At 62.4% G+C, this 57671-nt stretch carries 51 protein-coding genes and 1 tRNA gene (2 of these 52 running past the window's edge); 26 read left to right on the top strand and 26 right to left on the bottom strand.

Annotated features, from left to right (window positions below):
• A protein-coding gene (locus tag G7068_RS06065; protein ID WP_166290251.1) for an acyl-CoA dehydrogenase family protein crosses the window boundary here: on the top strand, positions 1 to 406 show its final stretch. The gene continues 755 nt to the left of window position 1, outside the view; only the last 406 of its 1161 coding nucleotides appear in the window; its start codon lies beyond the left edge, outside the window; its stop codon occupies positions 404 to 406.
• Positions 407 to 518: 112 nt separating this feature from the next.
• On the opposite strand, the gene G7068_RS06060 is transcribed toward G7068_RS06065, so the two are convergent.
• The 6 genes from G7068_RS06060 to xseA form a co-directional block, all read right to left on the bottom strand.
• Positions 519 to 1001 carry a tetratricopeptide repeat protein gene (locus G7068_RS06060; protein WP_166290249.1) on the bottom strand — a complete coding sequence of 161 codons (483 nt, stop codon included), beginning with the start codon at positions 999 to 1001 and terminating at the stop codon, positions 519 to 521.
• Between the two features lie 112 nt (positions 1002 to 1113).
• Positions 1114 to 2520 carry a class II fumarate hydratase gene (locus tag G7068_RS06055; protein WP_425280496.1) on the bottom strand — a complete coding sequence of 469 codons (1407 nt, stop codon included), beginning with the start codon at positions 2518 to 2520 and terminating at the stop codon, positions 1114 to 1116.
• A 70-nt stretch (positions 2521 to 2590) separates the two neighbouring features.
• Positions 2591 to 3277: a carbonic anhydrase gene (locus G7068_RS06050; protein ID WP_166290245.1), complete on the bottom strand. Its 687-nt coding sequence runs from the start codon at positions 3275 to 3277 to the stop codon at positions 2591 to 2593.
• A complete protein-coding gene (locus G7068_RS06045) occupies positions 3274 to 3984 on the bottom strand; it encodes a DUF4245 family protein (RefSeq protein ID WP_166290243.1) in 711 nt (236 codons plus the stop codon). The genes G7068_RS06050 and G7068_RS06045 overlap by 4 nt, the downstream gene beginning before the upstream one ends.
• Before the next feature lie 2 nt (positions 3985 to 3986).
• On the bottom strand, positions 3987 to 4220 hold the full coding sequence (locus G7068_RS06040; protein WP_166290241.1) for an exodeoxyribonuclease VII small subunit: 234 nt from the start codon (positions 4218 to 4220) through the stop codon (positions 3987 to 3989).
• Between the two features lie 165 nt (positions 4221 to 4385).
• On the bottom strand, positions 4386 to 5597 hold the full coding sequence (gene xseA, locus G7068_RS06035) for an exodeoxyribonuclease VII large subunit (RefSeq protein ID WP_166290239.1): 1212 nt from the start codon (positions 5595 to 5597) through the stop codon (positions 4386 to 4388).
• Positions 5598 to 5786: 189 nt separating this feature from the next.
• Between xseA and G7068_RS06030 the strand changes: the two genes are divergently transcribed.
• Positions 5787 to 6818: a 4-hydroxy-3-methylbut-2-enyl diphosphate reductase gene (locus tag G7068_RS06030; RefSeq protein WP_166293029.1), complete on the top strand. Its 1032-nt coding sequence runs from the start codon at positions 5787 to 5789 to the stop codon at positions 6816 to 6818.
• Here the strand turns inward: G7068_RS06030 and G7068_RS06025 are convergent.
• The 4 genes from G7068_RS06025 to fbaA form a co-directional block, all read right to left on the bottom strand.
• Positions 6815 to 8299, bottom strand: a complete 1485-nt coding sequence (locus G7068_RS06025; protein ID WP_166290237.1) for a pyridoxal phosphate-dependent decarboxylase family protein — start codon at positions 8297 to 8299, stop codon at positions 6815 to 6817. The genes G7068_RS06030 and G7068_RS06025 overlap by 4 nt on opposite strands.
• Positions 8296 to 9711 carry an MFS transporter gene (locus G7068_RS06020; RefSeq protein ID WP_166290235.1) on the bottom strand — a complete coding sequence of 472 codons (1416 nt, stop codon included), beginning with the start codon at positions 9709 to 9711 and terminating at the stop codon, positions 8296 to 8298. The genes G7068_RS06025 and G7068_RS06020 overlap by 4 nt, the downstream gene beginning before the upstream one ends.
• Before the next feature lie 97 nt (positions 9712 to 9808).
• Positions 9809 to 10717: a DUF6264 family protein gene (locus G7068_RS06015; RefSeq protein ID WP_166290233.1), complete on the bottom strand. Its 909-nt coding sequence runs from the start codon at positions 10715 to 10717 to the stop codon at positions 9809 to 9811.
• Complete coding sequence (gene fbaA / locus G7068_RS06010) at positions 10717 to 11745, bottom strand: class II fructose-bisphosphate aldolase (protein WP_166290231.1); 1029 nt, start codon at positions 11743 to 11745, stop codon at positions 10717 to 10719. The genes G7068_RS06015 and fbaA overlap by 1 nt, the downstream gene beginning before the upstream one ends.
• A 121-nt stretch (positions 11746 to 11866) precedes the next feature.
• Between fbaA and glpX the strand changes: the two genes are divergently transcribed.
• Positions 11867 to 12850, top strand: a complete 984-nt coding sequence (glpX, locus tag G7068_RS06005) for a class II fructose-bisphosphatase (protein ID WP_166290229.1) — start codon at positions 11867 to 11869, stop codon at positions 12848 to 12850.
• A 507-nt stretch (positions 12851 to 13357) separates the two neighbouring features.
• Here the strand turns inward: glpX and G7068_RS06000 are convergent.
• Positions 13358 to 14260, bottom strand: coding sequence for an alpha/beta hydrolase (locus tag G7068_RS06000; protein WP_166290227.1), 903 nt, complete (start codon positions 14258 to 14260; stop codon positions 13358 to 13360).
• A 58-nt stretch (positions 14261 to 14318) separates the two neighbouring features.
• On the opposite strand from G7068_RS06000, the gene G7068_RS05995 reads away from it, so the two are divergent.
• A complete protein-coding gene (locus G7068_RS05995) occupies positions 14319 to 14939 on the top strand; it encodes a TetR/AcrR family transcriptional regulator (protein ID WP_166290225.1) in 621 nt (206 codons plus the stop codon).
• A 63-nt stretch (positions 14940 to 15002) separates the two neighbouring features.
• Here the strand turns inward: G7068_RS05995 and G7068_RS05990 are convergent, their stop codons facing one another.
• Together G7068_RS05990 and G7068_RS05985 are read right to left on the bottom strand one after the other, a co-directional pair.
• Positions 15003 to 16460, bottom strand: a complete 1458-nt coding sequence (locus tag G7068_RS05990) for a DNA recombination protein RmuC (protein WP_166290223.1) — start codon at positions 16458 to 16460, stop codon at positions 15003 to 15005.
• Between the two features lie 110 nt (positions 16461 to 16570).
• On the bottom strand, positions 16571 to 17155 hold the full coding sequence (locus G7068_RS05985) for a 3'-5' exonuclease (RefSeq protein ID WP_166290221.1): 585 nt from the start codon (positions 17153 to 17155) through the stop codon (positions 16571 to 16573).
• A 91-nt stretch (positions 17156 to 17246) separates the two neighbouring features.
• Here G7068_RS05985 and G7068_RS05980 point away from each other — a divergent pair, with 91 nt between their 5' ends.
• From G7068_RS05980 to G7068_RS05970, 3 genes are all read left to right on the top strand, one after another.
• Positions 17247 to 17669 (top strand): DUF1761 domain-containing protein, encoded by a 423-nt coding sequence (locus G7068_RS05980; protein WP_166290219.1) that lies wholly within the window; start codon positions 17247 to 17249, stop codon positions 17667 to 17669.
• Between the two features lie 29 nt (positions 17670 to 17698).
• Entirely contained in the window at positions 17699 to 18772 is a 1074-nt protein-coding gene (gene ychF / locus G7068_RS05975) for a redox-regulated ATPase YchF (RefSeq protein ID WP_166290217.1), read from the top strand.
• A 66-nt stretch (positions 18773 to 18838) separates the two neighbouring features.
• Positions 18839 to 18982 carry a hypothetical protein gene (locus G7068_RS05970; RefSeq protein ID WP_166290215.1) on the top strand — a complete coding sequence of 48 codons (144 nt, stop codon included), beginning with the start codon at positions 18839 to 18841 and terminating at the stop codon, positions 18980 to 18982.
• Between the two features lie 426 nt (positions 18983 to 19408).
• On the opposite strand, the gene G7068_RS05965 is transcribed toward G7068_RS05970, so the two are convergent.
• Positions 19409 to 21190 carry a SpaA isopeptide-forming pilin-related protein gene (locus G7068_RS05965; protein ID WP_166290213.1) on the bottom strand — a complete coding sequence of 594 codons (1782 nt, stop codon included), beginning with the start codon at positions 21188 to 21190 and terminating at the stop codon, positions 19409 to 19411.
• A 255-nt stretch (positions 21191 to 21445) separates the two neighbouring features.
• On the bottom strand, positions 21446 to 21622 hold the full coding sequence (locus tag G7068_RS05960; protein WP_166290211.1) for a hypothetical protein: 177 nt from the start codon (positions 21620 to 21622) through the stop codon (positions 21446 to 21448).
• A gap of 119 nt (positions 21623 to 21741) precedes the next feature.
• Here G7068_RS05960 and G7068_RS05955 point away from each other — a divergent pair, with 119 nt between their 5' ends.
• A complete protein-coding gene (locus G7068_RS05955; RefSeq protein WP_166290209.1) occupies positions 21742 to 22392 on the top strand; it encodes a DinB family protein in 651 nt (216 codons plus the stop codon).
• On the opposite strand, the gene G7068_RS05950 is transcribed toward G7068_RS05955, so the two are convergent.
• The gene (locus G7068_RS05950) at positions 22380 to 23498 is read right to left on the bottom strand and encodes a N(5)-(carboxyethyl)ornithine synthase (protein WP_244304803.1); all 1119 of its coding nucleotides are present in this window, start codon (positions 23496 to 23498) and stop codon (positions 22380 to 22382) included. The genes G7068_RS05955 and G7068_RS05950 overlap by 13 nt on opposite strands.
• Before the next feature lie 233 nt (positions 23499 to 23731).
• Here G7068_RS05950 and G7068_RS05945 point away from each other — a divergent pair, with 233 nt between their 5' ends.
• The 8 genes from G7068_RS05945 (at position 23732) to G7068_RS05910 (ending at position 32401) form a co-directional block, all read left to right on the top strand.
• Entirely contained in the window at positions 23732 to 24370 is a 639-nt protein-coding gene (locus tag G7068_RS05945) for a DUF1345 domain-containing protein (protein WP_166290205.1), read from the top strand.
• Positions 24371 to 24416: 46 nt separating this feature from the next.
• Complete coding sequence (locus G7068_RS05940; RefSeq protein WP_166290203.1) at positions 24417 to 25172, top strand: GTP pyrophosphokinase; 756 nt, start codon at positions 24417 to 24419, stop codon at positions 25170 to 25172.
• A 50-nt stretch (positions 25173 to 25222) separates the two neighbouring features.
• Entirely contained in the window at positions 25223 to 25984 is a 762-nt protein-coding gene (locus G7068_RS05935; RefSeq protein ID WP_166290201.1) for a phosphotransferase, read from the top strand.
• A 36-nt stretch (positions 25985 to 26020) separates the two neighbouring features.
• Positions 26021 to 26692 carry a hypothetical protein gene (locus G7068_RS05930; RefSeq protein ID WP_166290199.1) on the top strand — a complete coding sequence of 224 codons (672 nt, stop codon included), beginning with the start codon at positions 26021 to 26023 and terminating at the stop codon, positions 26690 to 26692.
• A gap of 194 nt (positions 26693 to 26886) precedes the next feature.
• Positions 26887 to 28500, top strand: a complete 1614-nt coding sequence (locus tag G7068_RS05925; protein WP_166290197.1) for an ABC transporter substrate-binding protein — start codon at positions 26887 to 26889, stop codon at positions 28498 to 28500.
• Positions 28501 to 28576: 76 nt separating this feature from the next.
• A complete protein-coding gene (locus tag G7068_RS05920; RefSeq protein ID WP_166290195.1) occupies positions 28577 to 29650 on the top strand; it encodes an ABC transporter permease in 1074 nt (357 codons plus the stop codon).
• Position 29651: 1 nt separating this feature from the next.
• Positions 29652 to 30707, top strand: coding sequence for an ABC transporter permease (locus G7068_RS05915; RefSeq protein WP_166290193.1), 1056 nt, complete (start codon positions 29652 to 29654; stop codon positions 30705 to 30707).
• The gene (locus tag G7068_RS05910) at positions 30704 to 32401 is read left to right on the top strand and encodes a dipeptide ABC transporter ATP-binding protein (protein ID WP_166290191.1); all 1698 of its coding nucleotides are present in this window, start codon (positions 30704 to 30706) and stop codon (positions 32399 to 32401) included. Before G7068_RS05915 ends, G7068_RS05910 begins: the two co-directional genes overlap by 4 nt.
• A gap of 103 nt (positions 32402 to 32504) precedes the next feature.
• On the opposite strand, the gene G7068_RS05905 is transcribed toward G7068_RS05910, so the two are convergent.
• Both G7068_RS05905 and G7068_RS05900 read right to left on the bottom strand, forming a co-directional pair.
• A complete protein-coding gene (locus G7068_RS05905) occupies positions 32505 to 32642 on the bottom strand; it encodes a hypothetical protein (protein ID WP_166290189.1) in 138 nt (45 codons plus the stop codon).
• 272 nt (positions 32643 to 32914) lie between these two features.
• Positions 32915 to 33706, bottom strand: coding sequence for a CPBP family intramembrane glutamic endopeptidase (locus tag G7068_RS05900; RefSeq protein ID WP_166290187.1), 792 nt, complete (start codon positions 33704 to 33706; stop codon positions 32915 to 32917).
• Positions 33707 to 33952: 246 nt separating this feature from the next.
• Between G7068_RS05900 and G7068_RS05895 the strand changes: the two genes are divergently transcribed.
• The 4 genes from G7068_RS05895 to G7068_RS05880 all read left to right on the top strand — a co-directional run bounded on the left by G7068_RS05895 (position 33953) and on the right by G7068_RS05880 (position 39325).
• Complete coding sequence (locus tag G7068_RS05895; RefSeq protein ID WP_205881362.1) at positions 33953 to 35578, top strand: peptide ABC transporter substrate-binding protein; 1626 nt, start codon at positions 33953 to 33955, stop codon at positions 35576 to 35578.
• A 180-nt stretch (positions 35579 to 35758) separates the two neighbouring features.
• Complete coding sequence (locus G7068_RS05890) at positions 35759 to 36685, top strand: ABC transporter permease (RefSeq protein ID WP_166290183.1); 927 nt, start codon at positions 35759 to 35761, stop codon at positions 36683 to 36685.
• The gene (locus tag G7068_RS05885; protein WP_166290181.1) at positions 36678 to 37634 is read left to right on the top strand and encodes an ABC transporter permease; all 957 of its coding nucleotides are present in this window, start codon (positions 36678 to 36680) and stop codon (positions 37632 to 37634) included. Before G7068_RS05890 ends, G7068_RS05885 begins: the two co-directional genes overlap by 8 nt.
• Positions 37631 to 39325, top strand: a complete 1695-nt coding sequence (locus G7068_RS05880; RefSeq protein WP_166290179.1) for a dipeptide ABC transporter ATP-binding protein — start codon at positions 37631 to 37633, stop codon at positions 39323 to 39325. Before G7068_RS05885 ends, G7068_RS05880 begins: the two co-directional genes overlap by 4 nt.
• Before the next feature lie 9 nt (positions 39326 to 39334).
• Here G7068_RS05880 and G7068_RS05875 read toward each other — a convergent pair whose 3' ends face one another.
• Positions 39335 to 40522, bottom strand: a complete 1188-nt coding sequence (locus G7068_RS05875) for a multidrug effflux MFS transporter (RefSeq protein ID WP_244304725.1) — start codon at positions 40520 to 40522, stop codon at positions 39335 to 39337.
• Between the two features lie 155 nt (positions 40523 to 40677).
• Between G7068_RS05875 and typA the strand changes: the two genes are divergently transcribed.
• The 5 genes from typA to G7068_RS05850 all read left to right on the top strand — a co-directional run bounded on the left by typA (position 40678) and on the right by G7068_RS05850 (position 47372).
• The gene (typA, locus tag G7068_RS05870; RefSeq protein WP_166290175.1) at positions 40678 to 42582 is read left to right on the top strand and encodes a translational GTPase TypA; all 1905 of its coding nucleotides are present in this window, start codon (positions 40678 to 40680) and stop codon (positions 42580 to 42582) included.
• Positions 42583 to 42626: 44 nt separating this feature from the next.
• Positions 42627 to 43241: a CG0192-related protein gene (locus tag G7068_RS05865; RefSeq protein ID WP_166290173.1), complete on the top strand. Its 615-nt coding sequence runs from the start codon at positions 42627 to 42629 to the stop codon at positions 43239 to 43241.
• 106 nt (positions 43242 to 43347) lie between these two features.
• A tRNA-Pro gene (locus G7068_RS05860) sits at positions 43348 to 43421 on the top strand.
• A gap of 81 nt (positions 43422 to 43502) precedes the next feature.
• Positions 43503 to 44900: a YibE/F family protein gene (locus G7068_RS05855; protein ID WP_166290171.1), complete on the top strand. Its 1398-nt coding sequence runs from the start codon at positions 43503 to 43505 to the stop codon at positions 44898 to 44900.
• Positions 44901 to 45074: 174 nt separating this feature from the next.
• The gene (locus G7068_RS05850) at positions 45075 to 47372 is read left to right on the top strand and encodes a bifunctional alpha,alpha-trehalose-phosphate synthase (UDP-forming)/trehalose-phosphatase (protein WP_341873766.1); all 2298 of its coding nucleotides are present in this window, start codon (positions 45075 to 45077) and stop codon (positions 47370 to 47372) included.
• A 134-nt stretch (positions 47373 to 47506) separates the two neighbouring features.
• On the opposite strand, the gene G7068_RS05845 is transcribed toward G7068_RS05850, so the two are convergent.
• From G7068_RS05845 to G7068_RS05830, 4 genes are read right to left on the bottom strand one after another with little or no spacing between them, the layout of a single operon-like run.
• Positions 47507 to 48982, bottom strand: coding sequence for an ATP-binding cassette domain-containing protein (locus G7068_RS05845; protein WP_166290169.1), 1476 nt, complete (start codon positions 48980 to 48982; stop codon positions 47507 to 47509).
• Positions 48979 to 49827: an ABC transporter permease gene (locus tag G7068_RS05840; RefSeq protein ID WP_244304724.1), complete on the bottom strand. Its 849-nt coding sequence runs from the start codon at positions 49825 to 49827 to the stop codon at positions 48979 to 48981. The genes G7068_RS05845 and G7068_RS05840 overlap by 4 nt, the downstream gene beginning before the upstream one ends.
• Positions 49824 to 50768: an ABC transporter permease gene (locus G7068_RS05835; RefSeq protein WP_166290167.1), complete on the bottom strand. Its 945-nt coding sequence runs from the start codon at positions 50766 to 50768 to the stop codon at positions 49824 to 49826. Before G7068_RS05835 ends, G7068_RS05840 begins: the two co-directional genes overlap by 4 nt.
• A 5-nt stretch (positions 50769 to 50773) precedes the next feature.
• Positions 50774 to 52429 carry an ABC transporter substrate-binding protein gene (locus G7068_RS05830; RefSeq protein ID WP_166290165.1) on the bottom strand — a complete coding sequence of 552 codons (1656 nt, stop codon included), beginning with the start codon at positions 52427 to 52429 and terminating at the stop codon, positions 50774 to 50776.
• Positions 52430 to 52546: 117 nt separating this feature from the next.
• Here G7068_RS05830 and G7068_RS05825 point away from each other — a divergent pair, with 117 nt between their 5' ends.
• Complete coding sequence (locus G7068_RS05825) at positions 52547 to 53107, top strand: TetR/AcrR family transcriptional regulator (protein ID WP_166290163.1); 561 nt, start codon at positions 52547 to 52549, stop codon at positions 53105 to 53107.
• Here G7068_RS05825 and G7068_RS05820 read toward each other — a convergent pair.
• From G7068_RS05820 to G7068_RS05810, 3 genes are all read right to left on the bottom strand, one after another.
• Complete coding sequence (locus tag G7068_RS05820) at positions 53104 to 54546, bottom strand: MFS transporter (protein ID WP_166290161.1); 1443 nt, start codon at positions 54544 to 54546, stop codon at positions 53104 to 53106. The two genes, G7068_RS05825 and G7068_RS05820, sit on opposite strands and share 4 nt — an antisense overlap.
• A gap of 22 nt (positions 54547 to 54568) precedes the next feature.
• Complete coding sequence (locus G7068_RS05815) at positions 54569 to 55927, bottom strand: M20/M25/M40 family metallo-hydrolase (protein WP_166290159.1); 1359 nt, start codon at positions 55925 to 55927, stop codon at positions 54569 to 54571.
• 152 nt (positions 55928 to 56079) lie between these two features.
• Positions 56080 to 57671 carry the 3' portion of an oxidoreductase gene (locus G7068_RS05810; protein ID WP_166290157.1) on the bottom strand. 451 nt of this gene lie beyond the right edge of the window, so the window shows 1592 of its 2043 coding nt (coding positions 452–2043); its start codon lies off the right edge, out of view; the stop codon is at positions 56080 to 56082.

Below are 57671 nucleotides of genomic sequence, written 5' to 3'. Positions count from 1 at the left end.
GTACGCGGGGATCGCGGATCGGGCACTCGAACTGGCGCGACAGGCGGCAAACCGGCCTGGTGCGGGCGGGGAGGGGATCCGGCTCGACGATCCCGAACTCGCATCACGACTCACCTCGGCCGTACTGGATCACCGTCGCTCACTCGACGCACTCACGCTGTTGGCGCGCGATGTCGACAGTGTGAGTGAGCGCGAGGACTGGTTCTTAGCGCTCGCCGCAGCGCGGAATCAAGTGTGTGATGAGGCTCGCAGCGCTGTCGACGTCGCGATGCGCTTTGCGGGCTCGCGCGGGTTCCAGGCCGACTCCGAGCTCGCGCGCCTCTACCGCGACGTGCTCGCCGGGCTCTTCCACCCTTCATCGGCCTCGGCGCTGGCGAGGACGGTGCGCGGGTCTCTCGCCGATTGAGGTCCCGTCCCAGGCCTGCCCAATGATTTGCGGGTCAGTTTCTGGTACTAAACAGCGATTTAGTACCAGAAACTGACCCGGAAATCTTCGGTAAGGGAAGGAAGTCGGGGTGTTAGTTCGTGCGCAATTCTGAGACATACCCGCGAAGCGAGCGCTCGTAGCGCGGAAGGAACGGGATTAGCGCTTCGAGCGCGACCGCGAGTGCATCGTCGGGTTTGCCCGACGAGTGCAGCGCGAGGGCGAGGAACGCCTCGGGTGATGCTCCAAGTGCGGGATCCCGCTGAGAATCGCGAAGCATTGCGACCGCCTCATCTGCGCGGCCGAGATTGCGCAGCGTTGAGGCGTACTGAATATCAAGTTCGGCGCGGGCCGAGCCGCTGAGGCCAAGCTCGACGGCACGGGCGTAGTGCCCGGCGGCCTCGGCTTCGAAGCCGGCGGAGTCGTAGGCACCACCCAACTCGAACGGCCCGCGGGGATCGTCAGCGGGCAGCTCTGAAACCAGCTCCGTGATCCGCGCGATCACTTCGTCGGCTGATGCCTCGGAATCGTTCCACACCGCATCGATGCGCTCTTGCCAGTTGAGGGATTCACCCATGGTTTAACTTTCGTACGTACATCCCAAGATTTGCGGGTCAGTTTCTGGCACTAAAACGCGGTTTAGTGCCAGAAACTGACCCGCAAATGCAGAGGTATGGGCGAAGGGCTAACTACTTTGCGACACCCGGGTGGGTCATCGAGAGCAGGTCGAGTGCCTTGTCGAGGTCTGCCTCGCTGACCTCGCCGCGCTCGACGTAACCGAGATCGATCACTGCCTCGCGAACGGTGATGCCCTTGGCGACCGAGTGCTTGGCGATCTTCGCGGCGGCCTCGTAACCGATGAGGCGGTTTAGAGGGGTGACGGTCGACGGGCTCATGCCCGCCAGAGCCGCTGCACGATCCACGTTGGCCTCAAGACCGGCAACGGTCTTGTCTGCCAGCACACGCGTTGCGTTCGACATCAGGCGGATCGACTCGAGCAGCGCGGTGCCCATAACGGGGATCTGCACGTTGAGCTCGAAGGAGCCCGAAGCGCCGCCCCACGCGATTGTTGCGTCGTTGCCGATAACCCGCGCGCACACCATCAGCACGGCCTCGGGAACAACGGGGTTCACCTTGCCGGGCATGATCGAGGATCCGGGCTGCAGATCGGGGATGTGCAGTTCGCCGAGGCCGGTGTTGGGACCCGACGCCATCCAGCGCAGGTCGTTGTTGATCTTGGTGAGCGACACCGCGATGGTGCGCAGCGCGCCCGATGCCTCAACGAGACCGTCGCGGTTCGCCTGCGCCTCGAAGTGATCGCGAGCCTCGGTGATGGGCAGACCGCTGGAAGCAGCGATCTCAGCGATGACCTTTTCGGGGAAGCCGAGGGGAGTGTTGATGCCGGTGCCAACGGCGGTGCCGCCCTGGGGAACCTCTGCAACGCGGGGGAGCGCAGCCTGCACGCGCTCGATGCCGTAGCGAATCTGCGCGGCGAAGCCACCGAACTCCTGGCCGAGCGTGACGGGGGTTGCATCCATGAGGTGCGTGCGACCCGGCTTCACAGCGGTCTTCCACAGCTCAGCCTTGACCTCAAACGCCTCTGCGAGGTGGGTGAGCGAAGGCACGAGCTGCTCGATGAGCGCGCCGGTGACAGCAATGTGAACGGACGTGGGGAACACATCGTTCGAGGACTGCGAGGCGTTCACGTGGTCGTTCGGGTGAACCGGTGCACCGAGGTGCTTGGTTGCGAGGGTCGCGAGCACCTCGTTCATGTTCATGTTCGAGGAGGTGCCTGAACCGGTCTGGTAGGTGTCCACCGGGAACTGGTCGTGGTGTGCACCACCGATGATCTCGTCGGCGGCCGCAACGATGGCCTTGCTAATGTCGGCGTCGAGGATCCCGAGCTCAGCGTTCGCAATGGCAGCCGCGCGCTTAATGCGAGCGAGTGCAACGATCTGCGCGGGCTCCAGGCCCTTGCCCGAAATAGGGAAGTTCTCGACGGCGCGCTGGGTCTGTGCTGCATAGAGCGCGCTCTTCGGTACTCGAACCTCACCCATCGTGTCGTGCTCGATGCGGTACTCGATTTCTTCAGTCACAATCATCCTTCGGTTCGATGTTGGGTCCTGCGGCTTCGCGCAGGTTGACGGCGGGATACAACGGTGGAAATTAGAGAATGGGGGCAGGCTTTGTATCTTCAGCGATGTCGAGTGGCCCGACCGCACTCACCGGAACGGCGCGTCCCTCTGCGAGGCGATACTGGCAGCCAACAACACCGAGGGTGCCGTTTGCGACGGCGTCGCTGATGATGCGTGAGCTTCGCAGCAGTGCGTTCACCGTGTTGTCGAGGTGAACGCGACCAACTGCGTCGGCATCGATGAGCGTGCTGTCGACGTACGGGGTGTTGCGATTCTCGCGCATCCAGAGGCGCTGCACGGCGGGCAGGATCGGCTCAAGCGTGTTGCCAACCGCGAGCGGAACGGGCGTGGGATCCTTCGTCATCTGGTCGATCGAGGCGGCAACGGCGCCGCAGGAGTCGTGGGCGAGCACCACAATAATTGCGGCCCCGAGGTTTACGACGGCGTACTCCATTGACGCGGTGATTGACTCGGCAACAACGTGCCCCATGTTGCGCGCCACAAAAAGGTCGCCGAGACCAGCGTCGAAGATGATCTCCGCGGCCAGACGTGAGTCAGAGCAACCAAACAGAGCGGCATCAGGCTTCTGCACGGTCGCCAGTTCATTGCGGCGCTCGACGTCTTGCCGCGGATGCTGGGGCCCACCCTTGATGAAGCGCGCGTTCCCAGCAGCAAGCGCGTCCCACGCCTGCTGAGGGGTCACTCGGGGACTGGTCACGATGCCTCCTTGGTGGGTTCGGTTGTCGCATCCGCAGATCCCGACTCCAGTGATTTTATGGCGTCGATCGCGAGAAGGCGCAGAGTTGCCGGTGTGTCTGTGCCAGACACGAGGATCGCGTCGCCCTTCCAGGTTCCCTGGAGCGCAAAGACAACGTTGCTGTTGTCGGGGCTGAGTTCGGGGTGGTCAAAGACGACCCAGTCGATTCCGGCAAGCTGCTCGGAACCCGTCGGCTCCTGTCGCTCAAACTGCTCCGAGACCCAGGCGTCATCGACGGGCGACCCATCAGAGGTAAACGCCTGAACGACGGAGGCGTAGGCCTCCTGGCCGGTGGCCTCGTCGACGGTGGTGTACGTGATCTTCCAGTAGTTCACGTCGTCAGACTGCAGAAGTCGCGCCTGCTTCGCCTTCCAGGCCTTCGGAACCTCGGGTGCAACCAGCGTGCGTCCGGCGGTCGGAGAGGCCTCGGCCGCCAGCGTCTTGACGTCGAGCGCCTGATCTTCGAAGTGTCCCTTGCCCTGCGGCACCGCGAGGAAGATGACGAGAACAACACCGAGGGTGACAATCAGCGAAAAGACCAGGTTGTTGACGGTCTTGCGCTGCCGGTAGTTGAAGGAGTCTGTCGCCTTGCGTGCCGCGGTCTCGGCCTTGGTTTCGGGCCTGCCGAGCTCTGCGACGATTGTCGGGGGCTTCTGTTTCTTTGCCATTGTTAGTTCTGAGCCTCGTTCTCACCGGTAACGCCCTGGCGAGCTGCCTCGAGTCGCTGTCGAGCACCGAGCAACCACTCCTCGCAGCGGGCAGCGAGTGCCTCGCCGCGCTCCCACAGCTGCAGTGACTCTTCAAGGGTGGTGCCGCCCTGCTCAAGGCGACCAACCACCTGTACGAGCTCGTCGCGTGCCTGCTCGTAGCTGAGCTCGGCGGGATCCTGGAGGGCTTCAGACATGAGGATCAGTCTACCCGCCTTGTTTGAGGGGTGGCCTCAGCTGGCGTGTCAGCCGGTGCTGGCCACTCAGCCGGTTTGAAACTGCGGTCTTCGACCGGCTGGTGTGCCAACACCGGCTGACATGTAGGGGGGGCAGGGGCAGTGGGTAGGAGGTTCAGGGGCAGGTCACTCCGCCCGGGCCGCGAGCTTTCCGCCCGCGAGGGACAACTTAATCTCGGATCCCGCAGCTGCCTGTTCAGGATCGCGCAGCACTTCGCCGTCTGCGAGCTGAGCGATGGCGTAGCCGCGCTCAAGTGTGGCCCGCGGGGAGAGTGCGTTGAGGCGGGCGCGCGTCTCAGCGAGCGAAACGGCGCGATCCTCAACACTGCGATCCGCGAGTTCGGTGCCGCGCGCGATCCAGCGCACGAGATCTTCAGCTCGCTCGTCAATGAGGCGGTTGGGGTTTGCGAGCACCGGGCGCCCGCGCAACTGCGAGAGACGGTCGGTCTCGTGCTGCAGGTACTGGCCGAGCCGCGAACTCATGCGGGCCCTCGCCTGATCCAGACCAGCGAGCTCCTCGCCAACATCGGGCACAACTCGCTTTGCAGCATCGGTCGGCGTCGAGGCGCGCAGATCCGCGACCTCGTCGAGCAGTGGGCGATCGGCCTCGTGGCCAATGGCGCTCACGAGGGGAGTCGTCGCCGCGCTCGCAGCTCGCACCACGCGTTCGTCGCTGAAGGGCAGCAGATTCTGGAAATCGCCACCGCCACGCGCCACGATGATGACATCAATCGAGGGATCCTGATCCAGCGCCTCAATGCCCGCCGCGACCTCGGCCGCTGCGCGATCCCCCTGTACTGCCGAGTAGTGCACCTTGAACTGCACCCCGGGCCAGCGCAGAGTCGCGTTGCGAATCACGTCTTTCTCTGCGTCGGAGTCGCGGCCCGTGACGAGACCGATGCGACCGGGCAAGAAAGGAAGTGGCTTCTTTCGGGAGGCATCAAAGAGACCCTCCTGCTGCAGCTGTCGACGCAGCCGTTCCAACCGCTCGAGCAGCTCGCCGAGACCGACGTGCGAGAGTTCAAACACCTGCACGGTGAGCGAACCACCCTTGACCCAGAAGTTAGGTTTGACGAGGGCAATCACCCGATCGCCCTGCGCAAACTCGCTGGTCAGTTTTTGCGTGACAGAGCGCCACACAGTGAAGCTCACGGTCGCGTCTTGCGTGAGGTCTTTGAGCTTGCCGTAGACGTGGCCGCCACGCAGCTGCCATTGAGTGACCTCACCCTCGATCCAGACCATGCCGAGACGCTCGATCCAGGCGGCGATCTTTTCGCTCATGACTGCGACCGGCCACGGTGTCTCGCGGGTTGCTGGTGCATTCGAGGTATCAACCATGCTTCGACACTACCGGCACCGGTCGACGCGCACCCTGCAAGAGAAGCCACTATGCGGTGTCTCCCAGAGGTCACGACGTAAACTGGGCGCATGGGTGAAACGCAACTCGCTGGGTCTGAGGAACTAATCGCTACTCAGCACTCGGGGCAAAATCAGCGCACGATTGGTGCGCCCGTTGTGAGTCTCGCGATGCCGCGTCTGCGCCGCGAAGTTGGCAGGCTTAAAGATCTGCCGGTTGAGGGCACCAAGCAGGTGCTGCTTGCTGCCCCCCGCGGTTACTGCGCCGGGGTGGATCGCGCCGTGGTTGCCGTGGAGAAGGCGCTTGACCGCTTCGGTGCTCCCGTCTATGTGCGCAAGCAAATCGTGCACAATGTTCACGTCGTGCGCACGCTCGAAGACATGGGCGCCATCTTTGTTGAGGAAGTCGACGAGGTGCCCGAGGGTGCAAACGTCGTGTTTTCCGCCCACGGTGTTTCGCCGGCGGTGGTTGCCGCGGCCGAGGATCGCCACCTGCACGCCATCGACGCGACCTGCCCGCTCGTCACCAAGGTGCACCGCGAGGCCGTGCGCTTCGCGAAGCAAGACATGGAGATCTTGCTGATCGGCCACGAGGGCCACGAAGAGGTTGAGGGTACCGCTGGCGAAGCCCCGAACCACATCACCATCGTGAACTCTCCCGAAGACGTCGACACCCTTGAGGTGCAAGATCCTGACAAGCTCGTCTGGCTCTCGCAAACTACACTTTCGGTCGACGAGACCATGGAGACCGTGCGGCGTCTGCGCGAGCGCTTCCCGAACCTGCAAGATCCGCCGAGTGACGACATCTGCTACGCCACCCAGAACCGCCAGGTCGCAATCAAGAAGATCGCACCGCAGGCTGATCTGGTGCTGGTGGTCGGATCCTCAAACTCCTCCAACTCAGTGCGCCTGAAAGAGGTCGCGCTTGAGTACGGGGCGAAGGCCGCCTACCGTGTTGACTTTGCAAACGAGGTCAAGCAGGAGTGGCTTGATGGTGTGCGCACGGTCGGTGTGACCAGTGGCGCGTCGGTTCCAGAGGTGCTCGTGCAGGAGCTACTTGACGATCTCGCCGACGCTGGTTACTCCGATGTGCGCGCGACCGTCACCGCAGAGGAAGACCTTGTCTTCTCGCTGCCGAAAGAGCTGCGCCAAGACGTCAACGGCAAGCGCGATGAGCGCGCCCTCGGCGGGCGTGTGCGCTAGCGAGGCTCAGAAACCCTCGCGAGCAGCTCGGTCAGCAGCGCCTCCGCAACAGGGGCGGGCAGCCTCTCAACGAGAGCCATGAGCGGTGCCATATTGCCGGGCAGTGATTTGCCCTTCGCGGCACCTCCGGCCCCGGCAACCTGCAAGATTGTCCAGGCCATTGCGGGGCCCGGTACGCGGCCGCTTTTCCCGTAACCCAGCAGCCTTAGCGCCGCTAGTTCGAGCCACGGATTCGCCTGCGCACGGCCCCGAACCACGTCGGCCGAATCCTTGAGGGCTGTGACAAGTTCTGTCAGCGAGCGCTCCGTCACCGGAGTGATCGTCAGGTGCGCACTGTGCGGCAGGTCGGGGCCGTCAGTTTGGTGAAGCCCCGGCTGGTGCTGGATCTTGAATCCGTGCCGTGCGACCTCGTCAGCGAGATGATGCGGGTCGACTTGCAGATGCTCGGGTGCGCTCACATCAGCGATGAGCGAGAGTGCGGGCCCAACAGGATCACCCTGCACCGCGAGCCCTGGAATCTCTGCGACCGCTTGCCTGATCCCCTCTGTCGCGCGCACGCACGCGGCCGTCAACTCCGCGTACCCTCTGGTGCCGAGGTGCTGTGTGATGGCCCACGCTGCGGCGAGTGGAGACGCGGATCGAGACCCGAGGAGCGTTGGGTTCACAACGGGGTATCCGGGCCAGCGAGTGGTGGCAAAAAACTGCTTGCGATGGCGATCTCGACCGCGATGCAGCAACACCGAGGTGCCCTTTGGGGCATAGCCGTACTTGTGGAGATCGGCCGAAATGCTGGTCACTCCCGAGACGCGGAAATCCCAGGCGGGAGCCCCCGGCCACCAGGGCAGTGCGAAGCCCCCAAAACAGGCATCAACATGGCAAGAGATGCCGCGGGATGCGGCGGCGGTGGCCACCTCGCGGATCGGATCGAGCGCACCGCTCGGGTAAGCGGGAGCCGACACAACCACAAGGGCAACGTCATCGCCGAGGTGTCGAATCATGTCTTCAGCGCGCACGCTGCCGTCAGCCTGGCACGGCACGGGATCCCAATCGAGGTCGAACGCGCTGGCCGCCTTCTGGAAAGCCGCGTGAGCTGTCACCGCTGTTACGAGGCGGGGTCGGGCGTGCTTGCGACGCGGATCTTTCGCACGCCACAGATCCCGAGCCGTTTTAACCGCGAGCAGACAACTCTCGGTGCCTCCGCTCGTGATGCTGCCAACTACTCGTGGCCCGAGACCGGAGCGGCTGCCGTGGAACGCGTGTCGGGCGAAGCGGACCAGATCGCGCTCCATTGCCGCAATCGACGGGAAAGTTGTAGGGTCTAGACCGTTCAGCGGCCGCGCGATTGCCGCGGCAGCCTCAGCAAGCTCGTCGAGTTCGCTCAGCCCCGAGTCGTACACATAGGCCAACACCTTGCCGCCGTGGGTGGGGGCATCGAGCTTGCGAAGCTCCTTGAGTCGGACGAGTACCTCAGACGAGTTCATACGATTTTCTCCGAAAGGTCGTGTTCGCGCAGTTTGTAGCGGTTGAGTGTGAGCAGACTGATTAGCATCAATCCGGCGGGCAGCAGGCTGAACGACAGCGAGATCCCAGCGATTGCGGCGGCGGGTTGAACGACGGTCGTACCGACCGTCGACTCGATGTATCCAGTGAGTGCCAGCACAATCGTGAGCACGGTGGCTCCGAGGGCCATTGCGGCTGTTTCACCGGCTGTCCAGACGCCGCCAAAGACACCGGCGCGCGATCCGCGATCCGAATTCGGTCGGTCAGCATCAACGCTAATCACGTCTGGCAGCATGGCCATGGGCAGCGTTTGCATGCCGGCGTAAGCAGCGCCCGCGAGCGCTACGGGGCCGACGATCCACCAGCCAGGCGCCCACAGCATGCCGGTGAGCGCGACGGCGCCGATGAGAAAGAGCAGGCTCGCAATACGAAACGCGCGCTCTTTGCCCAGGCGGTCCGCGATCCAGCGCCAGAGCGGAGCGAATAACACGGCGGGGGCGATGAGTGAGATGAACAGGATCGTAACCGCGCCCTCGTCTTGAAGTACCCATCGCGCAACAAACTGAGCGCCCGCGAGCATCAGGCCGGTTGCGAGTCCCTGCAGCATGAACGTTGCAAGCAGCGCGCGGAACGCTTGGCTCTCGCGTAACGTCGAGATGCCCTCGCGGTAATGCTCGAGCGAAAACACGCCTGGGGCATCGCGGAGCACATTCTCTGGCAATCCTCGCGGAGCGATTGTTGTCGCGATGAGTAGCCCAGTTGCAAGAACCGCAGCGGCCGCAATGGCCATGACGAGGTAGCCGAGAAGTGGATCGTCTGGAAAGAGTCCGCGGATCTCGGGTCCACCCGCGCCAAACAGCAGGATCGCGAGGGTGAGAACCACAACGCGCCACGAGAGCAAACGGGTGCGCTCGCGGTAACCCGTTGTGAGCTCGGCGGGAAGTGCGATGTACGGCACCTGGAACAGGCTGAAAAATGTGGCAGCGGCGACAAAGGCAACGAGCACCCAGGTTGCAGAGAGCCCGGGGGAGAGCCCGTGGGGCACCGCAAACGTGAGTACAAACGCGAGGGGTAGCCCGATAGCCCCGACGAGCATGGGGCCGCGTCGTGACCCGGTGCGAGCCAGCGAACGATCGCTCAGTCCGCCGATGGCCGGGGCGATGAGCACGTCCCAGAGTTTTGCTCCCGTCACAATGACACCCGCGAGCAGTGCCGTGACCCCGAGTGAGTCCGTGAGGTAGTAGACCAGCACGAGGCCCGGGAGCGTTGCGAAGCCGCCCGTGCCAAGAGAGCCTGCGGCATAGCGCACGACCGTCTTGCGGGGGAGCCTATCTGGCTCTTCCGCTGACGATGCCTCACGATTAGGTACGGAGGAACTCGACGATGAATTCATGGGTTCAGCGTAGTGCCACCCAGCGACATTCATGCGCGAACGTTGTAGGGCCGCTCCAAACAAATGTTCGGAGCGGCCCTACGACTCACAGCCTGGTCTACGGCGTGGTCGAATAGAGGTAATCGAGAATCTTCTGATTCGCGCCAGGATCGGCTGCCGCATCCATCAGCTCCGGCGACGAGAAGATCGCAACCATGATCAGCACGATCATCGCGATAAACGCAATAACACCCGCGGTCAGCGGAACCCAGAACGCAACCTTTCGAGCCCGCATGCGCTGGATCGAAAAGATGAGCGTGACCGCAAAGAGTGCGAGGAATCCAAGGGCGCTGATAGTGCCGAGGGTTCCGACCCACGCGGGAACCTCGAAGTCCTTGATCTCAAGTGCCTCGCCCATCAGCACGAAGCTCGCCTTCATCCCCATCATGACCTGGAAGGAGAAGATCACGCCGAATACGCCAATCCCGAGCAGGATGATGGTCATAACGCGATCACCGGTGCGAGACGGTGTTGTGGCGTTCGCACCCATGGCCGGAGCCGCGTAGGCGGGGGGTGCGGCGGGCACGTTGTTCGCGCGATAGGGTGCAGGATCACCCGTTGTGTTCGCGGCGCGGTCGCCCTGTGGTTGAGAACCTGTTTGCTGCCCCGGTTGGGACGGGCTCACCGGTGCGGTTGCCGATGCTGAAGCGCTGTTGGCCGCGCCCAGGTTGTGAGGGACACCCGCGATGGCGCCGCCTGTCGAGCGTCCAGCGGAGGCGGCTGGAGCGTCTGCCTCAGCGGGCTTATCAGAGCCCTCAGGTTTCCACTCCCAACCCTCGGGTGCATACTCGCCAAAGGCGGGCTGCGGGCGTGCCGCCGGAGGGGTCACCGCTGGGGTCGCAGCTCCGGTCTTATTGCCGGCGGGTTGCTGACCTGAGGCCTGCTGACCTGAGTCCTGCTGACCGGTGGGTTGCTGACCAGTGGTTTCTTGGTCAGCAGACTGCGGCTCCTCGGGGAGATTCGACATTAGGCGCTCACCGATCGGCCAGCGGAGCCGAGCTGCTGTGCTGCCTCAACGATGCGGGCGGCCATGCCATTCTCGGCGGCCTTGCCGTAGGCGCGGGGGTCGTACATCTTCTTGTTGCCGACCTCGCCGTCGATCTTCAGCACACCGTCGTAGTTCTTGAGAATGAAGTCCGCGACCGGGCGTGTGAACGCGTACTGCGTGTCGGTGTCGATGTTCATCTTGATGACACCGTTGCGCACGGCCTCGGTGATCTCCTCGGCAGACGAGCCGGATCCTCCATGGAACACCAGATCAAGCGGCTTCTCGCCCGTGTTGTACTTCGCCTGCAGACCTGCCTGGATCTCCGCGAGGAGTTCGGGGCGCAGTTTCACGTTACCCGGCTTGTAGACGCCGTGAACGTTGCCAAAGGTGAGCGCGGTCATGTAGCGGCCCTGGTCACCGAGGCCAAGCGCCTCGACCGTCGCGACTGCGTCGTCGAGTGTCGTGTAGAGCTGGTCGTTGATCTCGTGGCTGATGCCGTCTTCTTCGCCGCCGACAACGCCGATTTCGACCTCGAGGATCATCTGTGCCGCCGCCATGCGGGGCAGCAGCTCCTTGGCGATGCTGAGATTTTCAGTGAGCGGGATCGCTGAGCCGTCCCACATGTGCGACTGGAAGTAGGGGAGGCCGCCCTGCGCGACACGCTCCTCGCTGGCCGCGACGAGCGGCAGTACAAAGTTTTCGAGGTGCTGCTTGGGGCAGTGGTCCGTGTGGAGCGCAACGGTGACGTTGTGCGCTTTTGCGACCTCTTCGGCGTACTTTGCGAAGGCGATCGCACCGCCGACGCGGTTGCTGACCGACTGGCCCGCAAAGTAATCAGCGCCACCGAAGCTGACCTGAATGATGCCGTCGGATCCTGCCTCTGAGAAGCCCTGCAGCGCTGCGTTGAGGGTTTGCGAGCTAGAAACGTTGACCGCGGGGAAAGCGAAGGATCCTGACTTCGCTGCGTCGAGCATTGCTGCATACTGTTCCGGGGTTGCGACGGGCATGTGTGCTCCTTGGCGTCAATCGGATCGGCGAATGGCCGCTGTCATGGGTTCGGCGCGAGGCCGCTGGATTGTTCGGCGTGAAGCCGCTTTGTCGTCAAGTCTACGCGGTAGGGTTGTGTGTATGACTGAACCGAATTCGCTTGGCGAGTGGCAGCCCGACCGTAACCTCGCGATGGAACTCGTCCGCGCGACCGAGGCAGCAGCAATGCGTGCCACCCCGTGGATTGGCCGCGGCGATAAAAACGCCGCCGACGGCGCCGCGGTTGACGCGATGCGCCGTTTCCTCTCAACCGTCAACATGAACGGCACCGTCGTTATTGGCGAGGGTGAGAAAGATGATGCACCGTGGCTCTACAACGGCGAGGTGGTTGGCAACGGCGAGGGCGCTGATTGCGACGTGGCCGTTGACCCGATCGACGGCACCCGGCTAACTGCTGAGGGTCGCCCCGGTGCGCTCTCGGTGATTGCGGTGGCGGATCGCGGCAGCATGTACGATCCCTCGGCCGTGTTTTACATGGACAAGCTCGTGTGTGGCCCCGAGGGCGTCGGCGTTGTCGACATCGATCGCCCGATCGGTGACAACATTCGCGCGCTGGCGAAAGCCAAGGGCGTTGACGTCTCTGACATTCGTGTTGCCGTGCTCGATCGCCCGCGTCACGACCAGCTCATCACTGACATTCGCGCTGCTGGCGCCGGAACCCGTCTGCTCATGGACGGCGATGTTGCGGGCGGCGTGAACGCGGCTCGCTGGGATTCGCGCATTGACCTGTGCGTCGGGATCGGCGGCACCCCCGAGGGCATCATCACCGCGTGCGCGGTGAAGGCGCTCGGCGGTGTGATTCAGGGCCGCCTCTGGCCCAAGGATGACGAGGAGCGTGCCCGCGCGATCGACGCCGGTCACGACCTGACCCGTGTGCTCGAGGCCAACGACCTCGTCGCGAGCGACAATGCCTACTTCGTTGCGACCGGCATTACCTCGGCCGACTTCGTCGAGGGTGTGCAGCGCCGCGGACCGTTCGTGCGCGCTGAGAGCATCGTGATGCGCTCGTACTCCGGCACGATCCGCCACGTCATCAGCGACATGGATCCGACTCGCTGGGATTAATCCTCGCGGTCTATGCGCCGAGCGTGTGTGCGTAGACCTATTTGCGTTCCGAACGGACCACTTACTTGTGCCCCTGGGCATCGGGTAGGTGGTCCGTTTGTCGTTTGGGGCCTGTGCTCACGACCGTGGCCACGAAACGGTTGCGGCGGGTCGAGTAATCGCCGCATTTTGCGGGTGCCCTTCCATCTGCTTTGCTTCTGTCCGCTTACATTGCTTCTGCCCACCTTTGCCGCGTGTGCCCACCTTATTTACCCGTGGGTAAGGTGGGCGCAGGTAGATAAGGTGGGCGCTGCCGCTGCCGCTGGCGTTGGCGTTGGCGTGGCGTGGGCGCTGGTGCTAGTGGTGGTGCTGGCGCTTTTACTCTCGACCAATTGACTCGGGCTGGCCATTTTGTCGCCGAGCCTGCATCTCGCTGCCGAACTTGCGGCCAGCAACCGCAGGTTCGGCAGCGAGATGCAGGGTCAGCGGGGCGGATCCCGTCGACCAGGCAGGCCGTTGGTTGGGTGATCAGAGAAGGATCGGCTCGGCCACAAAATCAACGATCCTTTCGACAACTTCCGGGTCGTGCAGGATGCGGTTGTGGCCGAGGCCGTCTGTGATTAACAATTCGGAGTTTGTTGGGCGATCGAGATGCAGCTGCCTCGCCTCGGTGAGCGGAACTTCGCGGTCTTTTGAGTCGTGAACAATCAGGAGCCGTGTGTTGGTGGACGGCGGCCGGATCGCTTCATCGAACTCAGTGAACAGTGTCCCTTCAGGTAGCGGGTACCCGCGTACGATCCGGGTGGTGAACTGATCCTTTAGGTGAAGGGGGAGATCGATCGCGCGCATGAATGTGTCGCGCAGAAAACGTGCGGAGGTGGCGCCACCGATAGCAACGACCCGGACACTGTGTTTCGAACTGCGGGCGAGTGTGTGCGCGGCGAGTGCCCCGAACGAATGGCCGACAATTGCCTGCCAAGGGCCAAAGCTTTCTTCGAGACCCTGCGCTATCGCGACAATGTCCGCAGCCGAGGGGGAACCATTCGGAGAATCGCCGTGCCCCGGGGCGTCGAAACCAACCACCCGGTAACCCTGGCTGGTGAACTGCTCGATGAGTCTCGCAAAACGTGACGTTCGGCTCCGCCAGCCGTGTAGGAGCAGCACCGTCGGTGTTGCATTCAAATGGGAACTCGCGATCTCTCCCGAGTGTGACGGCTGCGTGGGGAGCCAGGTGTAGACGCGGACGGTGTGGGTGCCTATTCGGCGCAGCTCAGAGACGCTTTGACCGTGGACCGCACGTTCGGGGTCCTTCACTTCTGCGGGGCGCCCTGTGGATTTGAAAGCCCTAAACGCCAGCTCTGTCGCTGCAGCGGGTATAAGCGCGCCGTTCAGGCGAAAGAAGGTGCGAACGGCAGGGTGGATGATCGGCATGTGGTCCTCAACTTAAAACAATACGAACGCGCGTACTGTTTGATGCTAGTCTTGAAACATGAACTCTTCAAGTGCAGCGTCTCGCGAGGACGGACGAAGGGCCCGCGGCGATCTCACCCGAGGCGCGGTGCTCGCAGAAGCGATCCAGGTTGCCTCGGAGCAGGGGCTGGCTGACATGAGTATTGGTCAGCTCGCGAGTGCTGCAGGCCTGAGTAAAAGTGGAGTGGCCACACTGTTTGGCTCCAAAGAGGCGCTTCAGCTTGCCGTGATCGATCATGCGCGAGAAGTGTTTGTGTCGGCGGTTATCACGCCCTGCCGCGACGTTCCGTCAGGGGGTGAACGATTGCGAGCCGTAGCCCTCTCATGGCTGCGCTACTCACAGAACAGGGTGTTTCGCGGCGGCTGCTTCTTTCTTGCCGCCGCGACAGAGTTTGACTCTCAGCCCGGTCCGGTGCGAGACCGGATTGCGGAGTGTCTTCGCGAGTGGGATGACTACCTGGTGAGCTGCGCGAAGGCTGCGGTCTCAAGCGGGCAACTGCGGCGAGATGCTGATCCGCAGCAATTGGGCTTTGAACTGTTTGCGCTGTTTGCCGCCGTAAACACACGCGCACTGCTTTACGGAGACGAGGCCGTGTATGCCCAGGCCGAGGAGAGCCTGCGCCGCATTCTCGCTGGCTGATTTGATCCAGCGCGTAAGCGAGCGCCTGCCGAACCGAACCGAACCGAACCGAACCGAACCGAACTAGTCCTGTTCCGCAGGAGACTCCTTCACTGGCCCTTCTTCATCAACCTCATCAAACTCGGTGAAGATGTCTTCGATGGGGGACTGCCCGATCGCGAGCGCCTCCGTGCCGAGGGTCTCGACCGAGCGCAGTTGTTTGGCTACCGCGCGGGTGCGCACACCCGCCTGGTGCACGGTGTTTTGTGCCGTCGCGAGCTGCTTCTCAAGCTTCTCCCAAACCTGGCCGTACTTCTGGAACTCCTGCTTTGCGGCGCTCAACACCTGCCACACTTCGGAGCTGCGCTTTTCAATGGCGAGGGTGCGGAAGCCCATTTGCAGGCTGTTGAGCAGTGACCCGAGTGTGGTCGGACCGGTCACGATGACCCGCAGCTCGTTCTGCAGTTTGCTCGCGAGCCCTGGTCGCCTTACGACCTCGGCGAAGAGTCCCTCGGTCGGCAGATACATGATCGCAAAGTCGGTGCTGTGAGGCGGGGCGATGTACTTTTCAGCGATGAGTTTGGCCTGGGTCAGGATGACTCGTTCCAGGACCTTCACGGCAGCCTCGACGGCTTCTTTCTCACCACTCTCCTGAGCCTCAAGGAGGCGCTCGTAGTCCTCCTGCGGAAACTTTGAGTCGATGGGGAGGAGCACTCGTTCGGTCTCGCCGCGGCCGGGAAGCTTCACCGCAAACTCAACGCGCTCGGCCGATCCCGGTCTAATCACAGCGTTTTGCTCATACTGCTCCGGGGTCAGGATATCTTCGAGCTGGCGCTCCAACTGCACCTCACCCCAGCTGCCGCGGCTCTTCACGTTCGTGAGGACGCGCTTCAGGCCGCCAACGTCGGAGGCCAACGTTTGCATCTCGCCGAGGCCCTTCTGTACCTGCTCGAGTCGATCACTCACCAGCTTGAACGACTCACCGAGGCGCCGCTCAAGCGTGCCCTGCAGCTTCTCGTCGACGGTCTCACGCATTTTCTCAAGTTTCGCCTCGTTGCCTTGGCGAAGCTTCTCGAGCTCTGTGCGCAGCGTCTCTTGCAGCTCTGTCTGCTTTGCCACGTGGGTGTCGGTCAGCGTCTGGACGCGCTGCGCGTTCTCTGCCAGTGCGGTCTTCAGCGTGCCCTGCAGCTTCTCGTCAACCGTCGTGCGCACTTGCTCAAGTTTTGCCTCGTTTGCAATGCGCAGTTCTTCAAAGCGAGCCTCGATCGCCGCCTTCAAATCGACCTGCGACTGTAGAGACGCCTGCGAGGTCGTGTGAAACCGATCGCTCAGGCCCGTGAGCGAAGTGCTGAGCTGCTGCTGCATGGTGGCCATCGTTGCGGCCAGCTCACCGCGCTGCGTTGCGAGGTCTTGGCGTAGTTCACCACCGCCAACACCCGCGGCGCCGTTGTTCGCTGGCCCTCGGCGGAAGAGCAGGACGGCAAGCGCCGCCAAAATGCCGAGCAGATTCAGGATGAGTAGCGTGAGCAAGAGCGCGTCCATAGTGAGGAATTCCTTACGAGAGTTGGTGTGGCCACGCTACAGGTAGCCTCGGACATTGACGGTTGCGCAGGAACGAGCTTGGCAGATTCGCCCAGATCCTGAGCCAAAAACTACAGCTTGAGTGGGATCGCCTTGAGCTGTTGCACCCGCAACCCAGTCTTTTTGGCGAGCGCGAGCACGTCATCAACCTCGTGTCGTTTGGCTGCGTCACTGATAATGGCGGCGCAGGCTTCGGCGTCGGCTAATGCGTCGTGGTGTGCAAACTCTCCAAAGCCGGCGGCCTCCGCGGCTAGCGGCAGGCGATGCGAGGGAATCTCATACGTTTTGCGCGAGACCTGCACGCTACACAGATACTTTAGGCGAGGAGTCGGCGAGACGCTCTCCGCGCAGGCTGCCTTAATGACCCCCATGTCGAAGCTCGCGTTGTGGGCGACGGCTATGTCGTCCCCGATGAACTCCGTGAGCTCGGCCAGCTGGTCTTGCCACAGCCTCGCATCGGCCACCATCTGCGCCGTGATGCCGTGAATCTTGATATTGAACGGCAGAAACTCCGCGTGTGCGGGCGGCGGCTTAATGAGCCAGTAGGCCTGATCTGCGACCACGCCGTCACGCACTCGAACGAGCCCGACCGAGCAAGCAGATGAGGGGTGACTATTGGCGGTCTCGAAATCGAGTGCGGTGAAATTGACGGGCACCTAATGATCCTGTCACACACCACTGACATTGATGAGATGATTGACCTATCTCGCCACCGCGAGCGAAATACCACCGGTCAAGGGGGATATCATGATTCCTGAAATCAACTACTGGGCAGTGCTGGTTGCAACGCTCTCGACCATGGTGGTCGGGTCTGTTTGGTACACGCCAAAGGTGTTTGGAAACAAGTGGATGCGCCTCGCGAAGGTCGATCCGACTGGCAAATCGGCGGTAGGGCCGATCCTAGTCACCGTTATCGTGAGCTTCATTTCTGCCTGGGTGCTTGCCGGGGCGAGCTGGATCGCGTTTGAGTTTTACGGCGGGTCCTTTTTGCTCGGCACCCTGCTCACCGGCGTGATTCTGTGGACTGGCTTCACCGCTTCCCGCTTCATCACCCACGATGCCTTCGAGAGCAGGCCGGCGGCGCTCACTATTTTGAACATCGCCCACGAACTCGTGACGGTACTCGTGATGGCGGTAATCATTGGGGTCTGGCCACCCGCGGTCGGGTAATCGGGGGAACCCGCGTAGACTGGTGCCTCGTGGCTCTAACTATCGGAATCGTAGGTCTCCCCAACGTAGGCAAGTCGACGCTGTTTAACGCATTGACTTCAAACGACGCGCTCGCGGCGAACTATCCGTTCGCGACGATCGAGCCGAACATTGGGGTGGTGAACCTGCCGGATCCGCGCCTGAACAAGCTCGCTGAGATCTTCGGATCCGAAAAGCTGCTCCCTGCTCCCGTCAGCTTTGTTGACATCGCGGGTATCGTGCGCGGCGCGAGCGAGGGTGAGGGGCTTGGCAACCAGTTCCTTGCGAACATTCGCGAGGCTGATGCCATTGCGCAGGTCGTGCGTGGCTTTACAGACCCCGACGTGATTCACGTTGAGGGTGGCGTGAACCCAGCCAGCGACATGGAAACCATCAACACGGAGCTGATCCTCGCGGATATGCAGACCGTTGAGAAGGCTCTCGTGCGCTTTGAAAAAGAGCTGAAGTCGAAGAAGATCGACGCGAGTGTGGTTGACGCGGCGAAGGCCGCCATTGCCGCGCTCAACGACGGCAAGCTGCTCTCGCACACCGACATTGATCTCGAGCCGATTCGTGAGCTGGGACTACTCACCGCGAAGCCGTTCCTCTACGTCTTTAATGTCGACGAGAGTGTGCTGCAGGATCGCGCGCGCCTCGACGAGCTCGCCGCGCTGGTGGCCCCCGCGAAGGCCATCTTCCTTGATGCCAAGCTGGAGAGTGAACTGATCGAGCTTGACGAGGCAGATGCTGCCGAGCTGCTCGCGTCCATCGGACAGGAAGAAAGCGGTCTGGATCAGCTCGCCCGTGTCGGCTTCGACACCCTCGGCCTGCAGACCTACCTCACCGCTGGCCCGAAAGAGGCCCGCGCCTGGACGATCCCGAAGGGCGCGACTGCCCCGCAGGCCGCCGGTGCGATTCACACGGACTTCGAAAAGGGCTTCATTAAGGGCGAGATCATCTCGTTTGATGACCTCGTTGAGGCCGGATCGGTTGCCGAGGCGCGTGCGAAGGGCAAGGCCCGCATGGAGGGCAAAGAGTACGTGATGCAGGACGGCGACGTCTGCGAGTGGCGTTTTAACGTCTAACTCGGCAGAGTTCCACTGCGACCGAGCACCTTCGAGTGAGTCCAGGCTCTGTGTAGAGTGCTTCCTATGAATGGCGTGGCTCCAGCAAGACGCACGATCCGCCTCTTTCCCGGCTACGGCCGCGATTGGCCGCTTTGGGAGAACTCGACCCCAACGTGGAACGTGGGATACACAACGACGCCGGAGACGTATGGTCTGTCCGTTGGATAACCTGGCGCATCAGAACTGATGCCTATCGAAAACGTGGTGCGCGTTAGCTTTTAGCTCTGCGATTATTGCGCCACGTGTCGCGAATGGCCCCCACCGCTAAGATCACAAAGCCGATAACAAGCAAAGCGCATGCCACGCGCCCGTACCACGCCCAGAAGTTGTTTTGCGTGAGGTGAGGATCGAAGCTCCAGAGCGCCTGCAGCCAATGGGCATGCAACGCATTTCCGCGTCCCTGAGCGCTGTAGTAGTAGTCGTGAGAAAGGGGACGGACTGAGACTCCCCAAAAGTACGACCCTACGAGACCAGCAAAGATGAGCGAGACCGAAACGGCCCAGATTAGTAGCGCTCGTTTGAAGTTGGTACTGCGGCTTTTCTTTTGCCGAGGGCTGGCCATAGTCGCAATTTTATCGTCAGTGCTGCGTGACTTCAGACGAGAGGGCGCCGATGCCTGCGATATGCAAGCGTCGCACATCCGGCTCCAACCGCGGATAGTAGGACTCCCAGCGTGATCAACGGGAGTGAATCGTTGCCGCCGGTCACCGCGAGGGGCTTCCTCGGCGGAATCGGCGGTGGCGTTTTCGGGGTGTTAATGATCGCACCGAACGTAACGTCAAGGCTTCCCGCTGTAATCGTAATTTCTCGTTCGGTGCCGTCGAGAACGTACCCCGTGGGGGCCTTCGTTTCTTTCAGACGGTAAGTACCCAGAGGGAGATCCTGTACCCGAATCTTGCCCACTGCGGGGTCTGCGTCCTTTGGGCCGTTGTCGACAACTGGGATCGCTGTCCCTGCTGTTGGGATGAGCTCCCACTCAGAACCAGCAAGCAGTTTCTGATCAGGATCGGTCTTCTGCCATGCCACCGATCCAGTAGGAGCTGGGGGAGTGACCCGAGTGTTGACGATGTTACCGAGTGCAATGTCGAGGTTTGTCTCGGTGATCGTAACTTCTCGTTCGGTGCCGTCAAGAACAAAGCCCGCGGGGGCCTTCGTTTCTTTCAGGTGGTAAGTGCCCGGGGCGAGATCCTCAACCAGGATCTTGCCCACTGCGGGGTCTGCGTCGTTCTTGCCATTATCGACAACCGGGATCGCAGCTCCTGTGGCTGGAGTGAGCTCCCACTCTGAACCTGCAAGCAAATTCTGATCTGGATCGGTTTTCTGCCATGCCACCGAGCCGACACCCTGGACGCGCTCAACGATGGTTAACCGAACTGTCCAGCTCGATGTCACGCCGCCGGACCCAAAAAGCGAAGTGCTCGATCCAAGAATGAACTCCACGGTAGTTCCGACCAACGATGCGTCGGCGACCAGGGTCGTTCCATCCCAGGTAATCCCCGCGGGGAGGTTGCCTGGGGGAAGAAACCGTTCTGGTCCGAACGAAGCGTCTAAGCAGGTAAAAGGGGTACCGGTGTTTTCGGGAGTCACGACGGGAACGTTTCCCTGGTAGTCGCGGATGACCAGCGGAGTCTGGGCGCCTACGGCAACGTTGCCAAGGTCGACCGTCTGGCATGGCGCGTCCATTCCGATGCTGGCCGGAATGCCAGCGCCAGGGGGCTGAAAATTGTAGAACGACCAGTCAAATCGGGCGAAGGGGGACATGTCAGCAATGAAGTTCTCACCGAGGTTAAGACCAAGATATTTTCTCGGCACGCTCGAGTCTGGAAACTTTTCGCCAAGGGTGGCGAGTGGTTCGGCGTTGACGATCTTGTTATTTTTCAGGGAAAAACTGTAAAACCCGGAAGCGACCGGTGTGATCGTTGCGAGCGCAGAGAGGTCTGCGATGAGGTTGTCATCTGCAAGGAGTTCAAGTGTCGTTTCACTACTGCCGGTCCAGTTGGTCAGGAAGTCGAGGTTTGTGAGTCGGTTCCCATTAACGTTCAATTCCTGCATATCTGCGAGACCGCTGATGGACGGAAGCGTCGTCAGGTCGTTGTTCGAAAGAGAAATGGTCGCTGCTCCAGTGAGAAACTGCACCCCTTCTGCTGACGCAATCGCTCTACTGTCGCAATTGACCGAGGTCAAAGCTGCCAAGTTGCCCTCGGTGAGGCCACCGCTCAAGCCCTCTGTTGTGACGTGATCTTGCAAGCACTGGGCAAACGCGGCATCTGGAACGTTCACGAGATCCCCCGGGGCTGCGATCGCAGGGCTGACCCAGAGCCCCGACAGCATGCCGACACCGATAACGGCCCCTAAAGCCCGCTTCCACTTCCCCAAAAGCTAACCCTTCAAATTTTCTGCAAAATTTAGCAATTTATCAAGGTTAATCACTGCTTGCTTTGCGCGAGCAACGAGGGACCCTCTTTCTCCGGCATGCATCCTTGCCCAACGAAAAGGGCGAAGAAAACACCCAATTGTCGGATAAGAATCCCCTATTGCTACCTGAGGAAATCAAACTCCATGAATGCAATTTGACTTGTACATCATACCTAGACGTCATGGTGATTGGCTGGTTGTTTTGAAAGCTGTGGATCAGCGCAGCGCAATGGTGGAACTGCCCTCACCGACGCCGTTTGAGACTGCAGAGGGCACCACACTGGTGATCATTGCAGAAAGCGCAAGGGAAGCGGCGAGCGCAATCGCGCACGCAAGCGTGAGGGAAGCCGCAATAAAGACTGATGGCTGTCGGAACGGGTTTGTCTGGTTCATGCTTCTAGCCTCCCGCTTGACAGGGCGAGAGTCATCGGACCGGGGTATCGAGCGGTAGTACCCAGGTCTGATGGTTGGAGGCCTTAACAATGTCGGACCCCCAAGCTACGCTGGCCAGCATGAGCACAGACTCCGAAACTGAACTCCTGCTTGGTTACTTACAGAACGCACGAGAGGCGCTCCTCTGGAAGCTCGACGGGCTGAGTGAGTATGACGCGAGGCGGCCGCTCACACCGACGGGCAGCAATCTACTCGGCCTCATGAAGCACGTGGCGAGTGTCGAGCACGGCTACCTCACGGAGTGTTTTGGGAGGGATTCGAACTACGAGTTTCCCTGGCTCGCAGACGATGCGCCCGACAACGCTGACATGTGGGCAACGGCCGACGAATCGAGGGAGCAGATCCTCGACATGTGCCGCGGCATCTGGCGGGCCGACGATGTCTCCGTGCGCGAACTCGGCTTAGAAGCCCGAGGAACCGTGCCCTGGTGGGGAGACCGCGGCAGCTCGGTGACCATGCGGCACCTGCTCATCCACATGATTGCCGAAACAAGTCGTCATGCCGGGCAGGCCGATATTCTCCGCGAGCAGATTGACGGATCGGTGGGGATGCGTCAGAGCGCGACGAACATTCCCGCGCAAGAAGACAGCTGGTGGCGCGACTATGTGGCCACGCTCGAAGCATCAGCCCGATTGGCGGCAAGTATGCCCGACCCCACGCCGCATGACGGTGACGCAGATGCTTCAGTGAGCGATCCCTATCGGCCCTGAAAACGCGAGATGGCCTCATTTACGATCTGGCCGCCGCGAATCTCGATCGCCTTATGAATGGTCCGGTTTGCGTCCCAGGCGGACGGCCCGTCCATAACCACCTCAATGAAAGGAAGCAGTGCCTCGCTCACCTCCCAGCTTGCGGCATTCCACAGATAAGAAGGACTGTGATCGACCGCGTAGTAGTTGAGCCCGTTGCCAATTCGCATCATCGGCTCGTCGAACGTTGTGGGGCGCGCGAACGAAAACCCCATGCCCTCATCGCATGACACATCGACGATGAGGCTGCCCGGCCGAAACAGTTCAAGGTCGCTGTCATTCAGAAACATGAGCGGCTCGTCCGGGTTCTGCAGCGTGCAATTCACCACAATGTCGTGGCCCGCGAGATACGGTGCGAGAGCCACTGGGCCATCGTCGGTTAAGACTTCACGCTGCGCGAGATCCCGGACCGCACGACGGCCGGGCCCGGGCAAGACCTGCACATCGGATTCGGGCAGCTCAATCTGAACAATACGGGCTGAAGGAATGGGCGATCCCACGGCCGCAATCTCGCGGTGTGTGAGCACCACAACGTCATGGATACCGAGGGCGTTGAGAGCTGTCACTGCCCCGCGGGCGGTCGCCCCAAACCCGATCACAACCGCACTGAGCCGTCGACCATAGTCTCCCGTGGAGCCGATGAGCTGCAGCGCGTGCAAGATCGAGCAGTATCCGGCGAGTTCATTGTTCTTGTGGAAGACGTGCAGCCCAAAATTGCCCGAGTTGGTCCAGTGATTCATCGCCTCGAACGCGATCAGGGTGAGACGTTTGCTCATCGCAACGTCGGTCATCTCTCGATCCTGCACGCAGTGTGGCCACCCCCACACGGTCTGGCCGTCACGAAGCTGCCGTACCTCATCGTGCTGCGGTTTTGGCAGCAGAATGGTGTCGGCCGCATCGATCACGCCCTGACGCGACGTGACGCTCCCCACGAGCGAGGCGAGCACCTCGTCGGTGAGTCCAAAATCCTTGCCGTAGCCTTGCTCCACCACAAATCTTGCTCTGAGCTCAGGGTCGATCCGTTCGAAGTGATCGGGGTGGATCGGGATCCGCCGCTCGTTTTCCATCGAAGACGACGCGAAGATTCCCAGTAGCGATGCCTTCGTGGCGCTTGGAGGCGCTGCGAGGGCGCGCGCCGCAGCGCTCGGCTCTCTTGGAACGGGACGTATTGTGTTCGAGCTGGGCATGAGATGCTCCTTGCATCGAGGATGGATTGAGTCCCCTGAAGGCTCACACTATGCCAAGGTGCTGCGAGGTAGGGAGTAGCGCAAAGAAATCTGGGGCACGATACGATCCGATCATGAGCACTTCTCCTCGATCACAAGTGAAACTCCGCTGGGCCGTGGCTGTGGTCGTCGGCATCGTTGTCGGGGTTCTGGTGACGTTTATTCTCGGCATCGTTGCTGGGCTACTTGCGGGGTGGGCGGCACTCGCAACGGTCAGCACGATTTGGACGTTCCGGGAGATCTGGAAGATGAGCCCCGCATCGGCTCGGGACCACGCGACCACTGAGGATCCCGGCCAGACTGTGGCAAGACTTATCGCGCTCATCGGCAGCATTGTGAGCCTTGCCGCCGTGGTTGCGGTGGTCATTCACTCGCGTGAGTCGACCGGGATCGACGCCTACTTGCTCGCGGGCACCGCCGTAGTCAGCGTGTTCGCGTCGTGGTCACTGATTCAACTGGATTACACCCTTCGGTACGCGAGGGAGTATTACCAGGACGATGCAGGCGGCATCGACTTCAACCAACAGAGTGACCCCGACTACGCCGACTTTGTGTACTTCTCGACCGGGTTGGGAATGGGATACCAGGTCGCCGACACAAATGTCACGAGCAACAAGATTCGACGCATCGTCGTCGGGCAGATGGCCCTCGCCTATCTCTTTGGCACCGGAATTATTGCCACAGCCATCACCCTGATTACCGGCCTTGGGTAGGAGAAAAACACAGCCAGTTCTGAAGCGGCCTCGTTACGCTGACACCATGAGCATTCCCGCCGTAGACCCCCCGGGCGACGAGATCACGATTTCAGCGAGCGCGCTGAGAACCCTGTCGGATCAGCTGCAGCGCTTCCTGCTCGAGTATCGCTTTGCCATGCAAGAGATCGAAACAAAACTCGCGATTCTGCAGGAGGAATTCCTGCACATGCACGAGTACAACCCCATCGAACACGTCTCGAGCCGAGTGAAGTCCGTCGATAGCCTGGTCGAGAAGCTTGAGCGCCGCGGCCTTGGGGAACAACTTGAGCGAGACGGCATCGGCAACCACTTGGAGGTGATTCGTGGAAACATCCACGACATCGCAGGCGTTAGAGTCACCTGCGCGTTTATTCGGGACGTCTATCGGCTCTTCGACTTGCTTACGAAGCAAGACGACATAACGGTGCTCCACGTGAAGGACTACATTCTGGAGCCCAAGGAAAACGGCTACCAGAGCCTGCACACCATCATCTCGGTGCCAGTGTTCCTCTCGACCGGACGAGTGAACGTGCCGGTTGAGGTTCAGTTTCGCACCATCGCTATGGACTTCTGGGCAACACTCGAGCACAAGATCTATTACAAGTACGACCGTCAAGTGCCCGATTCGCTCATCGGCGAGCTCAAAAATGCTGCCGATACGGCCGCCGAGCTCGACACCCGCATGGAGCGGCTGCACGCTCAACTGCACGGCGATCCCGGTCTCATCACCACCACGGTGGAGGTGCCACCGCCCGCCCTGCCACGCATTCATAGCGTGTAGCTGGGCGCGGGGTCGTCATGTTCCCTGCCGCGGTGCGGTAGCGTCGAGGGGTGGAAACCGAGTACATTCCTGGCGGATCCGGCGGAGTGTGGCGCGTGCGCTTGCCCGACGGCGAGACCCGCGTTCACCGTCCGACGGGAGGCTGGACCCCCGCGGTACACGCGCTGCTTGAGTTTCTGGCGGACCAGGGGCTCGACGGGGTACCAAAAGTGCTCGGGATCGACGACGAGCATCGTGAGGTGCTGAGCTTTCTGCCGGGCCGCACGCTCGATCCCGAAACTGAACAGCCCAGTCTCCAGGCGCTCACAGAGGCTGCGAAGTGGTTGCGGCGCTTCCACGACACGGTCCGCGGTTATCGGCCAGGGGCGGTCGAATGGCGGCAGGGAGTCCAGCAGCTTAACGCTGATGAGGTGATCTGTCACAACGATCCAGGCCTGTATAACTGGGTGGTTGTCAACGACGAGTTTGCCGGAATGATCGACTGGGATCGCGCGGGCCCCGGGCGGCCCATTGATGACCTCGCGTTTCTGTGCTGGTCTGGTGTGCCGTTGTTGCGGGAGATCCCGAATGCCGAGGCCGCCTCGCGTATCGAAGCTGCCGCCGCAGCTTACGGGGGAGTGGCGCCACTCGACCTGCTCAACGCGGTCGAATCTCGGATGGGCCTGATCGAACAGCGTTGGCGTGCAGGCATCGAGCGAGGTGACCCCGGCACGATCGCCCTGCGAGACTCAGGAACGATGGATCGGCATCTCGCGCGAGTACGGGCGTTCTTGGAGCGACGCCGTGCGATCCTTGAGTTATTGTCCCCTTGAATGTGCGAATAAGCCGGAGATAGTTAGGGTGTAACAGTGAGTAAAGACCCACTTGAAGAACTGTTCGGACCGATTTCGGAGGAACCGAAACCGGTACCGGCCCGCGAGCGACTCTCTTACGAGCAGGCCGAGCGGGTGCGTACAGCTAAGATTCAAACCCCAAAAACTGATCGCGGATCGGGCGCAAAGCCCTGGATCATCGTCGGGGCTGTCGCTGTCGTTGCCATCATTCTGTCAATCGTCGTTGTGAACATGGCGCGTGGCGGTGGCGCGGATCCCAAACCGACAACCACCGCGGCCCCCACGACGACGAAGTCGCCGACCACGTCCACTCCAACGGAGACCTCAACTCCGACCGAGACGAAGAAGCCCGAGACGAAGCCGGCGAACCAGGTTCCGAATGTTGAGGTTGGCCTTACGAACAAGCTTGATATTCCAACCTGGGGAGTAACCTCGCAGTTGAGTCAGAAGTTCGGCTCAACGAGTTACGCCATTCCCGACAACGTGAACCTCACGCTCGACAGTCCCCTCATCAATTCACTCCCGGACTCCTGCAAGGCAATGCGCACGCAGTGGGGCGCCACTCGCGCCGAAGACGGCACGTACAAGATTGCCAAACCGGCGGAGAGTTGTGCTGCTGCACCGGAGCTCTACGACGAGCTATGGGGCCTCACTGATGCTTTTGTCAAGAGCTTCAAGCCTCTGTAAATAATCATTGGACGAATGTCGCAAGAAACAGCGATAGTTTCGACAGTTGTTTCAGTGAATCCACAGAGCTGATTACGGATTGGTTACAGCCGGAACAAACCCTTTCAGCTAGCTTCCAGGGTCGCTAAGGTCGGGGGTGTGGTGACGCACGGTTGATTTTCAACCGCGTCGCGCAAACAGACTGGAGGAACTCAATGAAGAAATTACTGCAGGCAGTCGCAATGGTTGGAGCGGGAGCACTGCTCCTTTCCGGTTGCGCATCGGGGGATAAAAGTGGCGACAACGGCGGGTCCGGATCCGGAAACGCCGTGACGATCGGCACGACTGAAACCGTAACCTCGCTCGACCCGGCTGGTGCCTACGACAACGGTTCTTGGCAGGTCATGACGAACGTGTATCCGTTCCTCATGAACAACCCCGTTGGCGAATCGACCGTGGCGCCGGACTCTGCTGAGTCAGCGGAGTTCACGCAGCCCACCGAATACACGGTGAAGCTGAAGAAGGGGCTCAAATTTGCCAACGGTAACGACCTGACCAGCTCGGATGTGAAGTTCACGTTCGACCGTCAGCTGAAGATCGCCGACCCCAATGGACCGTCGAGCTTGCTTGCGAACCTCGACAGTGTTGAGACCCCAGACGACCTCACTGTCGTCTTTAAGCTCAAGACCCCCAACGACCAGACCTTCCCGCAGGTGCTCTCGAGCCCGGTTGCGCCGATCGTCGATGAGGATTCGTTCCCGGCCGATGCCGTTGCGAGCGACGAAGACATCGTGAAGGCGAACCCGTTCGCTGGGCAGTACGCCATCACGAAGTACGACAAGGGCAACCTCATCGCGTTCAAGGCGTTTGACGGCTACGCGGGCATGTGGGGCGCACCCAAAACCGAGTCCGTGAACCAGAAGTACTTCGCGAACGAATCGAATCTGAGCCAGGCGATTGAGACAAAGGCCGTCGACGTGGCGTTCCGCAGCCTCTCCGCTACCGACGTCGAGAAGTTCGAGACGACCAAGGGGCTCCAGGTCATTAAGGGGCCGGGCGGCGAGATTCGCTACCTCGTGTTCAACTTCAACTCGATGCCGTTTGGTGCGACGACCGCCGATGCGGACCCCGCAAAGGCGCTCGCTGTTCGTCAGTCAATCGCGGACATCATTGACCGCGAGAAGATCTCGACGCAGGTCTTCAAGAACACCTACACGCCGCTCTACTCCTTCATCCCTGAGGGCCTGCTCGGCGCAAACGAAGCGCTGAAGGACCTGTACGGCAATGGCAAGGGTGGGCCCGATGTTGAGCGCGCTAAGAAGCGGCTCGCCGATGCGGGCGTGCAGACTCCGGTGAGCTTCCCGCTGCAGTACGCGGGTGAGCGCTACGGAGCCTCCTCAGCCGAGGAATACGCTCAGATCAAGTCGCAGCTTGAGGCTACCGGCCTCTTCAAGGTTGACCTTCAGTCGACCGAGTGGGGTCAGTACACGAAGGATCGTGTTGAAGATCTCTACCCTGTGCACCAGCTCGGCTGGTTCCCGGATTACTCGGATCCCGACAACTACCTGTCGCCGTTCTTCCTGCCGGACAACTTCCTTGTGAACCACTTTGAGAACAAGGAGATCACGGCGCTGATCGATAAGCAGCGTGTCACAGGCGACTCTGAAGAGCGCGCGAAGATCCTGGGCGAGATCCAGGACAAGCTCGCGGTTGAACTCTCAACCCTTCCGATGCTGCAGGGCTCGCAAGTTGCGGTCGCGGTTGACGGGGTCGAGGGCGTCACGCTTGACGCATCGTTCAAGCTCCGCTTCGGATTGATCACGAAGTAGCGGTTTTGATTGGCGGGCGAGCGCGGAATGTCGCGCTCGCCCGCTCGTCACCGTTCCTCCTGTTAACGGAGCACTCATGGTTATTACCGAAACCGACACGACCCCTGCCGCAATAGCGCGACAGCGCGGTGGTGGACTCGGTCGCTTTATTCTTTGGCGAGCCCTGCTCATCATTCCAACCGTCTTCATCCTGGTGACGATGGTCTTCCTGCTCATGCGCACCATGGGCAACCCGATTACCGCGTCTGTTGGGGATCGCCTGCCGCCGGATCAGCTCGCCGAGCGAGTTGCCGCAGCGGGATACGACCGACCGCTATTTGTGCAGTACTTCGAGTACCTCGGCCAGGTCTTCACGGGAAACTTTGGCGTCACGTTCAGTGACCGCCGCCCGGTCACTGAGGTTCTCACGACCTTTGGTGCCGCAACACTCGAACTCGCCATCTACACGATCATCGTTGCGCTGGTTGTCGGGATCCCACTCGGCATGCTTGCGGCCTACTACCGGGATCGCGGACCCGACGCCATCCTGCGTGTGTTCGCGATCTTCACCTACGCGACCCCCGTCTTTTTCTCCGGCCTGATCATGAAGCTCATCTTCGGTATCTGGCTGGGCTGGCTGCCGGTCTCTGGCAGAGCCTCGATTTCGACGGAGCTGGCGATCCAAACGCTGCCGGATCCTTCCGGGTTCTATCTGATCGACGCATTCCGCACGGGCAATATGGCAAACGTGGGTGACGTGCTGTTGCACGCGGTTCTGCCCGCGTTGACTCTCGGCATGATGACCGCGGGCGTGTTCCTGCGCCTCGTGCGCACCAACATGATCGGCACCCTGGGGCAGGAGTACGTTGACTCCGGCCGATCCCGCGGTATTCGCGAGTATCGCCTCGTCACGAAGCACGCGTACAAGCCGGCGCTGATCCCGATCATCACCGTGATCGGCCTGCAGATCGCGCTGCTCTTGAGTGGCGCGGTGCTGACCGAGACGACGTTCGAGTGGAAGGGCCTCGGCTTCCAGCTGGCGCACTACTTGAGCGCGCGAGACTTTGTTGCGGTGCAGGGCATTGTGGCGCTGCTTGCCGTGATTGTCGCGCTCAGCAACTTTGTGGTTGACGTGGTCGCCGCGCTTATCGATCCGCGAGTGAGGTATTGAGATGACTACTGAAGCGATTCTCACCGCCCCGCGCGTCGAGCGTGGCTGGCACTCCTGGCCGCTGATCAAGCAGATTCGGCAGAGCATCGGACTGCAGCGCGGCATGCTTGTCGCCGGCCTTGTGCTGGTGTTCATCTTTGTGGTGGTTGCGCTCTTCGCCCCGGTCTTGGCACCATACGGGTTCTCGGCGCTTTCGGGCCCAGACGGCGATTTCGGATCACTGCAGGCGCCCTCAGCGGCACACCCGTTCGGTACCACGATTGCTGGTTACGACGTGCTGTCGCGGGTGATCTGGGGTGCGCGCACCGCGTTCCTCGTGATTGCCATCGCGGTGATCAGCTCGATCTTCTTGGGATCGTTCCTCGGTTTGCTCTCGGGGTATCTCGGCGGCTGGCTGGATCGTGTGCTCGTGATGCTGGCGGACGCCATCTTCGCGTTCCCCTCGCTACTGCTCGCGATTGTGCTCTCGATCGTGATCTCGGGTGGCCAGTCGAGCCTGTGGGGTGGCATCTGGGCTGCGTCGCTGTCGATCACCGTGGTGTTCATTCCGCAGTACCTGCGAGTGGTGCGCTCGGAGGTGATCCGTGTGAAGGCGGAGGCCTACGTAGAATCCGCGCGGGTTGTCGGCGCGAGTCACCTGCGCATCATGTTCCGACACGTCATGCGCAACTCGACTCGGTCGCTGCCGCTCGTGTTCACCCTGAACGCTTCGGAAGCGATCCTGACTCTCGCTGGCCTCGGCTTCCTCGGGTTCGGGATCGAGCCCAACTCGGCCGCTGAGTGGGGCTACGACCTCAACAAGGCGATCGCCGACGTGACGAACGGCGTGTGGTGGACCAGCCTGTGGCCGGGCATCGCGATTGTGCTTGTGGTGATGGGGCTGACGCTCACGGGTGAGAGCCTGAACGATCTCTCCGATCCACGGCTGCGCAGCCGTCGCCGCGCAAAGGCAGGCAGCGGTGTGGTCGCGAACACCTCGATGCTCGAAACGATGGGTGTTGCCGGGCAGGATCCTGACCCGAATGTTAGTGCTGCTCAAGATGGGAGTGCACGATGACTAAAGTTCTCGATATTCAGAACCTTGAGGTGACGTTCGCGACGGATCACGGCGCGGTCAAGGCCGTCGACGGCGTATCGCTTTCGGTGCAGCCCGGTCGTGTGCTCGCGGTTGTTGGCGAGTCAGGATCGGGCAAGACGGTAACCGCCCGCACGATCCTGGGCCTGCTGCCCGAGACGGCGGTGTCGTCGGGTGCGGTTGTGCTCACCACCCGTGACGGTAGCGCCGAGAACAACGTGCTGCACCTCTCGAAAGATCAGCTGCGTCAGGTGCGCGGCCGTGACGTCGCGATGGTGTTTCAGGAGGCGTCAACCGCGCTGAACCCGGTGTTTACGATCGGGTGGCAGATTGCCGACGGACTGCGTGCGCACGAGAAGCTCTCAAAAAAGGAGGCCCGCGCGCGGGCAATCGAGATGCTGGAGCGAGTCGGCATCCCGGAGCCATCCGAGCGGGTCGACTACTACCCGCACCAGCTCTCGGGAGGCCAAAAGCAGCGCGTCATGATCGCGATGGCGCTTGCTCTGCGACCCGGCCTCATTGTCGCCGATGAGCCGACGACCGCGCTCGATGTGACCGTGCAGGCGGAGATCCTGGATCTGCTGCGCAAACTGCGCGACGAGTTTGGCACGGCGATCCTGCTCATCACCCACAACATGGGCGTCGTCGCGGACCTCGCCGACGATGTTGCCGTGATGTACCAGGGTGAGGTTGTTGAGCGAGCCTCTGCAGCCGAATTGTTTGCGAACCCGCGCGAGGAGTACACGCGGGAGCTGCTGGGATCGGTGTTGAATCTCGGTGGTGGCCGGATTCGGGCTGTTGGCCGTTCTGAGGTCGCGCCTGTTTTGGTTCAGGATCGTGCCCAGAGCGATGCGGTGGTGCTCGCCAAGGGGCTGCAGATTCAGTATCCGGGGCGCCTCGGCAAACCCGGGTTTATGGCCGTGCGCGGCGTGAGCTTCGAGATCCACGCCGGAGAGGTGTACGGCCTCGTGGGGGAGTCGGGATCTGGCAAGTCCACCATCGGTCGCGCGATTGCGGGACTGACACCCGCAACGGGTGGCTCGCTGCGGGTGCTCGGCCACGAGATGGTTGGGTTCAAAGAGCGGGCGTTTAGGCCCGCGCGCCGCGACATCGGGTTTGTGTTTCAGGATCCGGCTTCGAGCTTCAACCCTCTGCTGACCATCGCGGAGAACGTTGCCGAACCGCTGCTGGTGCACCGCCTGGCGCGCAACCTCGCTGGCGCTCAAAAGCGGGTCGACGAACTGCTCGAGTCAGTGCAGCTGCCGCGCGCGTACGGTGAGCGCTTTCCGCACGAGCTCTCCGGAGGTCAGCGGCAGCGTGCCTCGCTCGCTCGTGGGCTGGCGCTTGACCCGAAGTTGCTGATCGCCGACGAGCCGACCTCTGCCCTTGACGTGTCTGTGCAGGCCAAGGTGCTTGAACTGTTCACCGAGTTGCAGGCAGAGCTGGGTTTTGCGGCGCTGTTCATCACCCACGACCTCGCTGTGGTTGACGCACTCGCTGATCGGGTTGGTGTGCTGTACCACGGCGAACTCGTTGAGAGTGGAGTGGCAACCGAGGTGCTCAACAACCCGCAGGAGCCGTACACGCAGCGCCTGCTGGCGTCGCTGCCGGTTCCAGATCCGGCTCGCCAGGCGGAGCGTCGCGAGTTGGCACGTATGCTGCGGGGAGAGGAATAGGCTCAGGCCAAGCCGCTTGAGCCTCACCCCAGATTTTCGGGTCAGTTTCTGGTAGAAAAACTCGGTTTAGTACCAGAAACTGACCCGAAATCCGGAGGAAGATCTACTGGGCAGGACGACGCAGCAAGAGCATCAGCGAGACCGTGAGGAACAGCACGACGCTGACTGTCAGGATCGTGGCGGGCAGGATCTCGGTACTCGACAGTGCGAGACGCAGATTACCCTCCGGGTTTTCGGTCATCGGGCCAGACTGTAAGAGCTGCGCTGTCGTGGCCAGGAGACCGGGCAGCATGAATAGGTGAATGGCTGATGGTGTCCACCAGCGACGGGTTCGCAAAGTAACTCCTTACCGAAAGTGCGCGGCTCGCTATTGAGTGCTGCCGCGCGAACTGAGACGACTTTCGGCAGACCGCTCCATCCTGGGCGCAAAACGAGCTGCAATAGTGTGACGCTCAGTCTATCTGAGATCGCCATTTTTAGCCATGAACAGGAATTTTTATGGCTAGTGTTCCTCTACTTCGCGGGCGCGCCAAACAGTGCGGGCCAAAGCGCCACCGCGAGCGGGTAGGCGACGAAGCTGACGATATCGAGAATCCAGTGCGCAACAATGAGCGGCAGGCTGCGTCCCCAGCGATGGTAGGCCCAGCCGAACACGAGCCCCATCACAACGTTTCCGATGAAGCCGCCGAATCCCTGGTAGAGATGGTAACTGCCGCGCAGCAGGGCGCTGGTCACGACGGTAGCAGCCGGCCCGACGCCCAGGCGCTTCAGCCGCTCGAACAGGTAGGCGACCACGATGAGTTCTTCGCCGAGCGCTGCACGCAGTGCCTGCAGGATCAGCACGGGCACGGTCCACCAGTACGCGTCGAGTGCCGCGGGCACAACGGTGGTGTTGATCCCGATCCATTTAGCGAACAGGTAGAAGGCGATACCGGGGATCCCAATCGCGGCCGCGAGGATCACCCCGCCGCCGGTCTCCCGCAGCCACCAGAGTGGACTCGCGCCAACGGGCCGCCCGATCCCGAGCCGCCCCAAGTGCGGTCGGCTGCTGCGCCACAGCAGGAACACCACGAGCGCGACGGGAGCAAGGCCAAAAGCGAAGCCCAGCAGCTGGTAGATGAGATCGAATACCGGGCGTTCGTCGAGCGACTGGTTGATTGTTGCGGTCTGCGAAGAGAGCGTGGTCTCGCGAGTCAACCGCTCGATAATCGTCACGATGGCGTACACACCAGACGCCCCAAAGGACAACGCTAAGACAACCCCAATTTCCCAGCGAAGTCGAGTGCGTGTGGCCGATATGTTCACGCCCTCAGAGTACCGCGCGCAGTGTCGCTCAGTAGTGGGATTGCGCAGAGATATTTCAACCCGAGAGGCAATTTGTGGGAGGAGACCTACAGGCACGGTCACGAAGAAGTCACGAGCGGGTCACGAAGCTTACGAGAGTGCCAGCTCTCGATAGGCTGAGAGGGTAAGTACTCTGGATTCGCTTGCGAATAGATCCCCACAAAGGGCGATTTTGCGAGCGGGGGAATGTTCACGAAAGGAATACCTGTGAAGCGATCACGTATCGGCCTGGGCTTCATTGCTTTGGCTGCAGCAAGCGCATTGGTGCTGTCTGGCTGCTCATCGAGCGGAGGCGACAAGGGCGGCGATGCCAAGGGCGACAGCGCTGCAATCATCACTGTAAACGGCTCGGAGCCCGAGAGCGGCTTGATCCCTAGCGACACCAACGAGGTCGGCGGCGGTCGTATTCTCGACGTCATGTACGCGGGTCTGTACTACTACGACGCAAAGGGCAACCCGAAGCTCGACGCAGCAGAGTCGGTTGAGTCAACTGACTCCAAGGTCTTCACGATCAAGCTCAAGGCTGACCAGAAGTTCACCAACGGTGACCCGGTTGACGCTGAGTCGTTTGTTGCCGCATGGAACGACGCTGCGAAGTTCTCGAACGCTCGCAAGAACGCTTCCTGGTTCTCGAACATCGAGGGCTTTGATGACACCAAGGATGCAGAGCTCACCGGCCTCAAGGTCGTTGACGACACCACCTTCACCGTCACGCTGAAGAGTGCACAGTCGGACTTCCCGCTGCAGCTCGGTTACTCCTCGTTCTACCCGGTTCCCAAGTCAGCATTCGACGCTGACGGCAACATCACCAAGGACTACGGCCAGAACCCGATCGGCAACGGCCCCTACAAGGTCGCTGACAAGGGCTGGACCCACAAGGTCAAGATCGAAATGGTGAAGAACGACGACTACAAGGGGGATCGCGAAGCTAAGAACGGCGGCCTCTCGATCGTCTTCTACGACTCCTACGATGCTGCATACGCAGATCTGCTGGGTGGCAACCTCGACGTGCTGGATCAGATCCCTGATACCGCTTACGCCAACTACAAGGATGATCTGGGCGATCGTTGGATCAACCAGCCCGCCGCGATCTTCCAGTCCTTCACTATTCCCGAGCGCCTCGACCACTTCGCTGGCGAAGAGGGCCAGCTGCGTCGTGAAGCAATCTCGCGTGCAATCAACCGCCCGCAGATCACCGACAAGATCTTCGCTGACACTCGTACCCCCGCTGTTGACTGGTCTTCACCGGTTATCAACGGCTACAGCGACAGCCTCAAGGGCAAGGACGTACTGACCTACGATCCCGAGAAGGCCAAGGAGCTGTGGGCTAAGGCTGACGCTATCTCTCCGTGGACCGGCAAGTTCCAGATCGCGTACAACGCTGACGGTGGACACCAGGGTTGGGTCGACGCTGTGTCGAACGACCTGAAGAACACACTCGGCATTGACGCTTCAGGTGCTCCGAACCCGCTGTTCGGCGACTTCCGCCAGAGCATCACAGATCGCTCGATCCAGACCGCGTTCCGCTCGGGCTGGCAGGGTGACTACCCGGGTCTCAGCAACTTCCTGCTGCCGCTCTACAAGACCGGTGCCTCGTCGAACGACGGTGACTACTCCAGCGCCGACGTCGACAAGCTCCTCGACGAGGGTGTTGCTGCAAAGGACGTTGACGCAGCAAACGAGAAGTTCCACGCTGCAGAGGAGATCCTGTTCAAGGATCTGCCCGCGATTCCGCTCTGGTACCAGAACGCTGTTGCTGGTTACTCTGACGCCGTCAGCGGCGTAACCATCGGCTGGAACTCGGTGCCCCTCTACTACGAGATCACCAAGTAACACCAGCAGTGTTGAGACCCCGGGCCCACCGGCCCGGGGTCTCAATCACCTCCCGGCGAGCACTCGCAGGGAGGATTTTCATTGCGGATTTAAGGACATAGAGGTTCTTAACTTCGTTTCGCGCCACAATTGCGAGAGAATACGCTTCATGCTTACCACCACTGAGCGGAGGAGCGGCGAATGCTGAGATACGTCCTCTTCCGCATCCTCCAGGTCATCCCGGTTCTACTGGGAACGACCTTTTTGATCTACTTCATGGTCTTTTCGATGCCGGGCGACCCGATCCTCGCCCTCTTCGGAGACAAGCCTCCGAGCCCAGCTGTGCTCGAGGAAATTACCAAACAGTACAACCTCGATAAGCCGTTTATCGTTCAGTACTTCCTGTACCTCGGCGGCATCTTCACCGGAGACCTCGGCGTGACCTTCTCCGGTCAGCCGGTATCCGAGGTTTTGGCTCGGACCTTCCCGGTGACACTGCAACTAGCACTGATGGCGATCGTCATCGAGCTCGTGCTGGCTGTTTCGATCGGCCTGATCTCCGGTCTGCGCAAGGGCAAGCTCTTTGACAACGTGAGCCTCATCATCGGCCTCATCATGACGAGTGTGCCGATCTTTGTGCTCGCGTTTGTCGCCCAGTACTTCCTCGGCATTAAGTGGGGCATCTTCCGAACGACGGTCGGGCCGGGAGCTCCGATCCAAGACTTGATCATGCCCGCGATTGTGCTCGGTGTTTCGCTGTACGCAACCAGCATGCGGTTGACGCGTGCTTCGGTGATTGACACGCTGAACCAAGACTTCGTGCGCACGGCCTACGCAAAGGGCCTCAGCCGTAACCGCATCATTCCGGTGCACGTGCTTCGTAACTCGCTCATCCCAACCATTACGAACACCGCGACCAACTTCGGTGTGCTGATGGTGGGTGCGACGGTGACCGAGGCAATCTTCAACGTTCCCGGTGTTGGTAACACGCTCTTCAAGGCGATCCGCCTTGGCGAAAACACCACCGTGGTTTCGTTTGTGACGGTGATGGTACTCATCTACCTCTTCGTCAACCTCTTTATTGACCTGCTCTACGCGGTTCTCGACCCAAGGATCCGATATGCCTGAGAACACGAATCCTAGAAACGAGCACTTCGTTGCTCCGTTCGACGAGAATACCTTTACCGCCGCGGTTGACGTTCCGAAGCTCGACGAGCGCCGTTCCGGCCTGTGGATCGATGCTTGGCGCGACATCCGCAAGCGTCCGATGTTTTACATCTCGGTCACGCTCCTGCTCTTTGTGATCACTGCGGCGGTGTTCCCGAGTCTGTTCACACAGACCGATCCGCGACAGTGTGATCTTGCCATGAGCAACGTCGGGCCAGAGGCCGGGCACCCGCTCGGGTTCACTAAGCAGGGTTGTGACATCTACTCACGTATTGTCTACGGCACCTCAACGTCGGTATCGGTCGGCCTGATCGCAACGTTGCTTATCTTTGTGATCGGCACGATCATGGGCGCGATCGCGGGCTTCTTTGGTAAGTGGGTTGACGCGGTGCTGTCGCGAGTTGGCGACATCTTCTTCTCGATTCCTTACATCCTCGCGGCAGTGATCGTGATGAGCGTGCTCAAGGAGTACCGCAATATCTGGGTGATCTCCCTCGCTATTGGTCTCTTTGCGTGGGCCTCGAGCGCGCGCGTGTTGCGAGCGGAAGTCCTGCGAATCCGGCCGGCGGACTTTGTGACTGCCTCGACCGCTCAGGGCCTTGGCCCGTGGCGCACTCTGTGGCGTCACGTACTGCCAAACTCGATGGCACCGATGATCGTCGTTTCGACGCTCGCGCTGGCTGCCTCGATCGTGGCAGAAGCCGTGCTTTCGTTCCTGGGTGTTGGTTTGCCAACGCCGGAGTTCATCAGCTGGGGCAACGACATTAGTGCGGCACAGTCCGATCTGCGCACTTCTCCGGGAAACCTGATTTTCCCGTCCATCGCGCTTACGCTGACGGTGCTCGCCTTCATTCTGCTGGGCGAAGTTCTGCGTGACGCACTCGATCCGAAGGCGAGGGCACAGCGATGAGCGAGCAACAGCCACTACTGAGTGTGCGCGACCTGAAGGTCGCGTTCAAGGTCGGCAAGTCGATGAACGAGGTGCTTCACGGCATCAACTTCGACGTGTACCCCGGCGAGACCGTTGCAATCGTGGGGGAGTCGGGATCCGGCAAATCCACCACGATGCACGCCGTGATCAACCTGCTTCCGGGCACCGGCCACATCACCGAGGGATCCGTGAACTGGAACGGGCGCGAGCTCGTTGGCATTCACCGCCGCGACATGGAAACGATCCGCGGCCGCGAGATTGGTCTCGTGCCGCAGGATCCGATGTCGAACCTGAACCCGGTGTGGTCCATCGGGTTCCAGGTTGAAGAAGCCATCCGTGCCAACGGCCTCGCAAAGGGCCGCAAAGAGGTGCGCGAGCGTGCAATTGAGGTGCTCCAGCAGGCGGGCCTGCAAGACGCCGAAAAGCGCATGAAGCAGTTCCCTCACCAGTTCTCTGGCGGTATGAAGCAGCGTGCACTCATCGGCATTGGCCTCGCTGCTGACCCGCAACTACTTATTGCGGATGAGCCGACCTCGGCACTCGACGTCACCGTGCAGCGTGTGGTGCTCGATCACCTCGGCAAGATGACGAGCGAGCGCGGCACCGCAGTGGTGTTCATCACCCACGACCTCGGTCTCGCTGCAGAGCGTGCCGAGAAGCTGATCGTGATGTACAAGGGCAACATCGTGGAGTCTGGCCCAAGCCGCGAGATTCTGCAGCACCCGAAGCACCCGTACACGAAGCGACTGGTCGCTGCTGCGCCGAGCCTCGCCTCACGGCGTATCGGCTCGGATGCTGAGCTGCCACCCGCACCCACGGACGCGTTCGATCTCGCAGCGCTGGCTGAAGAGCAGCACCACGTGGTTGCTCACGGCGAGCCGATGATCGAGGTCAACGGTCTCGGCAAGGTCTACAAGATTCGCAAGGGAAACTTTGCCTCTGAAGACTTCCACGCCGTCACCGACGCCACCTTCACCGTGAAGCGCGGCGAAACGATGGCGCTTGTTGGTGAGTCAGGATCGGGCAAGTCCACCATCGCGAAGATGCTGCTGCAGCTCGAGAAGTCAACGAGCGGCTCGATCAAGATTGCCGGCCAAGAGATGGCGGGCATCTCGGGCAAGCGTCTGTTCGATCTGCGTCGTACGCTGCAGCCGGTGTTCCAAGATCCGTATGGTTCGCTGGATCCGCTGACCAACATCGGCAACACCATCATGGAGCCGCTCAACATTCACAAGGTTGGCGATCGCGCGAGCCGTCGCGAGCGCATGTACGAGCTGCTCGATCAGGTGTCGTTGCCGCGCGACATGGCGACCCGTTACCCGAACGAACTCTCGGGTGGCCAGCGCCAGCGCGTGGCCGTCGCTCGCGGACTCGCTCTGAAGCCCGACGTGCTGATCCTCGATGAGGCTGTGTCGGCGCTTGACGTGCTCGTGCAGGCCCAGATTCTGGATCTGCTCGCCGAGCTGCAGCGCGAGCTCGGGCTCACGTACCTGTTCATCACCCACGACCTCGCGGTCGTGCGACTGATCGCGGACCGCGTGTGTGTGATGCAGCGGGGCAAGATCGTTGAGCAGGCGACCGTGGAAGAGGTCTTCGAGAACCCGCAGCAGGAGTACACGAAGAACCTGCTCGCGGCGATTCCCGGGGCAAACATCGAACTGGGTGTGTAGCGCGAGCTACTACACCCGGCGTGCGTAGGCAATCGCGCCTGCGCACGCCAGCGTGGAGGCGGCGAGCACAAAGACTGCCATCGGCAGGGCCGTGTGCTCGCCCCACGCACCAACCAGCGGTGACGCGAGTCCGCCGATCGTAAACTGGGCTGCGCCGAGCAGCGCGGATCCGGCACCGCGCGAGTGCACCGCGAGTGTGAGCGCCAGCGCACTCGCGTTCGACATGATCAACCCGGTGCCGCCGGTGAGCGTGAACGCGCAGGCGATAAACGCCGGAATGCTGAGCGTGTTAGTCGACGCGAGCAGCGTCAGTGCAAGACCCGCGGCGAACGACAGGCCTGTGCCGAGCAGCAACATGCGCTGCGGCCGCACTCTGCCCGCGAGGCGGGCGTTGATCGAGTTGGCGAGGATCATCGCGCACGCACCAGAAGCGAACGCCAGTGCGTAGATGAACGGCGGCATGCCGAGGATCACCTGCCCGATGAACGGCGATGCGGCGATGTACGACATCATGCTGCCGAATCCCAGCCCGAAGACACACATCAGCAGCAGAAACTCGCGCGTGCGCAGCAGCACCCCGAAGCTTTGCAGCGCTGTGCGCAGGCCCGAGTTGCGGCGGGCCTCGGGCGGAAGTGACTCGGGCACAAACGCCGCAGCGAGGCCGAACATCGCGAGGGAGATCGCGGCGAGTGTGCCGAGCACCGTGCGCCAGTCTCCGAGCTGCAGGATCGAACCGCCGATGGGCGGGGCGATCAGCGGACCGAGACCCACAAACATGGCGATCAGGCTGATGGCGCGAATCGCGGCGGCACCCTCCGACAGATCAACCGCGATCGCACGCGAGACAACAACACCCGCGGCGCCCGCAATGCCCTGTAGCGCACGCAGCGCGATAAAGACGACAATGTTTGGCGAGAACACCATGAGCACACTCGCGAGTGCAAACACGCTGAGCGAGATAACGAGTACCGGGCGGCGCCCCAGCTGATCGGAGAGCGGGCCAAGAATGAGCTGGCCGATCCCCATTCCCAACAGGAACGAGGTGAGTGTCAGCTGCACCGAAGAAGCCGGGGCGCCCAGATCCCGAGCGATGTCTGTAAACGACGCAAGATAGAGGTCGGTTGCGAACGGGCCGATCGCCGCGAGGAACGAAAGTACGGCCAGGAGAGCGGGGGTGAGGCGCGGCCGAGCGGTCATCCTAATGATCATATGCGAAGTTCATGGTGGAGGTTCAGGTGAAATCCGCTAAACTGGTGCGTCGGCCTCTTTGGCGGCTCCGCGGGATGATCCCGCAGCGCGCCCGGCAACCCGCCGCGTCGGCGCTCCGTTCGTCTCGTTAGGACTCAACTTATATGGCTCTCGCCACACGCGAAGACCTCCGCAATGTCGCAATCGTCGCACACGTCGACCACGGCAAGACAACGCTCGTTGACGCCATGTTGCGCCAGACAAACTCGTTTGACGCGCACGCCGAGATGGACGATCGGGTCATGGACTCGAACGACCTCGAGCGTGAAAAGGGCATCACGATCCTGGCCAAGAACACGGCGATCACCTACGAGGGTGCACACGCTAAAAACGGCCCCATCATCATCAACGTTGTCGACACCCCGGGTCACGCTGACTTCGGTGGCGAGGTCGAGCGCGCGCTCTCGATGGTTGACGGTGTTGTGCTGCTCGTAGACTCCTCTGAGGGTCCGTTGCCGCAGACTCGCTTCGTGCTTCGTAAGGCACTTGAGGCAAAGCTTCCCGTGATCCTCGCGGTCAACAAGACTGACCGCCCCGACGGTCGCATCGAAGAGGTTGAGGGTGAGGCGCAGGATCTGCTGCTCGGCCTCGCGTCTGATCTCTCTGAGGATCACCCAGACATCGACATCGATGCCGTGCTTGATGTGCCGACCGTGTACCTCTCGGGCCGCGCAGGTGCTGCGAGCCACAACCGCCCGGAAAACGGCACGCTGCCCGACAACCCCGATCTGGAGCCGCTGTTCGAGACGATCCTCGACCGCGTGCCCGCCCCCAGCTTTGATGACGAGGCGCCTCTGCAGGCTCACGTCACGAACCTTGACTCCTCGCCGTTCCTCGGCCGTATCGCGCTGCTGCGCGTCCACAATGGCTGGATTCACAAGGGCGAGACCGTTGCCTGGGTGAAGCTGGACGGCAGTGTACAGAACGTGCGCATCACCGAGCTCATGCTGACCAAGGCGCTGACCCGCTTCCCGGCCGAGAAGGCTGGCCCCGGCGACATTGTTGCCATCGCGGGTATCGAAGACATCACCATTGGTGAGACCATCTGCGACGCCGAAGACATTCGCCCGCTGCCCGCGATCATGATCGACGAGCCGGCCATCTCGATGACCATCGGTGCGAACACTTCGCCGCTCGTCGGCAAGGTGAAGGGCCACAAGCTCACCGCGCGCATGATCAAGGATCGCCTTGACCGCGAGCTGATCGGTAACGTGTCGCTGCGTGTGCTCGATACCGAGCGCCCCGATGCTTGGGAAGTTCAGGGACGTGGCGAGCTTGCGCTCGCGATCCTCGTCGAGAACATGCGCCGTGAAGGCTTCGAGCTGACCGTGGGCAAGCCACAGGTTGTGACGAAGCAGGTTGACGGTAAGACCCACGAGCCTTACGAGCACCTCACGATCGATACGCCCGAGGAGCACCTCGGCGCGATCACCCAGTTGCTCGCGACCCGCAAGGGCCGCATGGAGAACATGGTGAACAACGGCACCGGCTGGGTGCGCATGGAGTTCATCGTGCCGTCGCGTGGTCTCATCGGCTTCCGCTCTGAGTTCATGACCACCACCCGCGGCACCGGCATCGCCAACGCGATCTCGCACGGCTACGACGTGTGGGCCGGCCCCATCGTCACCCGTAACAACGGCTCGATCGTTGCTGACCGCTCTGGTGTGGCCACACCGTTCTCGATCATCAACCTGCAGGAGCGCATGTCGTTCTTCGTGCAGCCCACCCAAGAGGTGTACGAGGGCATGGTCATCGGTGAGAACTCGCGTTCCGAAGACATGGACGTGAACATCACCAAGGAAAAGAAGCTCACCAACATGCGCTCCGCGAGCGCAGACAACTTCGAGTCGATGACGCCGCCGCGTCAGCTGACGCTCGAGGAGTGCCTCGAATTCGCCCGCGAGGACGAGTGCGTTGAGGTAACCCCCGAGGTTGTGCGCATTCGTAAGGTTGTGCTCGATTCCAGTGCGCGTGCGCGTACGGCTTCACGGGTCAAGAACCAGAAGTAACTTTTACCGGGCAGCATTCCCGGTTGGAGGCGTAGTATCTGAGCATGTCTCTGATCTACGCCTCCACTACTTTGCGCCCCTCGAAACTTGAGCTGCTCGCCGAGTGGCTGCCAACGCAAGCGTGGTTTGAGGGTGATGCCGCCCAGCTCGCTTCGGTCGGTGCGTATCGCTTCGATGATCCCGAGGGTGAGGTTGGGATCGAGGGGCACCTGCTGACCGCCGGATCTGACACGGTCTACCACGTGCCGCTCACGTACCGCGGTGCGGCGCTCGAAGACGGTGAGCCGTTTCTTGTCGGCACGATGGAGCACGGGGTGCTCGGTACGCGCTGGGTGAGTGACGCGACCGGCGATCCTGTGTATCGCTCGGCTCTTGCGGCCGCAATCGCGCAGGGCGGCCACGAGGCCACGCTCGAGACGGTGAATGCTGAGGGGCAGACTTCGGTTCGAGAAACGGCAACTCACGTTCGCGGTTCGGGATCAGAGGGCAGCCCCGTCCCGGAACTGTGGGCGGCCTCTGTGGAGGTGCTCGGGGAGCGGTGCGGGTTGAGGCCCCGCTCGCAACACTCGACGTGTTTCGGGTGCTTGACGCTGAGGCCGCACCTCTGGCGGGCTCCGAGGCGCTGTGGGCGACCTGGCCCGGGCAGCTTGAGCCCGTGATGCTCGCTGCGTTGACGGTGTAATCGCCCGGCACCGGTGCGGATAGCCCGCGGTTTTTTCTTTTGCCCCGGAAACCGATAGAGTTATGCTCGCGTGAAAACGCAATCGGGATGTGGCGCAGCTTGGTAGCGCACGTCGTTCGGGACGACGGGGTCGCAGGTTCAAATCCTGTCATCCCGACTGGAAACTCCCGGAAGCCAATGGCTTCCGGGAGTTTTTTAGTTGTCTGGGCGAGGTCTGATTATTGGTATATTGATAATCATGTTCAAGTGGTGGAGGCGTGAGGAACAGTCGAGCCAAGATGTAGGCGAGGTTCGGCACTCCCACTCCCACTCCCACTCCCACTCCCACGAGTTACCAAAGGACCTGCCCGCGCTCAGCAAGCCCGTGAAAGTCGCGACCTTCGGACTCTTGGCCGCCGTTGCCCTCGCCACGATCGTCGGGCTAGTGGCTCTGTGGCCCGACGCGGATCAGGTAGCGAAGGCGGCAGAGCGCAGCGGATCCATAGGGCAGGCCGGCACCTACGAGCAGGGCGAGGTGCTCGACATTCAAGAGGGGTGCGTCGCGCTAGGTCGCAGTGAGGGAGGGAACGCGCCAGAGAGCCCACGTGATCGCTGCCTGACAATGATGGTCGGGGTGCACTCGGGTCCAGACAAGGGTCGCACCGTCGATGTGCCGGTGCGGGGTGCCCTCGCGTCCGCGGGCCTTCAAGTGGGAGATCGACTCGAACTGATCGCCTATTCGGTCGCGCCGAATCCGCAGCAGACCGCCGACGCGAGCAAAGACCAGGCGACGCAGAGCTACGAAGTGAGCGAAACCAACTACGGGGTCTCGGGTGTCTTTCGAGGGCTGCCGCTGCTGATCCTCGGACTGCTGTTCGCCGCGGTCGTGATTTGGGTTGGGCGACTGCGCGGGGCGCTGTCGCTGGTGGCGCTCGGGATCAGTGCGTTCCTGTTGCTCGCGTTTATCCTCCCCGCGCTGGTCTCGGGGCAGCCCGGTGTGCCCGTCGCGCTGGTGGGGGCGAGCGCCATCATGTTTGTGATTCTCTACTTTGTGCACGGGCCAAACATGCGCACGACAGCCGCGCTGATTGGTACGCTGTGCGGGATCCTGATCATGGCTCTTATCTCTTTGATCGCGGTGCACACCACCAGGCTCAGCGGCATTGGCGACGAGTCGTCTGGATTCCTCTCGGCCGTGGCCTCAGACATAGATTTTCGGGGGCTGCTCACCTGCGCGATTATTATTGCCGGGCTCGGGATCCTCAACGACGTCACCATCACCCAGTCCTCGGCCGTGTGGGAACTGCGCGCTGCGGCACCCGAGATGCCGCGGCGTGAGATCTTCGCAAGGGCCATGAGGATCGGCCGTGACCACATTGCCTCGACGGTCTACACGGTGTTCTTCTCGTACGTGGGTGCAGCGCTCAGTGTGCTGTTGTTGCTGTACCTCTACGACCGCCCGGTGCTCTCGCTGCTGACGCGCGAAGATATCGCGGTCGAGTTGGTGCGGACCTTCTGCGGGAGTATCGGGTTGATCCTCGCAGTGCCGATTACGACCTGGGTGGCGACGCTGTTTACGCCGCCTGGGGAAGAGGAACGGCACTTGCCGTGGGGTGAGCTGGTGTCTGACGAAGCCAAAACTCACCACCAAGAATGATGAATGTTGCTGTCATTGCGCCGAGGGCTCCATTGGGCTGGTTGCGGCGCGACATACCTTGCAGTGAACTGGGATTTTATTCTTGAGGTCATGCTATGTAACTCGGCACTCCCTCTCGATAGACTGAGAACGATTCTGCAGTTTCGTCGAGCGCAATACCTTTGGGGCGTTGGAGTGTTTGAATTGAGTGAGGTCGCGCACGGTCGCGAACTTGTCATGGTGTCTAATCGCCTGCCCGTAGATCGGGTTGTGCAGGCTGACGGCACAACCGACTGGGCGCCTTCGCCCGGTGGGCTGGTGACGGCGGTCGAACCGATCGTGCGGGAGCTCGGCTGCCTGTGGGTAGGTTGGGCCGGCAACGCAGATGAAGAGGTTGAACCCTTCGAGATCGGGTCTATGCGGCTGGCCCCGATCCCGCTCAGCAGCGAAGAACTTGAGACCTACTACGAGGGATTCTCGAACGGCACGCTCTGGCCGCTTTATCACGACGTTATCTCCCCTCCCGTCTACCACCGCACCTGGTGGGACTCATACCAGCGCGTCAACCGCCGCTTTGCCGAGAGGGTCGCGCATGAGGCGGCCCAGAACGCCGTCGTGTGGGTGCACGACTACCAGCTGCAGTTGGCGCCAGAGATGCTGCGTGAATTGCGCCCCGATCTCACCATCGCATTTTTTCTGCACATCCCGTTCCCGCCGCGCAGCCTGTTCGCCCAGCTGCCCTGGCGTCGCCAGATCGTGCGCGGACTGCTCGGCGCCGACGTCATCGGATTTCAGCGTGTGCAAGACGCCGTCAACTTTCGGCACGTCAGCGAACGCTACGCCGGTGCCCCCGCGCGCGGAAACACGATTGTGCTGCCAGAGGCGCCGGATCAACCGTCTCGATCCGTGCTTGCCCAGGAGTTTCCGATCTCCATTGACGCGGGTGGCTTTGAAGAGCTTGCGTCGCGCCCCGAGGTGCAGCAGCGAGCTCGCGAGATTCGCGAAGAGCTCGGGCAGGATCGTACGATCCTTCTCGGAGTTGACCGCCTCGATTACACGAAGGGCATCAGGCACCGGCTCAAGGCCTTCGAGGAATTGCTCGAGGACGGTGAGATCAGTGCCCATGACACCGTGCTCGTGCAGGTCGCGAGCCCGAGTCGCGAGCAGGTCGAGGCGTATCAGCAGCTGCGCGAAGAGGTCGAGGTGACGGCCGGGCACATCAACGGTGCTCACGGATCCATCGGGCACGCGCCACTCGTGTACCTGCACCAGAGCTACTCCCGCGAAGAGATGGCAGCGCTCTACCTTGCAGCCGACGTGATGGTGGTGACCCCGCTGCGAGACGGCATGAACCTTGTGGCAAAGGAGTACGTTGCGTGCCGGGCCGACGAGGGTGGGGCGCTCATCTTGAGCGAGTTCACCGGCGCGGCCGACGAGCTGCGCGCCGCGCTGCTGATCAACCCGCACGACATCGAGGCGCTGAAGGCTGCGATGTTGCGCGCAATCCACCTGCCCCGCGAGGAGCAGCGCCGTCGCATGCGCTCGCTGCGCAAAGCGGTCTACGACAATGACGTGGCCCACTGGGCGACGCAGTACCTCGAGGCGGTTTCGGCGGCGGCTGACGCACACGCGAAGCAAGCCGAGGGCGCGCGTGGTGGAGAGACCGCCGAGATCCCTGTTCCGGCTGAAGTGTTCGTGTCGAGCGCCCTGCGCGCGCGATTGCGGCGGCTGGCGACAGCCCCGACCCTGATCGTCGCGAGCGACTTCGACGGCACCCTCGCCCCAATCGTTGGGCGACCACAAGACGCTCGGATCGTTCCCCGCGCGCGCCACGCCCTTGAGGTGCTGCAGGAGTCACCCGATGTGCAGGTGATCCTGCTGACCGGGCGTTCTGTTGAGGGACTGCGCGTGACCGGTCTCGAATCGGACTCGTGGATACTGTCGGCCTCACACGGCGCAGAACTGACCGGGCTTGAGGCCGCGGCCGATTCGGGGTCACTGACGCCCGAAGAAGATGAGCGCCTCGGCAAGCTCTCCAGGCGCTTCGACAGGGTCTTTCGAGATGAGCTGGGCGTTCGGCTTGAACGGAAGCCCTACGGGATCGTGGTGCACACGCGCGAGGTTGCCGAGCCAGATCGCGCCTCTGAGCTGCTCGCTGCGGCGGTCGAGCTTGGTGCTGTGCCCGGGATCACGATGCGCGTGGGTAAACAGGTGCGGGAGTTCTCAGTGCGCAACACCGACAAGGGGAGTGCGCTGCAGATGATCCGCGAGATGCTGCCAGCTGCGCCCGTGCTGTTCCTCGGTGATGACGTGACCGACGAGGACGTGTTTGCGGTGCTCGGGCCTGACGACCTGGGCATCAAAGTAGGGGAGGGCACCTCGCTGGCGCGCGAGCGGGTTGCCGATCCAGAAGCCGCCGCTGCGGTGCTTGCGGTTCTCGCCGAGCTGCGCACGGGCATTGTGATTGGCTCGGAGGTCGCTACGGTTCACTGAGGGGTCGTGCTTGTGGCTCTCGGGACCGGGTGCCTGTGGTGTTTTCTGAGCGGGTCGGCCGGTGTTCACACCTCAGCCGGTTCGATCGGGAGAGCTTTCACCGGCTGACTTGCCAGTACCGGCCGACATACTGGCTACAAGCGGCTCGAATCAAACCCAGCAAACACCTCTTCCGTCGGCCCCTGCTCCACGATCCGCCCGTCGCGCATCACGAGCACCCGATCAGAAACCGTGCGTAGCGCAGCGAGGTCGTGCGAGACAAACACGATCGTGAGACCGCGCTCGCTCTGCAGTCGCCGCAGCAAATCCAGAACGCCGGCCTGCGTCGAGACATCGAGCGCCGACACCGGCTCGTCGCACACCAGCACGTCGGGGTCAGCGGCGAGCGCCCGCGCGATGGCCACCCGCTGCCGCTGGCCTCCCGAAAGCGTCGTTGGGCGGCGGCGCGCCAAAGCCGGATCAAGGTCAACCATGGTCAGTAACTCGGCAACCGAGGTGCCCGGCAGCCGGTTTGACGCCGCGATGATCCGCTCGACCCTCCACCGGGGGTCAAACGTTGCCAGCGGGTCCTGAGGAATAAGCCGCACCCGCGCCGCGGCGCGCTCGACCGTGCCCGCATCGAGTCGCTCGGCCCCCACGAGCACCCGCGCGAGTGTGGTCTTGCCTGCGCCGGACTCGCCGAGCACACCCACTGCCTCGCCTCGCCGCAGCCCGAAACTGACGTCATCGAGCGCAAGCGTCTGACCCTTGCCCAGCGCAAACTTGCGGGTGCCGCCGCTTACCGTGATGAGCGGTTCTCCCGGGGCGGGTGCGGGGTCAGGTTTCGGGCCGGACGGTGCCGCCGCCAGCAGTTGCTGGGTGACGGGGTGTTGCGGTTCGCTCAGGATCTGGAGCCTGTCACCAACCTCGACGATCTTGCCCCGATCGAGCACCGCGACGCGGTCGGCTACTTGCGCAACGCTTTGCAGATCGTGACTGATGAGCAGCAGAGCCGTGCCGCTCGCGCGAATCTCGGCGAAGAGATCGAGCACACGGGCCGCGGTGGTCGGGTCGAGTGCCGTGGTTGGTTCGTCGGCTATGAGGAGTCCCGGATCGCCCACGAGCGCGGACGCTATGAGCGCGCGCTGTCGCATACCCCCGGAGAGCTCGCCGGATCGCTGCCTTAGGTGCTGCGCAGCCCTCGTCAGGCCGGCCCGCTTCAGGGTTTCGAGCACCCGCGCTCGCCGCAGGCCGCGGCCCTGCCCGAACGCCCGCCGATCCCGAATCTCAAGCGCCTCGCCCACCTCGGCCTCGATGGTGCGCAGCGGATCGAGTGACTGCAGCGCGTCCTGCAGAATGAGTCCGACCTCGGACCCCCGAAGCGCCCGCCAGTCTCGCTGGGTCGCCTCGCGCATGTTGTGCCCCGCAACGAGGAGGTGCTCGGCCTGCACGCGCCATTGGGGATCCGCCTGGGTCAGTCCGAGTAGAGTTCGGGTGAGCACTGACTTGCCCGCGCCCGATTCACCGACGATGGCGAGGCACTCACCCGGCTCGACAGCGAAGCTGATCCCGCCGAGTATCTGACTGCCACCGTGCTGCACGCTGAGGCCGCGTACCTCTAAGACGCTCATGCGGTCCCCAACTTCGAGAGGCGACGACCCAGGGCCGTGAGTGCCGCAGCCGTGATGACGATCGCGAGTCCGGGGAACACCGTCATCCACCACGCAGTCGCGATGTAGGTGCGACCGGAGTTCAGCATCGCACCCCACTCGGGCGAGGGTGGCAGTGCCCCGAGACCAAGAAACCCGAGCGCCGATACCCACACGATCGCCTGCCCGACCCCGAGCGTTGCCGCCGACACGAGCGGCCACAGTGAGTTGGGGGCGATGTGCCGGGTGAACACTCGCAGTGGGCCAACACCGTCGAGTCGCGCCCACTCCACGTAGCCGCTCTGTGCGATGCCGCGCACCCGCGCTCGCAGCATGCGGGCGTAACCCGGGATCGTGGCCAGTCCAATCGCGAGGATCGATGCCGCGGGGCCACCACCAATGATCGTGATGAACAGTAGCGCCATGACCAGCGTCGGGAGCGCAAACAGCACCTCGAAGACCCTGCCGAGCGCGGAGTCGAGCAGCTTCGGGCCGAGACCCGCGACAAAGCCGAGGATCGCGCCGATGCCAACCCCGATGGCCGTGGCGGCGAGCCCGATGCCGAGCGAGGCCGCGGCGCCGTGGATGACGCGGGTGTAGAGGTCGCGGCCCGACTCGTCGGTGCCGAAAAGGTGTGCCATTGAGGGCGACTGTAGGGCGTTGGCGGGGTCGATGGCGAGCGGGTTGCCCGGGGCGAGGATCTGCGGTGCGCACACGGCGACGGCTGTGAAGGCCAGGATCGCGAGCGCTAGGTAGCTTGGCCAGCCGAGCCGGGCGAGTGACCGTTGGTTCTTCTGCGGCGAGCGCAGGTCGACTGCCGCGCTCACGCCACCACCGCCTTTGCGAGCCGCGGATCGATCACGTGCTCCAGGAGCGACGAGACGAGCATCACCACGACATAGAGCAGAGCGATCACCGTGACCACCCCGATTGCCACGGGCACATCGCGCACGGTTGCGGCTTCAAGCAGGAGTCGCCCGAGGCCGGGGCGCGCAAACAGCGCCTCAACCACGACCGCCCCACTCAGCAGCGAACCGTAGGCCCAACCCGAAAGCGCCACCCCGGGCAGAGCCGCGTGGCGCAGCGTGTGCCGAAAGAACACTCGTGCCTCGGAAGCCCCGCGGGAGCGCGCCGTCACCGCAAACGGGGCCGCATCTGCCTCGGCAAGTGACCCGTGCAGCACGTGCGCGAGGTACCCCGCGATGGGCACCGCCAGCGTGACAACCGGCAGCACAAGACCGGCCGGGCTCGAGCCCGAACTGGTGACCGGCAGCCACCCCAGCCCGTTTGCGAACACGAGTATCAGCACCGCCCCCAAAAAGAACTGCGGCACCACACTCGCCACCGTTTCGATGCCCGAGAGTGCCGAGCGCACAAGCCCACCGAAGCGACCCCGGGCCGTCGCCGCGATGAGCAACCCCGCGATTGCGAGCACCCACGCAAGCAGGAGTGCCAGCGTCGCGAGCAGCACGGTCGGCGGCACGTTCTCGGCGAGCAACTCAGAGACCGGCTGCTTGCGCGCATACGAGTCACCGAACTGCAGGGTCGCGATCCGCCACAGCTGCGCGAGGTACTGCACGACAAACGGCTGATCGAGGCCGTAACTCTGTGTCGCTCTCGCGACCGCCTCCGGCCCGGCCTGCGACCCGGGGCCGCCGAGGATCGCCTCGAGCGGATCACCCGTCGCCCGCAGTGCAAGGAACACGACGGTGGCGGTGATCCACACCACCAGCACCGCCGATCCCAATCGTGCGAGGACCGCCCTCACGGCAGTTAGCTCCCGAGTCGTGTGTTGATGAACGTTGGTGTTGCGACCGTGCCGAGTGTCGTGACGCCGGTGGCGCCCTTCACGAGGAAGTGGTTCTGCTGGTCGTAGAGCGGCAACACGGTGTAGCTCTCAAGGATGCGCTGCTGCGCGTCGGCGTAGAGCTTGGTGCGCTTGTCGGCGTCGAGAGTCGCGGACGCTTCGTCGAGCAGTGTGTCGATCTCGGGATCTGCAAGTTGCGCGTGGTTGGCGAAGTAGCCGGAGGGTGCGGGCACGATTCCGTCGGAGTGATACAGGATACGCAGCACGTCAGGGCCGACCTTCGTGTAAGGAGCGCTGACCGCCTCGTACTCGTTTTTGCCGAGGGCGCCGTACCAGGTGCTCAGGTCGACGGGATTGAGGATCACCTCAAAACCGACAGCGGCAGCATTCGCCTGGATCTGCTCGAACAGCGACTGCTCGGCCGCCACCGACTGGTTCGTGCTGACCGGGAAGCGCACGGTGAGTCGCTTGCCGTCTTTCATACGCACGCCGTCTTTGTCTTTTGCTGTCCAGCCGGCCTCGTCGAGTAGTTTCTCGGCAGTTTTGGGATTGGCTCTGAAGAGGGTGTTGTCGCTGATCGAGGTCGGCTCGGTGCTGGCGAGCAGCGAGTTCGAGCGGGTTGCCGTTTTGAGGTACAGCGACTTGATGCCGGGATCGGGGTTTGCCGCCCGAATGAAGGCTTCGCGCACCTTGATGTCGTCGAACGGGGCCTGGCCGGAGTTCAGCTCGATGCGGTTTGTGGATCCGGGGCGCGGCGCGTTGATGTGCTCAATGCCCGAACCGTCCTTCTCAGCAGCGACGATGGAGTCGGGCTGCGGGTTGTCGATCACCTGCACCTCGCCTGAGGTGAGTGCGGCGTAGCGGGTCGCCGCATCGGGAATGAAGCGCCAGTCGATGCGCTCGATGTGGGCCGCGCCCTTGTGGTCGGCCTCGGGGCCTGACGTTTTGTAGTCGTTGTTGCGTACCAGGGTGACCTGCTGCTGCGGGGTCCACTTTTCGACGGTGAAGGGGCCGGTGCCGATTGGATCGGCGCAGTTTTTCTCCATGCCGCGGGCGATGCCGGCGGGGGACTGGATCGCGGTCCACTGCTGGCTCAGCGATTCGAGCAGGGCCGAGTCGGGCTTGGAGAGGTGAAAGCGCACGTGGGTCGCGTCGACGGGCTCGACCTGCTTGATCTTCTCAACCGCGAGGTAGCCCGTTGAAGACTGAGTATCGGGATCCTGCAGGTGTTCGATGTTTGCCTTCACGGCCTCGGCGTCGAGTGGTGTGCCGTCGGTGAAGGTGACCTTGTCTTGCAGCGTGAAGTCCCAGGTGAGGCCGTCGTCGCTCGCCTTCCACTCGGTTGCGAGCCAGGGCTCGATTGTGCCGTCCGCGCTGCGGCCCACGAGCGGCTCAAGGTACTGCGTCGAGATGAGGGCCTGCGGGTAGTTGCCGCCGACATGCGGATCTAAGCAGGTGGGTTCTGCGTCCCCGGTTGCATAGACGAGAGTGCCACCGTCAGCTTGTTCGCTCGCGTTGGTGTCGCTCGCGCAAGAGCTGAGGGCGACCGCTGCCAGTGCGGCGACCGAGGTCATTGCGATGCCGTACAGCAGCGTAGGGCGAGGGGGAAAAGTGCGCGTCATGAACGAGGCTTCCTTGTTGTTGTATTGAGTTCAACAAGTACACCCTAGTGCATGACGTATGCCCGTGGGCACACCCGAGGAGAGCAGGGGTAAGGGGCAGTCGCTAAGCTGCTGCGTATGTCGAATCCACGCGGTCGCCCACACTCCTCCTCCCGTGAGGTACTCACGGACGCGGCGTGCGAGCTTTTTCTCGAGCAGGGGTACGAAGCCACCTCGGTGACCGAGATCGCACGACGAGCCGGAGTGAGTCGCTCCAGCTTCTTCAACTACTTCGACGGAAAAGCCGCGATCCTGTGGTTTGTGCTCGACGACCAAATCGACGCGCTCGTTGAGCGTCTCGCCGATCCCGAGCTCACGCTTGAGCAGGCGCTCGCCGCATTTGCCGACGGTGCGGCACCCGACTCTTTGGCGCTCGCAATCGTGGACGCCCGCAACATGGGGGTCGAAGACGAACTGCGCACGGGGCAGGCGCTGCGGCAATTGAGGATCGCCGACGCCGTCGCGGCCCGGCTTGAGCGTGAGGGTGAGGATCCGACTCGTGCGAGGATCGTCGCGGCCGGATACGCGGCTGCTCTGCTCGGTGCCGTGTGGCGCTGGTCAAACCTCGGCGCGGGTCGCCACGACCTTGCCCGAAAGGTCGAAGCCGCTCTGCGGATAGCCCGCGAGGTGATGGCCTAGCCCGCGACCTTTTCCACGGGGTGATCCTGGAAAGCGTTCTTCGGCACCACAAACAGCAGCGCCGCCGCCGCGACAAACGCGGAGATGCTGCAGACGAGCCACACGGTGAGGTAGCCGGAGAAGGATCCTGCGGTGCCACCCTCCGGGCCACCCGAAATGCCGTGGAGAAGCGCGAACCCAAAGATGGCAGATGCGACTGCGCCGCCGATGGTCTTCGTCGAGTTTGTGAGGCCGGTCGCAACACCCGTCTGTGTTGCCGGAGCCGCGGCTGCCGCGGCAGCGGGAAGGGCCGCGACAAGCGCCCCGGATCCAATGCCCGCAATCATGATGTTGAGGACCACCTGCAGGTACGTCGCGTGGAAGGGCACAAACAGGAGGTACCCAATGCCAACCAGGCACGCCGCGACAACAAGCGCGAGGCGCGGAGTGAGAAGCCTGGCCACCCGCGGGTAGAGCAGCGCTCCGATCACCATTGAGATCAGGTAGAAGCCGATGGCGAGCGAGGTCACAAAACCCGAGGTGCCGATCCCGTAGCCGTAGACTTCGGGATCCGTGCGCAAGAAGGTCGAGAGCGGAGCCTGCGCGCCGAGCACACTCATACCGAAGAGCGCGGCGGTCAGAAAGACCGGGGCGAGCGCTGGGGAACGGAACAGGCGCACGTCGATCAACGGGTCTGGGTGACGCAGCTCCCAGCGCGCGAACGGAATGACGAGGAGCAGGCCAAGAAGCACCACACCCCAGGCGATCGGATCGCCGGCGCCGTTCAATCGGAGTAGGCTGAGGCCACCCGTGAACGCGAGGATCGCGAGCGAGATAAGGCTCAGGCCGACGAAGTCGAGGCGGCCGCCAAGCTGATCGGGCGATTCTTTCACACCAAAGAGAATCACGAAGAAGCAGATCGTCACGAGGATGCCCGGCACAAACAGCACCGTCATGATCGGCAGAGTGTCGATCAACTGCCCGCCGAGAAGCGCACCCGTGATCGCGCCGAGTTCGAGAGCCGCCACCAAAATGCCGGCGGCGCGTGCGGTGACGAGTGAGCGGTCCTCCATATTGCGAGAGCGCGACCAGATCAGGGCAATCTCGAGGGGCAACCACACAACGTAGACCCCCTGCAGCGTCCAAGCGGCGAGAAACAGCGCGAAAGAGTTGGTGAACGGCAAAGCGAGTGTCGCGAGCGCGGTGATGGCGGTTGACCACAGCAGGATCCGCTTGTGCCCGACCATGTCTCCGAGTTTCGCGAGCGCGGGCACCACCAGTGCCGAGAGCATGAGCTGTGATCCCTCAAGCCAGTTCACGTCGGCATCGTGCACGTCGAGGTGGCGAGCGATGTTGCTCAGCATGGGCGTGTAGTAGCCCTGAATAAAGCCGCTCGTGAGCTCGACGAACGCGAGAAAGCCCACAACACCAACAAGTGCCCCAAGGGTGATCTTTTTCATGCTTAGCCTTCTTGGTCGTTCGCTACAGGTTCTCGATCAGTGTGCGGTGAAAAATCTCGCCGCGCTCAAGCTCGCTCATGGCCACGCGCTCGTCGACGCCGTGGATCGTTGCGCGCAGCTCGGCAGACATTGCGAGCGGGGCGAAACGGTACGTCGCCGGTGAGAAGCGGTGAAAGTGGCGTGAGTCGGTGGCGGCCATCATCACGTATGGAGTGGTGTGGGCCGTGGGGTGAGACCGTTTCACCGCCTCGGTGATGAGCGCGAACTGCTCGTTGTCGGTCGCTGATTCGGGGGAGGGCTCTCCCGCTTCCAGCACCGTGACGGTGACGCGGCGATCCTTAATGCGGCGGCGGATCCTGCGCACCGTACCCTGCACCGACTCACCGAGCGCGATCCTCAGATTGACGGTTGCGCTCGCCTGCGATGGCAGCACATTGGCGGCGGTGCCACCCGAGAGCATCGTGGGCGCCACGGTCGTGCGCACCATCGCCGCCGGTTCGCCGCCGAGCATCGTGAAGACGCGCGCGGTGAGCCAGGGTGAGCCCGCGAGCGCACGATAGAGCAGGCGGGCAGGCCCTCGGGATCGGGCGGCGAAGTCGGCCAGCATGCGCGTGACTGCCGCCGGGGTGCGCGCCGGAAACGTCTCGGGCGTGAGGCGCTGCACGGCTCTCGAGACCCGGCCCACCGCGGTGAGCATGGGTGGCGCGGACGCGTGACCGCCGTCGCCTCGCGCGCTCAGCTCGATCGTGGTTGCGCCCTTTTCGCCGACGCCGACCATGGCAGCAAGACCTCTGACCAGGGGGAGTGGCGCGTCAACCACTGCACCGCCCTCATCGAGCACGAGCCAGGGCGTGATCCCGCGATCCTCGAGTGTGTTTGCGATCGCTTCGGCCGCGTCACCGAATGTTTCTTCGTTGCCGCCGAACGAAAGGTAAACGTCGCGTGCGGGGGTGAATCCCGTTGCGAGCAGGTTCTCGACCGCCTCGAGTGTGACGAGCAGCGGACCCTTGTCGTCGAGAGCGCCGCGGCCGTGCACGTAGCCATTCGCGATGCGGCCCTCAAACGGCGGATGCTTCCAGGTGTCGGACTCGTCGATGGGCACAACGTCGAAGTGCGCCATGAGCACGGCAGGATCCTGCTGCGAGTCCGTGCCACGCCAGTGGAAGAGCAGGCCGAGATCGGTGATCCGCTCGCGTTCGAGCTGTGCGTGGGTGAGCGGGTACAGCTCTTCGAGCAGCGCGATGAACTGCTCAAACGGTTCTGCGCCGCGCTGCTCCATTTCGGCCGAAACCGTGGGTATCTGGATCATGCGCGAGAGGCGTTCGGCAGCCCCCTCGCGAGGGGTGATGTTGAGCGCGGGACTGGCTTCGCTGGCGGTCATGGAACTACCGTAGTGCCTTGTGGGACACGATGGGCCGACACGTCAACCGGTGTTCACGTGTCAGCCGGTCAAAACGGACGCTTTGTGGCCGGTAGGCCTGCCAGTACCGGCTGACATGTTGGCGAGTGGGCGTGAGCATCTCCATGGTTGTCCTACAGCTTCGCCGCAAGGCGCGTGCCCTGGTCGATCGCGCGTTTCGCGTCGAGCTCGGCCGCGACGTCAGCGCCCCCGATGAGGTGGGACTCGACTCCCATGTCGGCCAACTCGTCGTGGAGCGCGCGCAGCGGATCCTGACCCGTGCACAGCACAATCGTGTCGGCAGCGATGGTGTGATCCTGAACCTCGCCCTCGGCACCGACCGTCTGCACGTGCAGCCCCGCGTCGTCGATGCGCCTGTAGCTCACGCCCGGGATCATCTGCACGCCCCTGCGCGCGAGCCCCGTGCGGTGGATCCAGCCCGTCGTTTTGCCGAGGCCCGCCCCCACCTTTGAGGCCTTGCGCTGAAGCAGCGTGACCTGTCGGGGCGGTGCCACCTCAACAGGTTTGGTGATCCCGCCAGCGTTGGCATAGGTGGGGTCAACGCCCCAGTGCTCCAAGAACTCCGAAATGTCGAGCGGATCCTCATCCGCGGGTGCCGTCAGAAACTCCGCCACGTCGAAGCCGATCCCGCCCGCGCCCAGAATCGCGACGGTTGCTCCCACGGGCTTGCGATCCCGCAGCACCTCAAGATAGTTGACCACCGTGGGGTGGTTGAGCCCGGGGATGTCGGGCGTGCGCGGCGTGACACCCGCGGCGATGATCACCTCGTCGAACGAGCCAGCGTTGAGTTCCGCGGCGGTGACGCGGTGGCCGAGCCGCAGCTCGACACCGGTCTCTTCGAGCCGCTGCCCGAAGTACCGCAGCGTCTCGGCGAACTCGAACTTGCCTGGCACCTGCAGGGCGACGTTGAGCTGGCCGCCAATAATGGTGGCCGCCTCAAACAGGGTGACCCCGTGCCCTCGCGACGCAGCCGTTGTCGCGAACGCGAGCCCTGCGGGCCCGGCCCCGACGACGGCGATGCGCTTGCGCGATACCGTTGGTCCGATGACCAGCTCGGTCTCGTGTGCGGCCCGCGGATTCACGAGGCACGAGGTGATGCGCCCCGAGAACGTGTGGTCGAGGCAGGCCTGATTGCAGCCGATGCAGGTGTTGATGCGCTCTGGCGTGCCGGCAGCGGCCTTTGCGACAAACTCGGGGTCGGCCAGAAACGGCCGCGCGAGTGACACCATGTTGGCGTTGCCGTCTGCGAGGATCCGCTCGGCCGTGTCTGGGGTGTTGATCCTGTTCGTTGTGATGAGGGGTATCGAGACCTTGCCCATCAGCTGCTTCGTCACCCAGGTGAAGGCACCTCGCGGCACCGAGGTCGCGATTGTGGGTATCCGCGCCTCGTGCCAGCCGATGCCGGTGTTCAGCATGGTCGCGCCCGCGGCCTCGATCCTTTGACCGAGCTCAGTGACCTCGGCGAGTGTTGACCCCTCGGGCACCAGGTCGAGCATGGAGAGCCTGTAGATAATGATGAAGTTTGGCCCGACCGCCTCGCGCACGCGGCGCACGATCTCGATCGGAAAGCGCATGCGATTCTCGTACGAGCCGCCCCACTCGTCGTCGCGCTTGTTTGTGTGCCGCACGATGAACTCGTTAATGAGGTAACCCTCGGAGCCCATAATTTCGACGCCGTCGTAGCCCGCCTGCTGAGCGAGCGAAG

It is taken from the genome of Leucobacter viscericola (genome assembly GCF_011299575.1).
GTDB classification, from domain to species: Bacteria; Actinomycetota; Actinomycetes; order Actinomycetales; family Microbacteriaceae; genus Leucobacter; species Leucobacter viscericola.
Note: the sequence above shows the minus strand (reverse complement) of the source record. Positions and strands in the feature narration are given on the sequence as shown.

Coding starts and splice junctions, on each gene's coding strand:
- G7068_RS05815 (WP_166290159.1), bottom strand. CDS start 55,927: ATGACCGCCAGCGAAGCCAGTCCCGCGCTCAACATCACCCCTCGCGAG.
- G7068_RS05960 (WP_166290211.1), bottom strand. CDS start 21,622: ATGAACCAGACAAACCCGTTCCGACAGCCATCAGTCTTTATTGCGGCT.
- G7068_RS05910 (WP_166290191.1), top strand. CDS start 30,704: ATGACTAAAGTTCTCGATATTCAGAACCTTGAGGTGACGTTCGCGACG.
- xseA (WP_166290239.1), bottom strand. CDS start 5,597: ATGGTTGATACCTCGAATGCACCAGCAACCCGCGAGACACCGTGGCCG.
- G7068_RS05855 (WP_166290171.1), top strand. CDS start 43,503: ATGTTCAAGTGGTGGAGGCGTGAGGAACAGTCGAGCCAAGATGTAGGC.
- G7068_RS05940 (WP_166290203.1), top strand. CDS start 24,417: ATGAGCATTCCCGCCGTAGACCCCCCGGGCGACGAGATCACGATTTCA.
- G7068_RS05820 (WP_166290161.1), bottom strand. CDS start 54,546: ATGAAAAAGATCACCCTTGGGGCACTTGTTGGTGTTGTGGGCTTTCTC.
- G7068_RS06060 (WP_166290249.1), bottom strand. CDS start 1,001: ATGGGTGAATCCCTCAACTGGCAAGAGCGCATCGATGCGGTGTGGAAC.
- G7068_RS05950 (WP_244304803.1), bottom strand. CDS start 23,498: ATGGAAAACGAGCGGCGGATCCCGATCCACCCCGATCACTTCGAACGG.
- G7068_RS05915 (WP_166290193.1), top strand. CDS start 29,652: ATGACTACTGAAGCGATTCTCACCGCCCCGCGCGTCGAGCGTGGCTGG.
- G7068_RS05955 (WP_166290209.1), top strand. CDS start 21,742: ATGAGCACAGACTCCGAAACTGAACTCCTGCTTGGTTACTTACAGAAC.
- G7068_RS06025 (WP_166290237.1), bottom strand. CDS start 8,299: ATGAACTCGTCTGAGGTACTCGTCCGACTCAAGGAGCTTCGCAAGCTC.
- G7068_RS05980 (WP_166290219.1), top strand. CDS start 17,247: ATGATTCCTGAAATCAACTACTGGGCAGTGCTGGTTGCAACGCTCTCG.
- G7068_RS05885 (WP_166290181.1), top strand. CDS start 36,678: ATGCCTGAGAACACGAATCCTAGAAACGAGCACTTCGTTGCTCCGTTC.
- G7068_RS05880 (WP_166290179.1), top strand. CDS start 37,631: ATGAGCGAGCAACAGCCACTACTGAGTGTGCGCGACCTGAAGGTCGCG.
- G7068_RS05970 (WP_166290215.1), top strand. CDS start 18,839: ATGAATGGCGTGGCTCCAGCAAGACGCACGATCCGCCTCTTTCCCGGC.
- G7068_RS05825 (WP_166290163.1), top strand. CDS start 52,547: ATGTCGAATCCACGCGGTCGCCCACACTCCTCCTCCCGTGAGGTACTC.
- G7068_RS05925 (WP_166290197.1), top strand. CDS start 26,887: ATGAAGAAATTACTGCAGGCAGTCGCAATGGTTGGAGCGGGAGCACTG.
- G7068_RS06020 (WP_166290235.1), bottom strand. CDS start 9,711: ATGAATTCATCGTCGAGTTCCTCCGTACCTAATCGTGAGGCATCGTCA.
- G7068_RS05905 (WP_166290189.1), bottom strand. CDS start 32,642: ATGACCGAAAACCCGGAGGGTAATCTGCGTCTCGCACTGTCGAGTACC.
- typA (WP_166290175.1), top strand. CDS start 40,678: ATGGCTCTCGCCACACGCGAAGACCTCCGCAATGTCGCAATCGTCGCA.
- G7068_RS05830 (WP_166290165.1), bottom strand. CDS start 52,429: ATGACGCGCACTTTTCCCCCTCGCCCTACGCTGCTGTACGGCATCGCA.
- G7068_RS06000 (WP_166290227.1), bottom strand. CDS start 14,260: ATGCCGATCATCCACCCTGCCGTTCGCACCTTCTTTCGCCTGAACGGC.
- fbaA (WP_166290231.1), bottom strand. CDS start 11,745: ATGCCCGTCGCAACCCCGGAACAGTATGCAGCAATGCTCGACGCAGCG.
- G7068_RS05890 (WP_166290183.1), top strand. CDS start 35,759: ATGCTGAGATACGTCCTCTTCCGCATCCTCCAGGTCATCCCGGTTCTA.
- G7068_RS05845 (WP_166290169.1), bottom strand. CDS start 48,982: ATGAGCGTCTTAGAGGTACGCGGCCTCAGCGTGCAGCACGGTGGCAGT.
- G7068_RS06015 (WP_166290233.1), bottom strand. CDS start 10,717: ATGTCGAATCTCCCCGAGGAGCCGCAGTCTGCTGACCAAGAAACCACT.
- G7068_RS06030 (WP_166293029.1), top strand. CDS start 5,787: ATGCCGCGTCTGCGCCGCGAAGTTGGCAGGCTTAAAGATCTGCCGGTT.
- G7068_RS05990 (WP_166290223.1), bottom strand. CDS start 16,460: ATGGACGCGCTCTTGCTCACGCTACTCATCCTGAATCTGCTCGGCATT.
- G7068_RS06040 (WP_166290241.1), bottom strand. CDS start 4,220: ATGTCTGAAGCCCTCCAGGATCCCGCCGAGCTCAGCTACGAGCAGGCA.
- G7068_RS05995 (WP_166290225.1), top strand. CDS start 14,319: ATGAACTCTTCAAGTGCAGCGTCTCGCGAGGACGGACGAAGGGCCCGC.
- G7068_RS06045 (WP_166290243.1), bottom strand. CDS start 3,984: ATGGCAAAGAAACAGAAGCCCCCGACAATCGTCGCAGAGCTCGGCAGG.
- G7068_RS05865 (WP_166290173.1), top strand. CDS start 42,627: ATGTCTCTGATCTACGCCTCCACTACTTTGCGCCCCTCGAAACTTGAG.
- G7068_RS05945 (WP_166290205.1), top strand. CDS start 23,732: ATGAGCACTTCTCCTCGATCACAAGTGAAACTCCGCTGGGCCGTGGCT.
- glpX (WP_166290229.1), top strand. CDS start 11,867: ATGACTGAACCGAATTCGCTTGGCGAGTGGCAGCCCGACCGTAACCTC.
- G7068_RS05920 (WP_166290195.1), top strand. CDS start 28,577: ATGGTTATTACCGAAACCGACACGACCCCTGCCGCAATAGCGCGACAG.
- G7068_RS05875 (WP_244304725.1), bottom strand. CDS start 40,522: ATGACCGCTCGGCCGCGCCTCACCCCCGCTCTCCTGGCCGTACTTTCG.